The organism is Candidatus Phytoplasma melaleucae, from assembly GCF_030588185.1.
Lineage (GTDB): Bacteria > Bacillota_I > Bacilli_A > Acholeplasmatales > Acholeplasmataceae > Phytoplasma > Phytoplasma melaleucae.
In genome coordinates this window covers 1-48927 of record NZ_JAOSID010000004.1, presented here as the reverse complement: position 1 = coordinate 48927, position 48927 = coordinate 1, and the positions used below count along the sequence as shown (strand labels likewise).

Annotated in this window: 60 protein-coding genes, 2 tRNA genes and 1 other RNA gene; 61 read left to right on the top strand and 2 right to left on the bottom strand. The window is 26.2% G+C overall.

Annotated features, from left to right (window positions below):
- The first annotated feature begins 65 nt into the window (after positions 1-65).
- From OC680_RS01480 to OC680_RS01405, 16 genes are all read left to right on the top strand, one after another.
- A tRNA-Thr gene (locus OC680_RS01480) sits at positions 66-132 on the top strand.
- Between the two features lie 11 nt (positions 133-143).
- Positions 144-219, top strand: a tRNA-Asn gene (locus OC680_RS01475).
- Between the two features lie 148 nt (positions 220-367).
- Positions 368-2542, top strand: a complete 2175-nt coding sequence (locus tag OC680_RS01470) for a polyribonucleotide nucleotidyltransferase (RefSeq protein WP_304515355.1) — start codon at positions 368-370, stop codon at positions 2540-2542.
- 102 nt (positions 2543-2644) lie between these two features.
- Positions 2645-3042, top strand: an RNA gene (gene rnpB, locus OC680_RS01465) — RNase P RNA component class B.
- A gap of 232 nt (positions 3043-3274) precedes the next feature.
- Positions 3275-4768, top strand: a complete 1494-nt coding sequence (gene lysS, locus OC680_RS01460) for a lysine--tRNA ligase (RefSeq protein ID WP_304515354.1) — start codon at positions 3275-3277, stop codon at positions 4766-4768.
- A gap of 59 nt (positions 4769-4827) precedes the next feature.
- Positions 4828-5208 (top strand): hypothetical protein, encoded by a 381-nt coding sequence (locus OC680_RS01455; protein ID WP_304515353.1) that lies wholly within the window; start codon positions 4828-4830, stop codon positions 5206-5208.
- 73 nt (positions 5209-5281) lie between these two features.
- Positions 5282-7936 carry a helix-hairpin-helix domain-containing protein gene (locus OC680_RS01450; protein ID WP_304515352.1) on the top strand — a complete coding sequence of 885 codons (2655 nt, stop codon included), beginning with the start codon at positions 5282-5284 and terminating at the stop codon, positions 7934-7936.
- A gap of 62 nt (positions 7937-7998) precedes the next feature.
- The gene (locus OC680_RS01445; protein WP_304515351.1) at positions 7999-8421 is read left to right on the top strand and encodes a hypothetical protein; all 423 of its coding nucleotides are present in this window, start codon (positions 7999-8001) and stop codon (positions 8419-8421) included.
- Between the two features lie 84 nt (positions 8422-8505).
- Positions 8506-9156: a hypothetical protein gene (locus OC680_RS01440; RefSeq protein ID WP_304515350.1), complete on the top strand. Its 651-nt coding sequence runs from the start codon at positions 8506-8508 to the stop codon at positions 9154-9156.
- Positions 9157-9288: 132 nt separating this feature from the next.
- Positions 9289-10374, top strand: a complete 1086-nt coding sequence (locus OC680_RS01435; protein ID WP_304515349.1) for a nucleotidyl transferase family protein — start codon at positions 9289-9291, stop codon at positions 10372-10374.
- A gap of 50 nt (positions 10375-10424) precedes the next feature.
- Positions 10425-11360: an oxygen-dependent tRNA uridine(34) hydroxylase TrhO gene (gene trhO / locus OC680_RS01430; RefSeq protein ID WP_304515348.1), complete on the top strand. Its 936-nt coding sequence runs from the start codon at positions 10425-10427 to the stop codon at positions 11358-11360.
- Positions 11361-11648: 288 nt separating this feature from the next.
- Positions 11649-11957: a 50S ribosomal protein L21 gene (gene rplU, locus OC680_RS01425; RefSeq protein WP_304515347.1), complete on the top strand. Its 309-nt coding sequence runs from the start codon at positions 11649-11651 to the stop codon at positions 11955-11957.
- A 5-nt stretch (positions 11958-11962) separates the two neighbouring features.
- Complete coding sequence (locus tag OC680_RS01420; protein WP_304515346.1) at positions 11963-12271, top strand: ribosomal-processing cysteine protease Prp; 309 nt, start codon at positions 11963-11965, stop codon at positions 12269-12271.
- A gap of 12 nt (positions 12272-12283) precedes the next feature.
- Positions 12284-12574 carry a 50S ribosomal protein L27 gene (rpmA, locus tag OC680_RS01415; RefSeq protein WP_320411967.1) on the top strand — a complete coding sequence of 97 codons (291 nt, stop codon included), beginning with the start codon at positions 12284-12286 and terminating at the stop codon, positions 12572-12574.
- A gap of 50 nt (positions 12575-12624) precedes the next feature.
- On the top strand, positions 12625-13896 hold the full coding sequence (obgE, locus tag OC680_RS01410) for a GTPase ObgE (RefSeq protein WP_304515344.1): 1272 nt from the start codon (positions 12625-12627) through the stop codon (positions 13894-13896).
- A gap of 122 nt (positions 13897-14018) precedes the next feature.
- On the top strand, positions 14019-14654 hold the full coding sequence (locus OC680_RS01405; RefSeq protein WP_304515342.1) for a hypothetical protein: 636 nt from the start codon (positions 14019-14021) through the stop codon (positions 14652-14654).
- 71 nt (positions 14655-14725) lie between these two features.
- Here OC680_RS01405 and OC680_RS01400 read toward each other — a convergent pair whose 3' ends face one another.
- Positions 14726-15394 carry an adenylate kinase family protein gene (locus OC680_RS01400; RefSeq protein WP_304515341.1) on the bottom strand — a complete coding sequence of 223 codons (669 nt, stop codon included), beginning with the start codon at positions 15392-15394 and terminating at the stop codon, positions 14726-14728.
- A 656-nt stretch (positions 15395-16050) separates the two neighbouring features.
- On the opposite strand from OC680_RS01400, the gene rpsD reads away from it, so the two are divergent.
- The 45 genes from rpsD (at position 16051) to OC680_RS01175 (ending at position 47870) form a co-directional block, all read left to right on the top strand.
- The gene (gene rpsD, locus OC680_RS01395; protein WP_304515340.1) at positions 16051-16656 is read left to right on the top strand and encodes a 30S ribosomal protein S4; all 606 of its coding nucleotides are present in this window, start codon (positions 16051-16053) and stop codon (positions 16654-16656) included.
- A 214-nt stretch (positions 16657-16870) separates the two neighbouring features.
- A complete protein-coding gene (mgtA, locus tag OC680_RS01390; RefSeq protein WP_304515339.1) occupies positions 16871-19537 on the top strand; it encodes a magnesium-translocating P-type ATPase in 2667 nt (888 codons plus the stop codon).
- A 44-nt stretch (positions 19538-19581) separates the two neighbouring features.
- Entirely contained in the window at positions 19582-20358 is a 777-nt protein-coding gene (locus OC680_RS01385) for a diadenylate cyclase (RefSeq protein WP_304515338.1), read from the top strand.
- 73 nt (positions 20359-20431) lie between these two features.
- Complete coding sequence (locus tag OC680_RS01380) at positions 20432-21292, top strand: DegV family protein (RefSeq protein WP_304515337.1); 861 nt, start codon at positions 20432-20434, stop codon at positions 21290-21292.
- 268 nt (positions 21293-21560) lie between these two features.
- Entirely contained in the window at positions 21561-21797 is a 237-nt protein-coding gene (locus tag OC680_RS01375) for an acyl carrier protein (protein ID WP_304515336.1), read from the top strand.
- Positions 21798-21864: 67 nt separating this feature from the next.
- Entirely contained in the window at positions 21865-24318 is a 2454-nt protein-coding gene (leuS, locus tag OC680_RS01370) for a leucine--tRNA ligase (RefSeq protein ID WP_304515335.1), read from the top strand.
- Positions 24319-24393: 75 nt separating this feature from the next.
- The gene (gmk, locus tag OC680_RS01365; RefSeq protein WP_304515334.1) at positions 24394-25017 is read left to right on the top strand and encodes a guanylate kinase; all 624 of its coding nucleotides are present in this window, start codon (positions 24394-24396) and stop codon (positions 25015-25017) included.
- Positions 25018-25033: 16 nt separating this feature from the next.
- Positions 25034-25252, top strand: coding sequence for a DNA-directed RNA polymerase subunit omega (gene rpoZ / locus OC680_RS01360; RefSeq protein ID WP_304515333.1), 219 nt, complete (start codon positions 25034-25036; stop codon positions 25250-25252).
- Between the two features lie 39 nt (positions 25253-25291).
- On the top strand, positions 25292-26224 hold the full coding sequence (rsmH, locus tag OC680_RS01355) for a 16S rRNA (cytosine(1402)-N(4))-methyltransferase RsmH (RefSeq protein ID WP_304515332.1): 933 nt from the start codon (positions 25292-25294) through the stop codon (positions 26222-26224).
- A gap of 313 nt (positions 26225-26537) precedes the next feature.
- Entirely contained in the window at positions 26538-26852 is a 315-nt protein-coding gene (rpsJ, locus tag OC680_RS01350; RefSeq protein ID WP_304515331.1) for a 30S ribosomal protein S10, read from the top strand.
- Between the two features lie 89 nt (positions 26853-26941).
- Complete coding sequence (rplC, locus tag OC680_RS01345) at positions 26942-27607, top strand: 50S ribosomal protein L3 (RefSeq protein WP_304515330.1); 666 nt, start codon at positions 26942-26944, stop codon at positions 27605-27607.
- Positions 27594-28223: a 50S ribosomal protein L4 gene (gene rplD / locus OC680_RS01340; protein ID WP_304515329.1), complete on the top strand. Its 630-nt coding sequence runs from the start codon at positions 27594-27596 to the stop codon at positions 28221-28223. Before rplC ends, rplD begins: the two co-directional genes overlap by 14 nt.
- Positions 28216-28506, top strand: coding sequence for a 50S ribosomal protein L23 (gene rplW / locus OC680_RS01335; RefSeq protein ID WP_304515328.1), 291 nt, complete (start codon positions 28216-28218; stop codon positions 28504-28506). Before rplD ends, rplW begins: the two co-directional genes overlap by 8 nt.
- 65 nt (positions 28507-28571) lie before the next feature.
- A complete protein-coding gene (rplB, locus tag OC680_RS01330) occupies positions 28572-29402 on the top strand; it encodes a 50S ribosomal protein L2 (RefSeq protein WP_304515327.1) in 831 nt (276 codons plus the stop codon).
- A gap of 20 nt (positions 29403-29422) precedes the next feature.
- Positions 29423-29707: a 30S ribosomal protein S19 gene (gene rpsS, locus OC680_RS01325; RefSeq protein WP_304515326.1), complete on the top strand. Its 285-nt coding sequence runs from the start codon at positions 29423-29425 to the stop codon at positions 29705-29707.
- Positions 29708-29729: 22 nt separating this feature from the next.
- Entirely contained in the window at positions 29730-30113 is a 384-nt protein-coding gene (gene rplV, locus OC680_RS01320) for a 50S ribosomal protein L22 (protein WP_304515325.1), read from the top strand.
- A complete protein-coding gene (rpsC, locus tag OC680_RS01315; protein WP_304515324.1) occupies positions 30097-30846 on the top strand; it encodes a 30S ribosomal protein S3 in 750 nt (249 codons plus the stop codon). Before rplV ends, rpsC begins: the two co-directional genes overlap by 17 nt.
- A gap of 41 nt (positions 30847-30887) precedes the next feature.
- Complete coding sequence (gene rplP, locus OC680_RS01310; protein ID WP_304515323.1) at positions 30888-31304, top strand: 50S ribosomal protein L16; 417 nt, start codon at positions 30888-30890, stop codon at positions 31302-31304.
- Entirely contained in the window at positions 31304-31525 is a 222-nt protein-coding gene (rpmC, locus tag OC680_RS01305; RefSeq protein WP_304515322.1) for a 50S ribosomal protein L29, read from the top strand. Before rplP ends, rpmC begins: the two co-directional genes overlap by 1 nt.
- A gap of 127 nt (positions 31526-31652) precedes the next feature.
- Entirely contained in the window at positions 31653-31916 is a 264-nt protein-coding gene (gene rpsQ / locus OC680_RS01300) for a 30S ribosomal protein S17 (protein ID WP_344676875.1), read from the top strand.
- A complete protein-coding gene (gene rplN, locus OC680_RS01295) occupies positions 31913-32293 on the top strand; it encodes a 50S ribosomal protein L14 (RefSeq protein ID WP_304515321.1) in 381 nt (126 codons plus the stop codon). Before rpsQ ends, rplN begins: the two co-directional genes overlap by 4 nt.
- Positions 32294-32302: 9 nt before the next feature.
- Positions 32303-32647, top strand: a complete 345-nt coding sequence (gene rplX, locus OC680_RS01290; RefSeq protein ID WP_304515320.1) for a 50S ribosomal protein L24 — start codon at positions 32303-32305, stop codon at positions 32645-32647.
- 19 nt (positions 32648-32666) lie between these two features.
- A complete protein-coding gene (gene rplE, locus OC680_RS01285) occupies positions 32667-33212 on the top strand; it encodes a 50S ribosomal protein L5 (RefSeq protein ID WP_304515319.1) in 546 nt (181 codons plus the stop codon).
- 20 nt (positions 33213-33232) lie between these two features.
- Complete coding sequence (gene rpsN, locus OC680_RS01280) at positions 33233-33502, top strand: 30S ribosomal protein S14 (protein WP_304515318.1); 270 nt, start codon at positions 33233-33235, stop codon at positions 33500-33502.
- Between the two features lie 23 nt (positions 33503-33525).
- Entirely contained in the window at positions 33526-33906 is a 381-nt protein-coding gene (gene rpsH, locus OC680_RS01275; RefSeq protein WP_304515317.1) for a 30S ribosomal protein S8, read from the top strand.
- Positions 33907-33922: 16 nt separating this feature from the next.
- On the top strand, positions 33923-34465 hold the full coding sequence (rplF, locus tag OC680_RS01270; protein ID WP_304515316.1) for a 50S ribosomal protein L6: 543 nt from the start codon (positions 33923-33925) through the stop codon (positions 34463-34465).
- Positions 34466-34487: 22 nt separating this feature from the next.
- Positions 34488-34841 (top strand): 50S ribosomal protein L18, encoded by a 354-nt coding sequence (rplR, locus tag OC680_RS01265; RefSeq protein ID WP_304515315.1) that lies wholly within the window; start codon positions 34488-34490, stop codon positions 34839-34841.
- A gap of 5 nt (positions 34842-34846) precedes the next feature.
- Positions 34847-35377: a 30S ribosomal protein S5 gene (rpsE, locus tag OC680_RS01260; RefSeq protein WP_344676931.1), complete on the top strand. Its 531-nt coding sequence runs from the start codon at positions 34847-34849 to the stop codon at positions 35375-35377.
- Complete coding sequence (rpmD, locus tag OC680_RS01255; RefSeq protein WP_304515313.1) at positions 35374-35568, top strand: 50S ribosomal protein L30; 195 nt, start codon at positions 35374-35376, stop codon at positions 35566-35568. Before rpsE ends, rpmD begins: the two co-directional genes overlap by 4 nt.
- A 1-nt stretch (position 35569) precedes the next feature.
- Entirely contained in the window at positions 35570-36013 is a 444-nt protein-coding gene (rplO, locus tag OC680_RS01250) for a 50S ribosomal protein L15 (RefSeq protein WP_304515312.1), read from the top strand.
- 6 nt (positions 36014-36019) lie between these two features.
- Complete coding sequence (gene secY, locus OC680_RS01245) at positions 36020-37285, top strand: preprotein translocase subunit SecY (protein ID WP_304515311.1); 1266 nt, start codon at positions 36020-36022, stop codon at positions 37283-37285.
- Positions 37286-37331: 46 nt separating this feature from the next.
- Positions 37332-38075: a type I methionyl aminopeptidase gene (gene map / locus OC680_RS01240; protein WP_304515310.1), complete on the top strand. Its 744-nt coding sequence runs from the start codon at positions 37332-37334 to the stop codon at positions 38073-38075.
- Between the two features lie 29 nt (positions 38076-38104).
- Complete coding sequence (locus tag OC680_RS01235; protein ID WP_304515309.1) at positions 38105-38341, top strand: translation initiation factor IF-1; 237 nt, start codon at positions 38105-38107, stop codon at positions 38339-38341.
- Positions 38338-38454, top strand: a complete 117-nt coding sequence (gene rpmJ, locus OC680_RS01230; protein ID WP_304515308.1) for a 50S ribosomal protein L36 — start codon at positions 38338-38340, stop codon at positions 38452-38454. Before OC680_RS01235 ends, rpmJ begins: the two co-directional genes overlap by 4 nt.
- Before the next feature lie 26 nt (positions 38455-38480).
- Positions 38481-38891: a 30S ribosomal protein S13 gene (rpsM, locus tag OC680_RS01225; protein WP_304515307.1), complete on the top strand. Its 411-nt coding sequence runs from the start codon at positions 38481-38483 to the stop codon at positions 38889-38891.
- A 3-nt stretch (positions 38892-38894) separates the two neighbouring features.
- The gene (gene rpsK, locus OC680_RS01220; protein WP_304515306.1) at positions 38895-39287 is read left to right on the top strand and encodes a 30S ribosomal protein S11; all 393 of its coding nucleotides are present in this window, start codon (positions 38895-38897) and stop codon (positions 39285-39287) included.
- A 17-nt stretch (positions 39288-39304) separates the two neighbouring features.
- On the top strand, positions 39305-40264 hold the full coding sequence (locus OC680_RS01215) for a DNA-directed RNA polymerase subunit alpha (RefSeq protein ID WP_304515305.1): 960 nt from the start codon (positions 39305-39307) through the stop codon (positions 40262-40264).
- Positions 40265-40299: 35 nt separating this feature from the next.
- Positions 40300-40656 carry a 50S ribosomal protein L17 gene (gene rplQ / locus OC680_RS01210; RefSeq protein WP_304515304.1) on the top strand — a complete coding sequence of 119 codons (357 nt, stop codon included), beginning with the start codon at positions 40300-40302 and terminating at the stop codon, positions 40654-40656.
- 253 nt (positions 40657-40909) lie between these two features.
- Entirely contained in the window at positions 40910-41734 is an 825-nt protein-coding gene (locus OC680_RS01205) for an energy-coupling factor ABC transporter ATP-binding protein (protein ID WP_304515303.1), read from the top strand.
- Positions 41710-42576, top strand: coding sequence for an ATP-binding cassette domain-containing protein (locus OC680_RS01200; protein WP_304515302.1), 867 nt, complete (start codon positions 41710-41712; stop codon positions 42574-42576). Before OC680_RS01205 ends, OC680_RS01200 begins: the two co-directional genes overlap by 25 nt.
- A complete protein-coding gene (locus OC680_RS01195; protein ID WP_304515301.1) occupies positions 42569-43576 on the top strand; it encodes an energy-coupling factor transporter transmembrane component T family protein in 1008 nt (335 codons plus the stop codon). The genes OC680_RS01200 and OC680_RS01195 overlap by 8 nt, the downstream gene beginning before the upstream one ends.
- A 249-nt stretch (positions 43577-43825) precedes the next feature.
- The gene (gene tmk, locus OC680_RS01190; protein WP_304515300.1) at positions 43826-44443 is read left to right on the top strand and encodes a dTMP kinase; all 618 of its coding nucleotides are present in this window, start codon (positions 43826-43828) and stop codon (positions 44441-44443) included.
- The gene (locus OC680_RS01185) at positions 44440-45390 is read left to right on the top strand and encodes a hypothetical protein (protein ID WP_304515299.1); all 951 of its coding nucleotides are present in this window, start codon (positions 44440-44442) and stop codon (positions 45388-45390) included. The genes tmk and OC680_RS01185 overlap by 4 nt, the downstream gene beginning before the upstream one ends.
- An 18-nt stretch (positions 45391-45408) precedes the next feature.
- Positions 45409-46266 carry a 16S rRNA (cytidine(1402)-2'-O)-methyltransferase gene (gene rsmI / locus OC680_RS01180; RefSeq protein ID WP_304515298.1) on the top strand — a complete coding sequence of 286 codons (858 nt, stop codon included), beginning with the start codon at positions 45409-45411 and terminating at the stop codon, positions 46264-46266.
- 26 nt (positions 46267-46292) lie between these two features.
- Positions 46293-47870, top strand: a complete 1578-nt coding sequence (locus tag OC680_RS01175) for a class I tRNA ligase family protein (protein WP_304515297.1) — start codon at positions 46293-46295, stop codon at positions 47868-47870.
- 91 nt (positions 47871-47961) lie between these two features.
- Here the strand turns inward: OC680_RS01175 and OC680_RS01170 are convergent, their stop codons facing one another.
- Positions 47962-48621 (bottom strand): hypothetical protein, encoded by a 660-nt coding sequence (locus tag OC680_RS01170; protein ID WP_304515296.1) that lies wholly within the window; start codon positions 48619-48621, stop codon positions 47962-47964.
- Positions 48622-48927: the final 306 nt, after the last annotated feature.

Genomic DNA, 48927 nt, shown 5'->3' with positions numbered 1-48927 from the left:
AAAGTCGGGGGTTCAAGTCCCTCATCCTCTACCATCTTCCTACGAGTGAACATCATCAGGGCCAAAATAGCTCAATTGGAAGAGCAACTGACTTGTAATCAGTAGGTTGCGGGTTCGATTCCTGCTTAATGACTTTTTTTTATGCCTATGTAGCTCAGTTGGTAGAGCATCTGACTGTTAATCAGAATGTCCTAGGTTCGATCCCTAGCATAGGCGCCAAATTAATACTAATTATATTTTTAATTTATATTTATCTATTTACTGTTTATGTGCCGTTTTCATATTTTCAAATTGATTAATTTTTATTTTCAAAAGTAGTTTTTATAAAATGAATTAATTGCTATATTAACAAAAAAGAGGATTTTGAATGAGTTATAAAAAATTTCAAACTACTTTTGAAAATAATTTATTAACTGTTGAAATTAATCGACTAGCTAAACAAGCTGATAGCTCTGTATTAATACGTTATAAAGATAGTGTTTTATTAAGTGTTGTAATTATTGGTACAAAAGATAGTAATCTTAATTATTTACCTTTAACAATATTTTATCAAGAAAAATTTTACGCAGCAGGAAAGATACCTGGCAATTTTTTTAAAAGAGAAGGTAAACCTTCTGATTGTGAAATATTATATGCTCGCTTAGTGGATAGAAGTTTAAGACCGTTATTATGTAAACAATTTAAAAAAGAAATTCAGATTATTAACACTGTTTTAAGTAATGATAAAGATTGTAATAATGAAATTCTTGCTATTTTTATTAGTTCTCTAACTTTATTGGTTTCAGATGCACCTTTTTATAAAGCTGTTTCAGGAATTTGTGTGGGGAAGGTAGAAAATAAATTGATTATTAATCCAGATCCCCAACAAAGAGAAAAATCAGATTTTTTATTAACTATTGCTGGCACTAAAGATAGTTTAAATATGATAGAAACTGTTGCTAAAGAAATTCCAGAAGCACAATTAATGGAAGCCATGTTGTTTGGGCATCAATTTATTAAAAAACTTTGTCTTTTCCAAGAAAAAATCCAAAAAATAATAAATAAAAAAAAATTAATATTTGTTCCCCCAACTGTAAAAGATGAAGACAACGAGTTATATGATCAAATTAAAGATCAATATAAATCTAGACTTAGAAGTATTTTAAATAAAAGTGTTCGAAAACGAAAACTTAAGAATTCACTATCGTTAGATATCGAACATTTAAAAGAAACAATCATTCAAACATATCAAAACAAAGCTTTTTTCAAAACAATTGAACAAGTAACTGTTTTTGATTTTGAAAAACAAAAACAATATTTAGACAAAGTGGTTTTGCTTTTTGATCGTTTATTAACATCTATAGTAAGGGAAATGATTATTAAAGACAAAAAAAGAATCGATGGCAGAAATGCTGATGAGATCAGAAAAATTGCGGGAGAGATAGGTTTACTTCCTCGTGCTCATGGGTCGGCTCTTTTTACAAGAGGAGAAACACAGAGTTTAGCAGTTGTTACTATAGGAGCTTTAAGCGAAGGTAAATTAATTGATGATTTAACAAGCGAAGAAAAAGAAGCTTTTATTGTGCATTATAATTCTCCTCCTTTTTCTGTAGGTTCAATAGGAAGATACATTATGCCTTCTCGAAGAGAGATTGGGCATGGAGTGTTAGCTAAAAAAGCTTTGTGTCATGTTTTGCCTTTGGAACAAGAATTTCCATATACCATCAGAATAGTTTCGGAAATTTTAGAGTCTAATGGTTCTTCTTCGCAAGCTACTATTTGCGCTTCTTCGATGGCTTTAATGGATGCTGGCGTTCCTTTAAAAAGACCTGTAGCAGGAATTGCTATGGGATTATTTCGAGAAGAGAAAGATGAAGACAAATACGTTATTCTAAGTGACATTCAAGGACTGGAAGATCAAAAAGGAGATATGGATTTTAAAGTTGCAGGAACTGAAAAAGGAATAACTGCTTTGCAAATGGATATTAAGATAGAAACTGTCAGCTTTCATATTTTAGAAGAAGTTCTAGAAAAAGCACGAATTGGCAGAATAGAAATTCTACAAAAAATGAATATTGTCATCAATAAACCTCGATCTAAAATGTCTAATTATATTCCTAAAGTCAAAATCATTAATGTCCCTATTGATAAAATTCGTGATATTATAGGAACAGGCGGCAAGGTGATTAGTCAAATAATTGATAATTATGATAATGTAAAAATAGATATTGAACAAGACGGAAGAATTTTTATTATGCATCACAATGAGGATATTGTGTTAAAAACAGCTAATTATATTTTAAATTTAGTCCAAGAGATTCGAGTTGATAAAGTATATGAAGTAACTATTTTAAGAATTTTATATGATAAAAAAAGTGGTAACTCCTTTGCTGCTATAGTACAAATTTTTCCAGGAATTGAAGGTTTTATTCATATTAGTAAACTTTCTAGCGCTAAAGTGAATAAGGTAGAGGACATCTTAGTCATAGGACAAAAGATATTGGCAAAGTGTATTTACATTAATGATAAAGGTAAAATTGATTTATCTTTGGTTTTAGATTAAAATATGAAAAAACAAGCTAATAATAAACAAGCACAACATAATAATTATTTTTGCATAGTAGAAATATTGAAATAATTTTGTTAGAATATTTAATGACAAAATGGTGGAAGGTGATTAAGGCTTTAATATATAATATTAAGTTTAGGAAAGTCCATGTTAGCACATGTTTTAGGAAAAACATGTAATGTTTGTGCTTAAGGAAGATAATAACTTAAGGTACTTTAATTAAAGTAACGGCTTTTTAGATTCTAAGAACTTATTTTTAATAAGTTTATGAAAATAAAAATAAAGTGCCACAGAGACGATTTAATTAGAAATAATTAAGTGAAACGCGGTAAACCCCTCAAGCTAACAACCCAAAAAAAGGTAGGGGCACATAAAATTGTCATTTCCTATTTTTGATTTAGGCGATTTTTATGCTATTTTGCAATCTCAAAATAGAGATAAATGATCACAACTTATTTATTTATTGAAATAAGTACAGAACATGGCTTATGCACATTATTTTGTCATTAGAATCTTTGTGAAAAAGATTCTTTTTTTATTTATTATTAAGGTGTTTATGTTTCATATTTAATGTAATATGATTTTTTTTTATATCAGTGAAAAAAATTAATAAACTCTTTTTTATACATAAAAAATTAATGTAACGAGAAAAATTTAAATCATTAAATTTATTATATTATGCCAAATGATATATAATTTATGAGAAAGGAGAAATTTGTTTAACTTATGGGGTCAGAACAATTTACAGAGCAGTTTATTATTAGAAAAGAAAAATTAAAATATTTACAAGAATTAAATGTAGATCCTTTTCGAAATAAATTTACTGTTAAGAATAAAATTAGCGATTTATTAAAAAAACATAAATTAGTTGAAAGTTCTAAATTAGAAAATAGCCAAATTATAGTTGAAGTAGCAGGAAGAATCGTTTTAAAAAGAATCCAAGGGAAAGCGGGTTTTTTACAACTACAAGATTTTGATGACCAAATTCAAGTTTATCTAAATCAAAATTTAGTGTCTGAAAAAGCTTTTTTAATTTATAAAAATGCCGATTTAGGAGATATTGTAGGTATTATAGGTTATTTGTTTAAAACTAAAACTGATGAATTAACAATTAAAGCTACTGAGTTTATACATTTAAGTAAAAGTTTAATCCCCCTTCCTGATAAACACAAAGGGTTAAAAGATAAAGAAATTATTAGAAAAAAACGTTATTTAGATTTAATTATAAATTCTAAAACAAGAAAAACTTTTCTTTATCGATCTAAGATTATTAAAGCTATTAGAAATTTTTTTGATAACAAAAATTTTTTAGAAGTAGAAACTCCTATTTTAAATTCTGTTTTCGGTGGCGCTTCTGCTAAACCTTTTGTTACTCATCACAATGCCTTAGATTCTGATTTCTATTTACGAATAGCAACAGAAATTCCATTAAAAAAATTAATTGTAGGCGGGTTGGGAGCAGTTTATGAGTTAGGAAGAGTTTTTAGAAACGAAGGCATAGATGCCAATCATAATCCTGAGTTTACCACTATAGAGGCTTATTTAGCCTATTCTGATATGGAAGGTATGATGTCTTTAACTGAATCTTGTTTAAAAGAGGTTTGTCAACAAATTTTAGGGACTTTGGTTTTTACGTATCAAGGCCAAAAAATAAACTTTAATCAATTTTATCGCTTTGATATGATAGAAATAATTAAAGCAAAAACGGGCATTGATTTTTATCAAAATATGTCTTTATCGGATTGCAAAGAATTAGCTCATAAAAACGATATACCTTTAAAACCTTTTTATAATAGGGGACATATAATATCGGCTTTTTTTGAGAAATTTGTAGAACCTACTCTTATTCAACCTACTTTTATTTATAACTATCCATTAGAAATAAGTCCTTTAGCTCAGATTAATTTGCGAGATGAAAGATTTACAGATAGATTTGAATTATTTGTGGCAGGCAAAGAGTTAGTCAATGCTTTTAGCGAATTAAACGATCCTCTTGAACAAAAGAAACGTTTTGAGAATCAATTAATACAAAAAACTTTGGGAGATTGCGAAATTGATGAGTTAGATCATGATTTTATTGAAACTTTAGAATACGGCATGCCTCCTACTGGTGGATTAGGAATTGGTATAGATCGTTTGGTAATGCTTTTGACAGATAACTCTAATATTCGAGATGTTATTTTATTTCCTCATTTTAAACATAAAAAGTCAATGCCATAATTTCTTCAGTTTTTTGTGCATGTTATAGTCATGGAATTTATTAAAAGGATTTTATGCAAATGAATCAAATTAAGATATCTAAAAAAATAAAGGATTTATTTTTATATTTTTTGAGTTTTACAAATGATCTTTATAATCAGCATTATAGCACAATGAATATTTACATAATAAAACTGTCCAATAAAATTATGGAAAAATTTTCTATTTCAGAAATAGAAACTAATATTGATTTTTTACAAAAAAAATTATTATATTACTTACAAAATAATGATTTTTATTTTGATGATAGACACGAATACGTTGTTTATATGATAGCTTTATTCCTAGAATCTTTTTATTTTGCAGAAACCAAATTAGTTCATTTAGATTATGAATACTACCTAATCTACGTATTTGAAACTGAAGATTATAAAAGAAACTTAAAAAAAGTATTAAATTAATATTTCCAAATTAATTTATGCGAATTATGTTTTTTTCATTTTTTATGTTTTGTAAATAATTAGGGGATTTGTCATGACAGGTGTTTTTTATCTTCAAAGTTTTTATAGTATAAAACAAAGTGTTAATTCTGTTGAATCTTTGGTGAAAAAAGCTAAAGAAAATCAGTATGATTTTGTGGCTCTGAGTGATTTTGAGAATTTATATGGAATGCTTGAATTAGTTTCTGTTTGTGAAAAATATAAGATTAAACCTTTGGTAGGCATGAAAATTAGAGTTACAGTTAATATGTTTTCTCGCAATATTTTGATTGGGCTTTTGGTTTATGCTTCCAATGATATTGGAATTAATAATTTAACTAAAATTTCTAATATTATCCAAATAAATGGTAAAATTACTTTATCAGAAATAAATAATTTACAAGACGGTATTTTTGCTATATTATCTAATATAGATTTAATTTTTTGTGATATGTTAAAACAAAAGTGGTTAGATTTGCCTGAAGAAGAAGTTTTAGTAACAGAGGTTTTAAAACATTTTCAAATTTATTTAAAGTGTTTTTTTTTCGGTCTTTCTTTGCAATCTTACTTATTAGAATATTCTGCTAATTTATTTCTATTAATAGTATCCAAATTAAATATTAAAGTTGTTATCACTCATAAGACTAACTATTTAGAGTTGAAAGAAAAAAAAGTTTATGAATTGTTAAAACAATTATCTAAATCAAATAGCTTGAAAAATGAAGATTTATCCGTTCAATTTTTAGATAAAGAACAAATTTTTTTAAAATATAAACCTTTTTTGGATATTTATCAAAAGAATTTTCTTGACTTAAAAACTTTTCTAGATTCTGTTACATATAATCATGTTTTTTCTAAACAATTACATTTGCCTTCTTTTAATAGTTTTGAACGGCAAAAGTCCTTTCAATATTTAAAGAGAATTGTTTTTTTATTTTTATCTTTTTATAAAAAAACCCACAAAATATCTTTTGATCTTTATAACCGGCAATTGGAAAAAGAACTTCATCTTATTGAACAAATGAATTGCGTAGATTATTTTTTAATTGTTGCAGATTTAGTTAATTACTCTAAGAAAAAAGGAATTTTATTAGGCCCAGGCAGAGGTTCTTCAGTTAGTTCTTTGGTTTGTTTCTGTTTGCAAATTACAGAAGTTGACCCTTTGAAATATAATCTTCTTTTTGAAAGATTTCTAAATGATCAAAAAAAAACTATTCCGGATATCGATTTAGATTTTCCAGATGATAAAATAGATATAATAATAAAATACATCATTAACAAATACGGCGTAGATTATGTGGCTAATCTTATTACTTTTAATACTTATTCTATTAAGACATTAATGTCAGATTTAAATCATGATTTTAATGAATCGTTGTATAACGACATTTCAAATATAGTAAAAGGTATTCCTAGATTTGTAGGTACTCATCCGTCAGGAATTGTGATTACAAATAAACATCTACTTCACAATTACCCTATTCAATTAAATCATTCTCATTCTTCTATATTGTATCAAGTTCGATTTGATCATTCACAATTATCACGAATAGGATTAATGAAAATGGATTTGTTGAATTTAAAAAGTTTATCTGTAATAGAAAAAATTTTGAAAAATATTGATCAAACTCAACAAATATCTTGGCATCAAATTTCTTTAAATGATGCAAAAACTTATCATACGTTACAAACAGGGGATACTGATTATATTTTTCAATTGGAATCCGATACTGCGAAAAATATTTTAAAAAAAATTAGACCTCAAACTATTGAAGATTTAGCAGATGTTTTATCTTTTAATAGACCAGGACCAAAAAAATTTATAGACTTATATTGTACTAACAAACAAAAATTAAAAAAAAATTTTATTCATTTTGATTTTGACTTTATATTGCAAAAAACATACGGAATTTTATTATATCAAGAACAAATCATGGAGATGATTTATCATTTTGCAGGTTATAATTTAGCCGAATCTGAATTTTTTATGAAACGAATGATTAAAAATCAGAAAACATATTTGAATGAAAATGAACTTAAAAAGGAATTTATTTATAACAGTGTGAAAATACAAAAACATTCTCCGGAATTATCATCACAAGTTTACGATTATATTTCGAAATTTTCTAATTACACTTTTAACAAAAGTCACGCAATAGCTTATGCTATAATAAGCTACAAAATGGCTTATCTAAAAACTCATTATTTTCTTTTTTTTGGTCTAGTTTTTTTAGATGAATACAAAAAAGATTCTCAGAAAACCAGCGAATTACTAATTAAAATAAAAAAAGAAGTTTGTCTTTTAAAACCTAATATTTTACAAAGCGAAGCTAATTACAAGCTATGGGAAGGTAAACTTTTATTGCCTTTAACATTAATTTCTGGTATTAGCGAAGATATTTGCTTAACAATTATAAAAGAAAGAGAAAAACAAAAATTTTATGATTTTTACGATTTCAAACAAAGAGTAAAACATATTCTTAATAATAATTTATTGGAAAATTTAATTTTTGCAGGAGCTTTAGATATTTTTGGGTTAAGCAGAGAAACTTTGATTTGTCATTCTAAATTTGAGTATTTAATACATGAAAATTTATTATCTCTATTTCCTAAAAAAAATAGAAATATAGATTTGCAAAATTTGCAAAAATTTTTAAAGACAAAACACTTAATTGTATTTGGGTTTGATTTAGATGCCATTGTTGCCTAGATGGGGAAGGTTTGTGTTTAGTAGAAATTATTTATGAAAAAGGAGAATATATTTGAATAATTATGATGAATAAACTAGAATTTATATGGAAGAAGTTTTGTTGCCATAATTTTTGGCATAGCAAATTTTTTGCTTTTATCATTTGTATAATAAATATTTTTTTTATTTTTTTTATTATATCTTGTAAAATTAACAGAGATATTTATAAAAATAATAAAGTTCATTTTTCTAATGTTTTTAATAATAAAGAAATTATTGAACTTCAAACAAATGATATTACAGAGTCTGAAGAAACAGTTATTGGATTAAAGTCTATGTATATAGGGATTATTATTTGTATAACTTTTCTAGGATTAAAAAAGGGAGTGTTCGGAATTACCTTAGGTACTTTTATTGGGGCTTGTCTTGGTATTTGGTTAGCTATCTTATTTCCTTCAATTATTTATTTTATGGAACTAATATGGAGGAACACTTTTAATACTTAGTTAATAGTTAATTTTGTTTGTGCTTATTCTTAGGAATGAAATTAAAATGATATAAATATTAAAGTTAGTAGGTTTGTATAATTCATGCAAAAAAAAAATCTTTTAAATAAAATTTTTATGATTTCTGTTTTTGTTTCAATGACTATTTTTATGGATTTTTTTTCAAATATATTAATGCCCTTTCTTAAAATGCCTTTAGGAGGTCAATTTTTCAAAATATCTTTTATTATTTTATTCTTGTCAGGTTTTTTAGAAGGATTTTTAGTTGGTTTTATTGTTTGTTTATGTTATGCTTTTTATCATTTATGTAAAGGCTATTTGTCATTATTGGGAATGCACGAAACATTACAATTAAACATAAGTTCTTTAATGATATCTTGTATATTTGATTATGTTTTGCCTGATTTATTCATCAGCGTTTCAGGTTTTTTTCATAATAAGAAAATGACTCATATTACCAATAAAAAAAACATCCTAGCAAGTACAATAATAATTAGTTTTTTCAGAATGATCTTTTTTCTCATCTCTAGTTATTATGTTTATTCTAAACACATTATTAGTGCATTTCCAGTTTTATTTGCTCGGTTACCTTTTGAATGGTGTTTAAATAGTAAATTGTTTTTTCTGTGTTTTTGTTATTGTTTTTTACCTTGTTTTGTTAATTGTGTTATAGGAATTATTTTTTTAATTTTTATTTTACCAAAAATTTCTTATATTATGGATAAATACTTATAAAATATTGTTTTTAATGTTAAAATATTGAGGATAATTTATTTTATGATTATTTATGTTTGAAATATTTTTCTAAATATATATAAACGGAGTATCTTTTTTTGAGTCTTTATTATTAAAAATATAAAATCAGAGGTGGTACATATTTTTCTAGATGTGATTCCAGAACCGAAAATTGTTTTACCTGAAGACCAAAAAACAATATCTAAAATCCAAGAATTTTTATTATATTTAGGTTTAAAAGATGACCTTGTTAATGAATATGCAATTATTTATGCTGCTGACAACACCCCACAACAAATAATTGGAGTAATCGGCCGTTTTTATAATAATATTCGATGTCTTGCGATCGATATTAATTATCAAGGTAATAATGTGGCTAATACTTTAGTTGATTTCATGGTTAAAAGGATTTATCAAAATAATTTTCAGGAAGTTTTTGTTTTTACTAAACCTGTTTACTTTAGTATTTTCAGACATTTAGGATTTGAAATTATTTATTATAACGACAAATTCGGTTTTTTAACTAATAGATATGATTTGTTTGAACGATATTTAACTTATTTAACCCATAAAAAAAACAATGTTTTATCTAAATATAGTAATATTTCTGCTATTGTGATGAACGCAAATCCTTTTACTAAAGGACATGAGTATCTTGTTCAACAAGCATCTATAAGAAGTGATTTTGTTTATGTAATTCTGGTCAAAGAGGAGAGTTCTTTTTTTACCTATTATCAACGTTTTAAAATGACTTGTTTAGGAACTAAAAAGTATATTAATGTTTGTATATTAGAAGGAAGCAACTATTTAGTTTCTAAAAACATTTTCCCTTCTTATTTTTTGCCTTCTAAAGAGGAAGCGATTCACCAACAAGTTATTTTGGATGCTAATATTTTTAGTATTTATATTGCTGACAGATTAGGAATTCATAAACGTTTTGTAGGCGAAGAACCTTTTTCTTACACTACTAATTTGTATAATAATATTATGAAAGAGGTTTTTAAAGTCAAAAACTTAGAATTAATAATTTGTCCACGAATAACTTATCAGGAAAAACCTATTTCTGCTACTCAAGTAAGGAAATTATTTATTCAGGGGGATTTTGAGGCAATGTCTTTTTTAGTTCCTTTTTCTACTCTAGAATATTTAAAATCATTAGATTATTTGAAATATAAACAAAATGCTTGTTTAATGAAGTTAGTAGATAAAAATTTTTAATTTAAATTTTAAAAGAGACATCTTTAATAAGATAGGAATGATTTTAATTTATGATATTTGAAAAAAAAGCTGATTATCTAATTATTTTATTTTATAATTATACTTATATCGAAGATGCCCCAACTTTTTGCCAATTACATTCGGAATATTGTAAAAAATTATGTCTGTTAGGCAGAGTTATTATTTCGCATGAAGGTATTAATGGTACTTTATCCGGATTAGCGAATAATATTCATACTTACATAAAAAATTTGCAACAAGATTCGCGTTTTTATGAAACTGATTTCAAAATAGAAAAGTCATATAAACATCTTTTTCCAAAACTTTCTGTTAAGTATAAAAAAGAAATAGTATCTCTAAAATTAGAACAAGATGTGTTTCCTAACAGCAGAAGAATGAATTATTTAACTCCTAAGGAATTTTATGTTTTATCACAACATAAAGAAGTTTTAATATTAGATGTTCGTAATAATTATGAATACCAATTAGGTCATTTTCAAAATGCTATTAACCCTAATATACGTAATTTTCGTGATCTTCCAAAATGGACTGATGAAAATATATCTTTGTTACGAGAGAGAAAAGTTTTAATTTATTGTACCGGAGGAGTTCGTTGCGAAAAATTTTCTGTTTTTCTACAAAATAAAGGCATTCATGAAGTTTACCAGTTAAAAGGTGGCATAATTAATTATGGACAAGATCCAGAAATTCAAGGGAAATTGTTTGAGGGACAAATGTATGTCTTTGATGAAAGAATATCTGTTAAAGTAAATAGATACGAACACAATATTGTAGGGAAAGATTTTTTCGATCAAAGTCCTTGCGAAAGATATGTTAATTGCGCTAATCCTGATTGCAATGAACAAATTTTATGCAGTGAAAGAAATGAGTATAAGTACTTGGGTAGTTGCTGTAAAGAGTGCAGAGAACATCCACAAAATCGTTTTGTCAGCAAACAAAATATGTATATCGAAACTAAATTTTAAAAAATATTAAGTAATTTTTTAGAGGTTTAATGAAAAAAACGAAATTCTAATGATATTGAGAGTATTACTGATTTACTAGGTATATTATTTTAATCAACAAAAGATTAAAATTTATCTTTTGTGTTACAAAAAAGCACATAAATATGATATTTAAAGAAAAAGTAAATAAATAATATTTTGTCTATTTAATTTTCTAAAGTTGTTTTGTATTTTATAATTTTTCATTTAGTTTTAATTTAAAAATAATTCAATATAAATAGATAATAAATAAGAAAGAGAAGTAAGTTTATGTTTGCTATTATCAAAACAGGAAGTAAGCAATTGAAAGTGTCTTTAGGGCAAGAAATTTTTGTAGAAAAATTACCTGTTAACGAAAAAGATTGCTATGTTTTTCATCAAGTATTAGCTATTAAAGATAAATCAAATATTTTGGGTTCTCCTTTTGTTTCAGGAGCTAAAGTGGAAGCACAGGTTGTGAAACAAGGGAAATTCAAAAAAATTATTGTAGCCACATATAAAAGAAGAAAAAAAAACCGTTCTAAAAATGGTCATAGACAATTTTATACTAAACTTGTCATTACTAAAATTATTGTTTGAGTTTAATGATTAGATATTCTTTTCAACAAACAAATGGTACTATAAAACAAGTTATTATTATAGGTCATGCCTCTTATTCTCAAAAGAATAATATAGTTTGTTCTTCTGTTTCTACTGCTATTATAGTTAGTTTAAATGCTATTGAGATTTTTGGTTTAAAGAATAAGGTTTTTTTCCGCTTAAGAAAAGGTTATTTTAAACTTGATGTGTTAGAGACAGATGTAATAATTAATAATTTATTAAAAAATTTACAATATACACTTAAAGATTTAAGCAAAAGTTTTTGTCTTTATTTAAAAGAAAAAGATAGTTAGGATGGTATTTCTATTGTGTTAAAGTTAAATATTTATTTATTTGCTACTAAAAAAGGTGTTAGTTCCACTCGTAATGGACGTGATTCGCATTCTAAGTCTTTAGGAGCTAAATTATCAGATGGGCAGTATGCTCGCGCAGGTTCTATTATTTATCGCCAAAGAGGTACTAGAATTATCCCTGGTCATAATGTAGGTATTGGTAAGGATGATACTTTATTTACGCTTATTAATGGTATTGTGAGATATGAAACAAAAAGAAAAAATAAAAAAACTAAAAAACAAGTATCTGTCTATTCTTCTTAATCAAGAATTAATTATTTTAAATTATAAATTGATCACGGGTTGAATATAAAATGAATTTTATAGACGAAACAATTAATTTGGTTCAAGCTGGTAATGGCGGAAATGGGAAAGTTGCTTTTAGAAGAGAAAAATATGTTCCTTATGGGGGACCTTCAGGCGGTAATGGAGGCGACGGTGGATCTGTTATTTTCGTTGGTACTTCAAATGAAAATACTTTACTAACCTTGAAATATCAAAAAACCATAAAAGCTTTTCACGGATCTAATGGACAAGATAAAAATAAAAACGGAGCTAAAGCTCCCAATTTATTTATTAAAGTACCTTTAGGAGTTATAGTTTATGATCATCCAAAAAATAAATTTATCGGAGAAATTTTAAAGCCTGGTGATCAATTAGTTATTGCTAAAGGCGGCAGAGGCGGCAGAGGTAATTATTCTTTGGCTAATTATAAAAATAAAGCTCCTTCTTTTGCTGAGAAAGGAGACTTAGGCGAAAATATAATAATTAAAACGGAATTAAAAATTTTAGCTGATGTAGGTTTAATTGGGTTGCCTAATGTAGGAAAATCTTCTTTAATTTCAGTTTTGTCTAATGCCAAGCCAAAAATAGATTCTTATCCTTTTACTACTTTGACACCTTCTTTGGGTATGGTATTTGACAAAGATTTTAGTTTTGTTATGGCTGATATTCCGGGATTAATTAAAGATGCCTCTTTAGGACGTGGTATGGGGATTAGTTTTTTAAAACATATTGAGAGATGCAAGTTATTAGTACATATATGTAGTGCTGAAAATAATGATATTTATCAAGATTATTTGAATTTGAATCAAGAATTACAAGTTTATAATCCGAAAATATTAGATAAGCCTCAAATAATTGTGCTTAATAAAATGGATTTGACCACCGCTAAAGCAAATTTATCAAACTTCAAAAAACATTTAAAGGGTTCAGATGTTATTCCTATTTCTGTTATAAATAAAGTCAATTTAAAGTATTTAAAATTTAAAATAATTGAATTTTTAAGGAATGATAAATATTTACAAATTGAAAATACTATAAATCACAATTTTTTTTCTTTAGAAGAAGACCAAAAATTCTATATTTATAAAGATGATCAAGGTTATTTCGTAGTTACAGGCAAATTGATTACAAAATTATTTAATAGAACAGACTTGAATAATTACGAATCTATTAAAAAATTTTCTTATACTTTAAAAAAAATAGGCGTGGAAGAAGAACTAAAGAAAAAAGGTATGAAATATAATGATCAAGTGAAGATTTGTGACTATTTATTTGAGTTTATAGATGATCAGACTTTTTAAAAATGTTTGATTTATTTCTATATAAACGTAAAAAAACTTTATGACAAAAAATAAAGTTATATGTAACAAAATAAGTAAAATTGTTTATTTCAAATTCAGAAGGATTGTTAAAAAGTTGTTAAATGAAAAAAAATCAAGAATTAGATATTTTGCAAAAAAAATTAAATTTTTCTTTATTAGAACAAATTGTTTTATTATCTTGTTTGTCTTCTTTATCTATAGTGCTAAGTTCTTCCTTAGTATTATCTTTTTATAAAACTTCTTTTGTTTATAAGCTATTAGCGAGATTAGGTCTATTTGATTTTATTAAAGTTATTCCTTTCCTTGTTATTCCTTTGTTTAGTAATGATTATTTTTTAGTTTTTACAGTAGTAGGGTTATCAGAATGTTTTAGTTTCTTTTTAAGAAAATCGCAATATTCTTATAATCCTTTATTAAGTTTAAATTATGGTTTTTGTTGGGGTGTATTACCTATATTATTGTCTTTTACTCATGAAACTTCTTTTGTGAGAGTTTATATTAAATTAACTTTTATATGTGTAGTTCATTTTATTATTTATACTTTGTTCAATTTTTTTGTTTTCGATTGTTTTATGAAATATAATGGTAGTTTTTTATCTTTATTTCGAAATCGTTTTGTAACTAGATTTCTACATCCTTTTCTTTATTTTAGGTTTTTGACTTTATTTTTAGTTTCTGCGGCTCTTACCCATTTGTATTTTTTCGTTAGAAAACAAATTCTTATTATTTTTTCTTAATAATTTAAGAATTTTCAAATTGGAAATTTTATTTTATTTGAAAACTAATATTACAAAATATATGTAGTTTATTATAGCTTATAATTGTGTTTTGATAGTTTTTTTAAGAGTATTTCAGTTACATTTTTAATGGACATTTCAGGATCATTTATTATGATTTCTATAAGCTTATTTTTTGTTTTGTAATATTCTACTAACGGAAATGTTTCTTTTTGGTAAATGAGCAGGCGTTTATTAAAAGTGTTTAAATTATCGTCTTTCCTTTGAATTAAAACTGATTGATCTTTATCGCAAATACCTAATATTTTAGGTATTTTTGTTTTAATATGATATATTTCTCCACACTTAGGACATATTCTTCTACCTATTATTCTATTTTGTAAAAAATTAATATCAGAATTAAAATAGATAACTTGGGTTAGAGAAATTTTTTTTTCTTCAAAAAGTTTAACTAGAAAGTTGGCTTGAAATAAATTTCTAGGGAACCCATCTAAAATAAAACCATTTTTTTTAATTTCAGGCGATAAATATTCTTTTATCATTTCATTTGTAATTTCATCTGGCACTAATAAACCTTTTTCTATGTAAGAATTAGCCAATTTCCCTAAATTAGTTTCTAATTGTAAATGTTCTCGAAATATATCTCCTGTCGAAATATGAGGAATATTAAAATATTTAGACAAAGCAAAAGCCTGTGTGCCTTTCCCAGTAGCTGGTGGTCCAATTAATATTATATTCATCTTTTTAGCCTCTCTTTATTCCTCCCATTAATTTAGTTAATTCATTTTAAATTTAATTAATAATAGTTAGAATAAAATAGCTTCCATAAGGAATGCTTATGGAAATAAAATTTTTTTATTTATCTGAAATCATTTTCATTAGAAATATTCTTCTCGACTTATAATAATGCATTAACACTATTTTTGTAATTTGTATAAACACTTATTGATTTGCATTTGCATTATAAAATCTTTTTTTACATACTGATAATGTAAAATAAATAAACACTAGGTATTTATATCATATAAATAATCTAATTTCAATAATGTTATGGAATTAAATTCTATACAGAGATAACCTATTTGAGTTAATAATATAAATATCTAATCCATGTACTTGACTATTTTTAGTTTTTATCTTAGAATAAATTAGTGATGCGGATCTTATAAAACTTAAAAGTTAAATGGGATGTTACTTGCTATCGGATGTTTTTCAATATTAGTAACACAAATAGACAGATCTGGTTCGAAGAATATTAGCTTAAGTATTATATATTAACTTTAAACTCTGTAATTCTTTATATGTTTAGAATATATTGAAATTTCATATTTTTTAGTTATATAGTGGATTTTAGTATGTGTGTAGTTAATAAAATTATAAGGAGAGATTAGACATTATGTCACGTTATATAGGCCCTACTTGGAAGATTTCACGTCGTCTTAATTATTCTTTGTCTCAAACGGGAAAGGAATTATTAAATAAAGAAAGTAAACATGTTCATAAACATAAAAAACGAAAAAATAAGTTAAGTGATTACGGGCTTCAATTACAAGAAAAACAGAAAGTACGTTTTACTTATTGTGTTTCTGAAAAACAATTTAAAAAGATTTTTTATAACGCTGCTAAATTAAAAGGGACACACGGAGAAATTTTTCTCATGTTACTGGAATCTCGTTTAGATAGAATTGTGAACCTTTTAGATTTCGCTAGAACTATATCACAGGCGAGACAATTAATTTCTCATGGGCACATTTTAGTAGATGGTAACAAAGTAGATGTTGCTTCCTATCAAGTAGTTCCAGGACAAAAAATTACTTTAAAAAATAAGTCTAAAGAATTAATTATTGTTAAGGAATCTTTAAATAGTCGCAAAAATGACAAAGTACAATATGTTTCCTTGGATAAAAACTCTCTAGTAGGCACTTATGTTAGACATCCATATAGACATGAATTCTTAACTGATATCAATGAGAATTTAATTGTAGAATTTTACAATAGATAAGATAAGCATATTAGTCAATTTTTACAGTTTATTTATTATGATTCATTATTGCTTAAATGATATTATTTTTTTAAATATTTTTTAATTTATACTTTTTTCTTGTTTGTCGAATGTGATTTTATAATTTTAAGTTAAATTATTTTTTGTATTATGACTTTATTGGATTAGTTTTATAATGTAGTATTTTGAAAAGAGGCATAAAGGTATAATAAATTTGTTTGATAAGAATTTTTTTAACAACTTTTTTTATTTAGGGAAGATTAGCATTCAAAGTCCAGAGGAAAATCTTCTTACTTTTCAAACTAGTTTAGAAGGTTTGTCTTTCGAAGAAGTATCACAAAGAAGAAAAACTTATGGGTTAAACGTTTTTTCTAAAAAAAAAAATTCTTATTTTAAAAAGATAATTAAAATTTTATTTAATCCTTTTAATATTATTTTACTATTCTTAATTAGCTTTTCTTTTTGTAAGGATATTTATTTTGCAAAAACAGACGGTCCAGATTATTCCACTTTCGTTGTTGTATTATGTATTCTAGCTATTTCAAACGTTATGCATTTTATTCAGGACGCAAAATTTTCTAATGTATTTGAAAAACTTAAAAAAATTGTACAAACAACAGCTACTGTTAAAAGATTAGGCCAAATTTGTAGAATTCCTTTAGAAGAAATTGTTATTGGGGACATTGTCCACTTATCTGCAGGAGATGTTATTCCAGCAGATATCAAATTATTCGAAACTAAAGATTTTTTTGTTAAAGAAACTACTTTTACTGGCGAATCTGATGCAGTTGAAAAAGATTCTTTTTGTTCGAAAAAATATTCTAATGTTTTAGAAGATAGAAGACTTGTTTTTATGGGTACTACGGTTATTTCTGGGTATGCTAAAGGTATTGTTGTATTAGTGGGGAATAGTACTTATTTAGGCAAAATTAATCAAAAAATTTGTTGTGATAAATCTATTTCTATACCACAACAAGGAATTAACTCTATTGCCAGAATATTAAGCACTTGTATGTTTATTGTATTTCCTTTAATTTTTTTCTTAAATTTACTTAAATCTGGTCATGAATTTGATTTTTGGAATGTTTTATCTTTTTCTTTAAGTGTTGTTTTAGGTATTACACCAGAAATGTTACCTTTGATAGTTACTACGTCTTTTTTAAGAGGCGTTTCTGTTTTATCTAAACAAAAAGTAATTGTTAAAAATTTATATTCTATTCAAGATTTTGGTGCCATGAATATTTTATTTACTGATAAAACAGGGACTTTGACAGAAGATAAAATTTTTGTTGAAAATTTTTTAGACGTACAAAATGTAAAGAGTGACAAAGTTTTAAAATATGCTTATCTCAATAGTTTTTTTCAAAATGGGTTAAAAAGTTTTATTGATATTGCCATAATAGAGAAAATAAATCAAATAAAACAAGATAATCTTTTTTTTTCTAATATAGAAAAATTATTTACTAAAATTGATGAAATTCCTTTTGATTTTAAAAGAAGAGTTATGACTGTAATTATTACTGATAATGTTCCTAAATGTAAAATCATCATTAGTAAAGGTGCTATTGAAGAAATATTAAATATTTGTTCTTATATGGAAATTACTGATGTTAAGGATGATACATCTCAAATACTTCAAATTAATAAACAAAAAATTTTAGATAAAACTTCATATTATAACCGAAAAGGTTTTCGTGTGATTGGTGTTGCCTATAAAAAAATTATTTACAATGGTGTTTATGATAAAAATATAGAGTCTAATATGATTATGCTTGGTTTTTTAACTTTATTGGATCCTCCGAAAAAAAGCGCTTTAGAAGCAATTATTTCTTTAAAGAAATATAATGTAAATGTGAAAATTCTAACAGGCGATAACAAAATTGTATCAAAAATTATTGCTCATAAAGTTAATTTTATAAATCAAGAATGTTTACTAGGATCAGATATAAATAAAATGGATGATAATACTTTATATCAAAAAGCATTGAATATCGATATTTTCGCTAAATTACACCCCGAACAAAAAGCTAGAATTATTAAAGTATTTCGAGACAAAGGGAATATAGTAGGTTTTATGGGCGATGGTATTAATGATGCTCCCGCTATGAAAATGTCTAATCTAGCCATATCTGTTGATTCAGCAGCAGATGTTGCAAAAGAATCATCTGATATTATTCTTTTGGAAAAAGATTTAAAAGTTTTAAAAGATGGAGTAATAGAAGGCAGAAAAACTTATATTAATATGTTAAAATATATCAAGTTTACATTATCCGCCAATTTTGGTAATATTTTAAGTATTTTATTAGCTTCTTTGTGTCTCCCTTTTGTTCCTTTAAGGCCTATACAAATTTTATTTCTAAATCTTATTTATGATTTGTCTTGTTTAGTATTGCCTTATGATTATGTGGATGTAGATTATTTAAGTAAACCTCGTTCTTGGAATTTTAGAAATATTATATTTTTTATGATTTTATTTGGTATAGTAACTTTTATCTTTGATATTTTATTTTGTTTAGCTTTGTTTATTCAAAACGGCAGTCTTGCTTTTGATAATTATCTCCCCGCACAAGTGAATTTATTTCAAACTAGTTGGTTTATTTTTTCTATTTGGACACAAATTTTAACTATTTATTATTTAAAAACTAATAATTTTCTTAAAAATTTTGAACATTCTGTAATTATGTTTTTTTTGCCTTTAATAGGTGGATTTTTTGCAACTTTAACACCTTTTATTGATGTTTTATCTAAAGTATTATATTTTCAAAATCCCTTTGCGAATGTTCAATATACTGTTTTATTATTTCTATTTTTAATCATTTATTTAGGTTGTTTGTCAATAATTAAAAACCTTTTTATTTACAAAAAAAAAGATTTATTATAAAATAAGGCGTGTTTCAGTTCTGCTATAAGAAGGTGCATTCATTTATGTTTATTTCTTATTTAGGAAAAGTATTCTTATATTTGCTTTTATTTGGAATTATTTTTTATATTTCTTTATGTATTTTTTTCAGTAAATATGAATTAATTAAAATTATTTATTGTTTTCTTTTTGGTATTATTCTAATATTTTATTTGAGAAAATTCATAACAGAATGTTTGCATTCAGTGATTATCCATCAATTTTTACAAGATGTTAATATTTATGCTGTTTTATTAAATTTTATTTTGATTGCTCCTATTATTATTAAAGCTCCTTATCTAAGATTTCATTTACAAGGTTTTTGTAAATTTTGGCATAAGAAAAATATGATAATTATGGGCAGTAAGAATACTCAAAGTCATATTTTAGAAGCTATTATGACAATGTCGCAAAAAAAAATTGGTTCTTTAATTACTATTGAAAAATATAATACTTTAGAACAATTTGCCCAAAAATCTATTTCTATTGACGCTAATGTTTCCAAAGAACTATTAATAAATATCTTTATGCCTAATACTCCTTTACATGACGGAGCTGTTATTATTAGAGGAAATAAAATTTTGTCAGCTGGAGCTTATTTTATGTTATCTAATAATCATCGTTTTGAAAAAACTGCAGGGTCCAGACATCGCGCTGCTTTAGGAATTAGCGAAAATACTGATAGCATGACTATTGTTGTGTCAGAAGAGACAGGTGATATTTCAATTGCTATAGAGAGCATTATGTTGAAAGTTAACGATAAAAATAAAATTCAAGAATATTTAGCTATGTTTATGGGATAATAGAATTTTATATTTTCGTTTACACTTATATTTATCTGTTTTTTTGTTATAAAAGGAAGGAGGATTTTTTTATATGAAAAAAAGAAAATTAGGTATTGTAGTTGATTCAACTATAGGTAAAACATTTGATCAAAATCTTTTTCCTGATATGTCTATTGTCCCCTTAACAATCATTTTAAATGATAAAGTTTATGATGACGGAAATATAAATAATCAGGAATTATTAACATGCTTAAAAAAAGGTCATAAGATTACTACTAGTCATCCTAATCCTTATTTGTTTATAGAGGCTTTTAAGAAACAATTTGAGCTAGGCTATGAACATGTAGTTTGTTTGACTTTAACTCAGAAATTCAGTGCTACTTTTAATAGTGCTCAAAAAGCCCAACAAATGTTGAATAACGCAAATATAACAGTTATCGACACCGAAAACATTGGCCCTGGTATGTTTTTTACTTTATCTCGGATTCATTATTATATTTATCATAGCGATTTAAATTATCCAGAAATTTTCGCCAAAGTAAAACAAGAGCAAAAAAATGGAAGCATTTTTTTTTCTTTAAATGATTTGAATTTTTTAGCGTCTGCTAAAAGAATTAGTAGATTTAAATATTTTCTTGGTAGTGTGTTATTAAAAATCAAGACTATTTTAAAATTGAACCAAGGAACTATTTTTGTGAAAAAAAATGTTCGAAGTTGGAAGAATTGTTTTCAATTTTTATTACATGTTATAACACAATTAAAACAAACAAAAAACCAAATAGAAGTAAAAATTGTTTATGTAAATGATGATACAATGGCCAAGGAACTTCAAAGGGAAATTAATGCGTTAAATGATTCTGACATCAAAGTTTCTATCTTTGGAGAAATTTCTTCTATTTTTGTTATTCATATAGGATCCGAAGGTTTTGGTTTTTACTTAAATAAAATATAAATTTTATACTTGGTTTGTGTTATAAAATAAAAGTATCTATCTGATTTCTAATTATATCTACAAGATTATTGTGACAATATTTATGGTTAGTCAGAAGAACAATATTTTGGTATAATGTATAATATATTTTAGCTTAAACCAACCAACATGAATCTAAAATAACATAAAAAAACTTTATTTTTATATTAGATATTCTTTTAATAAACTAAATAAATATTTAATTTATTAAAGTTTAAAAATAATATTAAGTTGAAGCTTTGAGGTTATAATGATTTTAACAAAAATTAGAAAAATAATTGCACGCAAGTTATCTATTTCTGAAGATCAAATTGCATTACAAACTAAATTAAAAGATGATTTATGTATTGATTCTATCGATGCTGTTGATTTAGTTATTGAATTAGAACAAGTGTTTAAAATTAAAATTAGTGATGAGGCTTTACAACAATTTAAAACTGTTCAAGATATGGTAGATCATATCAAATGTAGTCTTCATAATTCATAATTTATTATAATATGTTAATATTTTGATTATAAATATTTGAATTCAATAATGAAAGCTGGGGCTAATTATGTTAGTTTATGATTTTGATAAGATTGAATTGAAATGGCAATTACATTGGGAAAAACAACAAACTTTTAAAACTGATGATGATTTTTCTAAAAAGAAATTTTACTGTTTAGATATGTTTCCTTATCCTTCTGCTCAGGGGTTGCATGTCGGTCATATTGAAGGATATACTGCTAGTGATGTAATTAATAGATTTAAAAGAATGAGGGGGTATAATGTATTGCATCCTTTTGGTTGGGATTCTTTTGGATTACCTGCTGAAAGATATGCTTTACAAACAGGAAATCATCCTCAATATTTTACTTACGAAAATATTGATAAATTTAGAAAACAAATAAAAAAATTAGGCAAGGGGGTTGATTGGAGTAGAGAATTAGCTACTTCAGAACCTTATTTTTATAAATGGACTCAATGGTTTTTTAAACAATTTTACATACATGGATTAGCTGTTTTAAAAGATGTAGAAGTTAATTTTTGTGAACAATTAGGAACTGTTTTGTCTAACGAAGAAGTTATTACTACGGAAAATGGTACTATTTCCGAAAGAGGTTCTTATCCTGTTGTTAAAAAAACTATGACACAATGGGTTATAAAAATTAATAATTATGCTGATATACTTTTAGAAGATATAGAATTACTGGATTGGCCTTCTAAAATTAAAGAAATGCAAAAAAATTGGATTGGTAAAAAAAAAGGTTTTATTTTTAATTTCCCCATTGTATCTTCAAAAGAAGAATATTTATCTGTTTTTACTACTCTTCCATATACTATTTTTGGTGTCAGTGCTTTAGTTTTAGCGCCAGAACATACTTTGGTATCAAGTTTAACTACTTTAGAATTTGCTGACCAAGTAGATGTTTATCTACAACAAACTAAAAGAAAAACTTCTTTAGAAAGAGAAATTAATAAAGAAGTCACCGGAGTATTTACAGGAAGCTATGCTATTAATCCTTGTAATCACAAAAAAGTTCCCATTTGGGTATCAGATTATGTTTTAGTTCATTATGGCACAGGAGCAGTTATGTCAGTTCCTTGTCATGATGCCAAGGACTTTGTTTTTGCAACTAAATATTCTTTAGAAATGAATGTAATTAAATATTGTAGCGAATTTTGTGCATTAAAGATGTATCAAAGTAACATACAAGAGCCTTGTTTAAAAACTAGTGGAGTGTTAATAAATAGTGATTTTTTGAACGGCTTTGATGTTGAAACAGCTCAAAAAAAAATAATTGAATTAGCTGAATCCAATAATTGGGGATATATTCATTCTACTTACAAAATGCATGACTGGTTTTACTCTCGTCAACTTTACTGGGGCGAACCTTTCCCTGTTTACTACGATAATGATAATAATATCTATTTAATGCCTGATAAAGATTTGCCTTTAGAACTACCCCAAATAAATAAGATTGAAATCGCTGGAGATGGTACTTCTCCTCTATCCAAAATTAATTCATGGTTGTATTTCGAAAAAGAAGGTAAAATCTATAAAAGAGATTCTAATACTATGCCTCAATTTGCCGCTAGTTCTTGGTATTATATTGGTTATGTTTTGAAGAATTATTTAGGAATGATTCCTTTAAATACTGTTAAAGCTAAAAAATTACTAGATTACTTTTTACCAGTAGATGTTTATGTGGGAGGATCAGAACATGCTGTGGGTCATCTAATATATTCTCGTTTTTGGCATAAATTTCTATATGATTTAGGGTTAGTTTCAACGAAAGAACCTTTTACTAAATTGGTTAATCAAGGTATGATTTTAGGACATGATAATTTAAAAATGAGCAAATCTAAAGGCAATATCGTTAGTGCTTCTCAAGTTTTACAAAAATATGGAGCTGATGTTTTGCGGCTTTATATCATGTTTTTAGGTCCTTTAGAAGATAATAAAGTGTGGACTTATAAAGGTTTAAAAGGAATTCAACGTTTTCTTAATAGAGTTTATCATGTTTTTATATTGTTTAATATAGTAGATGATAATTATTCACATTTAAATCGAATAATGCACCAAACAATTAAAAATGTTACTGAATATTATGAGAAGTTCAAGTTCAATAAAGTGGTTAGCCAATTAATGATTTTTATCAACGAAATATACCGATATAAGAAAATAGGAAAAGAACAAATAAGAATTTTTCTGCAGTTATTAAATCCTTTAGCACCACACTTAACTGAAGAATTAAATCAAACTAAATTAAAATTAGGTGAAGAATTGGTATATTTATCTTGGCCTTGTTATAACAAATCTTTTTTATCCATTAATGAAAATCAAATTGTAATACAAATCAACGGAAAATTAAGATCTAAAATTTTTGTGGAAATAAATGCAAAAAAGAATACAGTTTTACAAAAGGCACTAAAAGATAAAAAAATCGCTTTTTTGTTAAAAAATAAAGAGATTACTCAAAGTATTTATGTTATTAATAAATTACTTAATTTAGTAGTAGTTTGATTTTTAATTAATAGTTTTTTTATCATATTTCATAATTTTAGCAAATAAAAATTTGAGAAAGGATGGCTCATTTTTATGGGATTATGTCAAAAAAGAATACTTATAATCCTTTCAGGACCATCAGGAGTCGGAAAAGGAACAGTTAAAAAGGCTTTATTAGACCGTCCAGGTAATAATTTTGTTTGTTCTATTTCTATGACAACAAGATTACCAAGAACATACGAAAAACCAGATGTTGACTATATTTTTGTTAGCAGAAATTTTTTTGAAAATAAAATTAAAGAAAATTTTTTTTTAGAATATAATGAGTTTGTAGGTAATTATTATGGCACTCCTCGTCAAAAAATATTAGAACATTTAAGTAAGAAAAAAGACATCATTTTAGAAATGGATGTTCAAGGTTTTCTTCAAATCAAAAAAAATCCTATTGGTAAATTAGGTATTTTTATTTTTTTAATTCCTCCTTCAAAACATGTTTTATACCAACGCATCAAAGAAAGAAACACAGAATCCGAAGAAATTATCCAAAAAAGGGTTCAAGAGGCTGATCAAGAATGTTTGTTAGCTAAACAATATGATTATATCTTAGTCAACAATGATTTAAAGAGTACCGTTGATAAAATTATTTCTATTGTGAATGAAGCACATTTAAAATGTCAAAATAAAATTAATTGTTGTTTATCAGAAATATTGAATTAAAGGAAGGTTATATAATATGTCACAAAATAAGAATATAGGGTTTGGTTCTTATTCGGTTGATGAATTATTACAAAGAATCGATTCTAAATACAAATTAGTTTATACAGCAAGTAAAATTGCCCATGTTATTGAAACTAAAGATGAATTATATAAATCAGGCATTTTCGGAAAAAAAATTGTTAGTAAAGCTTTATCCGAAATTATAAATAATAATTTCAAAATAATATTTGAATAATGAAAAGTTCCCCCTGATTATTGTGAAAAAGGTAATAGAGTGAAAGCAAATTTTCATATTCCTGTTCTGACTCGAGAAGTAGTTCAATATTTAAATATAAATCCAAAAGGTGTTTATGTTGATGCTACTTTAGGGGGTGGCGGACATAGTATGGTTATTTTATCAAAACTTACACAGGGTTTTTTATATTCTTTTGATCAAGATATTTGTTCTATTTTAGAATGTCAAAAAATATTTGCAAATCATAAAAATATTAAGTTAATACATAAAAATTTTGCTTACTTACAGATGGAATTATCCAAATTTAATGTTCGCCAAATTGATGGCATTGTTTTCGATTTAGGTTTATCTTCTTTTCAAATTGATAGTTCCAAAAGAGGTTTCAGTTATTTGGTTGATGAATTTTTAGATATGAGAATGAGTCAACATAATATGCAAACAGCTTATTATATCATTAACAATTATAGTTTGGAAAAATTAAAAAATATTTTTTTTCTTTATGGCCAAGAACCAAAATCTTCTTTGATTGCTAAAGAGATTATTAAAAAAAGACCTTTGAAAACTACTTCAGAATTAGTAAAAATTACTGATAAATTTTATTCTCGTTATGGTAAAAAAATAAATAACAGAGGGCATAGTGCTAAAAGAATTTTTCAAGCTTTACGTATAGAAGTTAATCAAGAATTAAGATGTTTGGAAACAAGTTTACACCAGAGTCTTAATTTATTGAAAAAAAATGGAGTAATTGTAGTAATTAGTTTTAATTCTTTGGAAGATAGTTTAGTTAAACATTTTTTTAAAAAAAATAGTCAATATCATTTATTGCCTAAAATCCCTTTTAAAAAAAAAGATTTGCCCCCTCCTAATTTACAAATTATTAGTAAAAAAATTATTTATCCAGGTTCGGAGGAATTATTATTTAATTCCCGTAGTCACTCTGCTAAATTAAGAGTAGCTGTGAAAAGTTTATAAATAAAAACTCTATCAGCAACTAAATGGTAGTTATATATAAAAAATTCTTTATTTTTATAAAAATAAAGAATTTTATTATATAATGGGAATGCTTATTTTTTTTATGATACAATAACGTATATAAACATATTATCTTATGATTTTATTACATTATTTTTAAAAATAGCTTTAAGTAAATCAAATATAAAAATTTGTTTTATTTCATGTAGAAATAAATTAATTATTTTTAATTTTTTTTGTTAGCAGAATTGTTAAATATATTGTGTATTATTTTTAACAATTTAATATTTCTTAATGAAAGAGGATTGAAGAAATGGCTCAAAAACAAGAGGTTGTTAAGATTCTATTGAAAACTTATGATCATCATTTAATTAACCAAATAACGCAAAATATTATTGATAGTATTTCTGACACGGGTGTTCAAATAAGAGGTCCCATCCCGCTTCCGACTAAAAAAGAAATTTTTACTGTTTTGCGTTCTCCTTTCGTTAATAAAGATAGTAGAGAACAATTTGGCCGTTTAACGCATAAACGTTTGATTCAAATTATTAATCCGAACGCCAAAGCAATTAATGTATTAATGAACATGAATATTCCATATTCTGTTAATATTTGCATAAAAAAATAAATTTTTTTCATATTATTGATTATTCATTAAAACATCTAAACATAATTTTTATGTTTTGTTATCATAATTTCTTAAATAAGGAGAACATAATGTCTAAAGGGATTTTAGGAAAAAAAATAGGAATGACTCAATATTTTGATGAACAAGGTTTTTGTATTCCTGTTACTGTTGTTTATGTAGCTGATAATGTTGTTATTCAGCAAAAAACAACTGAAAAAGACGGCTATCAAGCTACTCAATTGGGATTTGCTACTAAAAAAGAAAAATTAACAAAAAAACCGCTTAAAGGTCATTTTCAAAAAGCAAAATCTATTCCTAAATCTTTTCTTAAAGAAATTTCTTTTGCCGAAAATATTAAAAACGAATTAACAGATTTGAATATAGGTCAAATATTAGACAGCAAAATTTTCTTTTCTGGAGAGTTTGTAGATGTAACATCAGTCAGTAAAGGTAAAGGATTCGCTGGAACGATTAAAAAATACAATCAAAGTGTAGGTCCTAATTCTCATGGTTCTCGATTCCATAGAAGGCCTGGTTCTAATGGTCCTATTAAAGGTAATCAAAAAGGTAAACATTTACCTGGGCAAATGGGGTTTCGCAAAACCACAATACAAAATTTAAAAATCGTTTCGATTGTGCCTGATAAAAATTTATTTTTAATTAAGGGAAGTGTACCTGGCCCAAAAAGTAGTTTTTTAACAATTAGATCTTCTGTTAAAAAGATAACAAGAGAGGGTTCAAATGTTAAAGTATAAAATGTTAAATATGAGTGGCCAATTATGTCAAGAAATATTTTTGCCAAAAGAAGTTTTTGGTATTAAACCTAATCAACAAGTTTTGTATGATGTAATTAATAAACAAAAGGCGGCTCAGCGCCATGGTAATCATAAAACTAAAAGCAGGTCTGAAGTTTCTGGAGGTGGTCGTAAACCTTGGCCACAAAAAGGAACAGGAAAATCACGCCAAGGTACTATTCGTTCTCCTATATGGACAGGGGGGGGGCATACTTTTGCTCTGAAAAAAAGAGATTATGATTTTAAAGTAAATTATAAAGTTAGAAAATTAGCTTTAAATTCAGCTTTTTCTTTTCATACTAAACGAAAAAGTTTAATCATTTTAGATTTATTATATTTACAAACATCTAAAACTAAAGAAATTAAAAATATTTTAAAACAATTACACGTTGCTGATAAAATTTTAATCATAGTTCGCGAATTAAATGATAATTTAGTGCGTGCTACTAATAATTTGCCTCAAGTTATTCTAGAAAGTTGTTCGCATGTTAGTGTTTATGAAATTTTAAATGCTAAATATCTGCTTATGACTCAAGATGCTATTAATTATTTCGAAAAGGTGCAGCAAAATGATTAAATATTACGATTGTCTTAAATCTCCAATAATTACTGAATCAACTAATAAAAAAATGGAATTACATAATAAATATACTTTTAAAGTGGATAGAAAAGCTAATAAAATAGAAATTAAAAAAGCTGTAGAATATATTTTTAATGTTAAGGTTCTTTCGATAAATACCAGTCATGTATTACCTAAGTTTAAGAAGAAAGGTAAATATGCAGGGTATACATCGGCTTATAAAAAAGCAATTGTTCAAATAGTTCCAGGTCAAAGAATAGTTGATTTCGGCGATTTATAAGCATACAATGTGAAGATAAACAAACCAAAATAAAGTTTTCATTTTTAAAAGAAAGGTAATTTTTTATGTCTATTAAAAAATATAAACCCACCTCTAATGGACATCGTAATATGCGTTTACAAAGTTTTGCACAAATTACTAGCTCCAAACCAGAAAAGAAATTATTATTATTTAAAAAAAATACAGGCGGCCGTAATAACCAAGGTTTAATAACAATAAGAGGCCGTGGTGGTGGAGCAAAACAAAAAATTCGTCTTATTGATTTCAAACGTAACAAAGATAATATACCGGGAAAAGTAGCTACTATAGAATATGATCCAAAACGTAATGCTAATATTTCTCTAATTCATTATCAAGATGGAGAAAAGAGATATATTCTATCTCTTAAAAATTTAAATGTAGGTAATGAAATTGTTTCAGGCATTGGTGCGGAAATTAGAGTTGGAAATGCCTTGCCTTTAATAAATATTCCTGTTGGTTCTGTAGTTAGTAATATCGAGTTGAAACCTGGTAAAGGCGGTCAAATAGCTCGTGGCGCTGGTTCTTATGCACGAATTATTAAAAGAGAAGATAAATACGTTGTTTTAAGTTTACCGTCTGGTGAAATAAGGAAAGTTTTGTCTTCTTGTCGAGCTACTATAGGCGAAATAGGAAATGAAACTTATAAGTTAATTAGAAATGGCAAAGCAGGAAGATCACGTTATTTAAACAAGAAATCTAAAGTACGTGGCACAGCGATGAATCCTAATGATCATCCACATGGCGGAGGAGAAGGACGAGCTCCTATCGGTCACTCTGAATCTAGAACTCCTTGGGGCAAGAAAGATCGTGGAATTAAAACACGCAAAAAAAATAAATTTTCTACTAAATTAATTCTTAAACATCGTAAAAAATAAAATAGGGAGTAAATTTGAATATGGCTCGTTCAATTAAAAAAGGGTCCTTTGCAGATGAATATTTATTATTAAAAATACGTCAACAAAACGAAAATAAAACTAAAAAACTTATTCAAACTCGTTCGCGCAGAACTAATATTACACCTGAGTTTGTTGGTCATAGAATTGCAGTTCATAATGGTAGAGAATATATCCCTATTTTTATTACGGAAGATATGGTAGGTTTTAAATTAGGTTCTTTAACATTAACTCGCAAAGTGGCTGTTCATGCTAAAAAAGATAAAAAAATAACTAAACATAAATAGAAGGGTGGATAGGAATGGTTTTATGTATGATGTGAAAGCTATTGTAAATCAAGCAGCTATCGCTCCTAGAAAAGCACGTTTAGTAGTGGATTTAATTCGTAATAAACATGTAAAAGAAGCACAAGCGATTTTAACTTTTACTTCTAAAGCAGCGTCACCAATTATTTTAAAATTGTTAAATAGCGCTATTGCTAACGCTGTTAATAATTTTAATTTGGATGCGGCAAATTTATATGTGAAAAAAATTTTTGTTAATGAGGGATTACGTATGAAACGTTTGTTGCCAAGAGCTAAGGGAAGAACTAATAAAATTCAAAAAAGAACTAGTCATATAACAATTGTTATCTCTTCTCAACAACAAACAGAAAACAAGAGAAAGGAAATTCAAAATGGGTCAGAAAAGTAGCCCTATTGGGTTAAGATTATCACTACTAAAAAATTGGTCATCTAAATGGTATGCCGAGGATAAACAAGTACCTGTTTTAATTCATGAAGATTATCGAATTAGAACTTTTATCAGTAATTATTATACAAAAGGCACAATTTCCCTTGTTGAAATTCAACGTCTCAAAAAAACAAATAAAGAAGAAGTGCAAATTTATCTTCATACTGCTAAATTAGGTATTGTTATAGGCACTGACAATAAACAAAAAAATAAATTAATCCAAAGTATTCAAAAATTAATTCAAAAAGATGTTACAGTTCATGTTATTGAAGTTAAAAATCCTGATGGAGTAGCTTCTTTAGTAGCTCAAAATATTGCTGTACAATTAGAACAGAGGGCTTTTTTTAGATCTGTTCAAAAGATAGCTGTTCAAAAAGCTTTAAAAACAGGAGTCAAAGGAATTAAAATTATTATTTCAGGGCGTTTAGGTGGAGCTGAAATTGCAAGACAAGAATCTATAATTAGAGGGATTTTACCTTTAGGTACTTTTAGATCTCTTATTAGTTATGCTTATGCTTCAGCTTATACTGTCTATGGTGTTATAGGGGTTAAAGTGTTTATTTGTCATGGTGATTTTATTCCTAAACCTATTCAAAAAGTTATTAAGTCTTCTACTCCTACTTTTACTGAAGATAAAGCAGCCAAGATATTATCTACTTCGGGATTTCATAATGATAAAGATTCTAAAATTTAAGTTATATCTTAAACAGTTGTAAAAAAAAGAGGAATAATATTATGTTAATGCCGAAAAAAACTAAATATCGTCGTTTACATCGTTTGAGTTATGAAGGCAAGTCTAAAGGACAAACAAAAATTATTAATGGTAATTATGGTCTTGTTGCTCAAACAGGAGCTTGGATTGATGCTCGTCAAATAGAATCTGCTCGTATTGCTATGACTCGTCAATTAAAAAGAGAGGGTACTGTAATTATTAATATTTTCCCTCATTTACCTTTAACTGAAAAAAAGCTAGTCAGAATGGGTTCGGGCAAAGGAAATACAGCTCGTTGGGTAGCAGTTGTTAAAAAAGGTAGAGTTATTTTTGAAGTTAGTGATTTGAATAATGTAGCAGCAATAGAAAAAGAAGCTTTAAGGTTAGCATCCCATAAATTACCTGTTAAAACTAAAATTGTTAAAAGAGGGCAGGAATAATGAAAGCTAAGGAAATACGGCAAATGTCTAATGATGATATTCATAAACAAATCATTTATTTGAAAAAAGAGTTATTCGATAATAAATTAAAATTAGATTTATCTAAATTAAAAAATACATCTAATGTTCGGAAAATAAAAAAAACTATTGCTAGATTAAAAACTATTATGAAAGAAAACGAAATATTTGACAAAAATAATTCCAAATTCAATAAAATATAATATAAATAATTATTTCTGAATCTTTATTCAGACAAATTTGATTTAGTTTATAGCATTAAGTTTAAACTGAAAAAAACAGTTTTATTTTTGCCAAATATAATAAATAAATGAAAGAGAGTTGATATGCATGCGTAATTGTAGAAAGCTTTTTACAGGCAAAGTTGTATCTGATAAAATGCAGAAAACTATAGTTGTTGCTGTTCGTTATTATCAAAAAGACCCTTTGTATAAAAAACGAGTTACAAAAGTGAGTAAATTTTATGTTCACGATGAGTATGAAAATGCTAAAATAGGGGACTTAGTTTATTTTTCAGAAACAAGACCTTTGTCTAAAAATAAAAGATTTCGTTTATTGAAAATACTTTTATCTGATGAAGGTGTTAAGTCATGATTCAAATTAATAGTCGTTTAACAGTTGCCGATAATAGCGGCGCTAAAGAGGTTTTAGTTATTGGTATTCCTGGAGCTACTAGAAAACGTTATGCCCATATTGGAGATGTAGTTATTGTTTCTATCAAGAAAGCAATCCCTTCTAGTTCAATAAAAAAAGGGGTTGTGACTAAAGCTTTGATTTTACGCACTAAATACGGCACAAAAGGCAAAGATGGTAGTTATATTAAATTCGATGATAATGCCGTAGTCATTATAAAAGATGATATGACTCCTAGAGGAACCAGAATTTTAGGTCCTGCAGTGAAGAATCAAAAATTTAAAGATAGTAATTTTTCTAAGTTTCTTTCCTTGGCTGAAGAATTATTGATAATATGAGGTTTTGTGATGTATATTAAAATAGGTGATATAGTAGCTGTTATTGCAGGAAAAGATCGTTATATAGTTCATCCTGATAATAAAAAGAAAATAATTAAAACCGGAAAAGTAGTAAAAGTTTTTTTTAAAGAAAAAAAAGTTTTAATAGAAGGTGTTAATATAGCAACTAAACATAAAACTGTTTCTGAAAATAATAAAAAAGGGAATATTATTAGAGAAGAAATGCCGATTCATATTTCTAATGTTGCTTTGATTGATCCTGTAGAAAAGATTCCTATTCGTGTAGGAATTCGTTTTGAATCCGGTAGAAAAATACGTTATTCTAAAAAAACAGGTTTAGCAATTTCTAATTAAAGGAAAAGGTTAAAAAGAAATGAATAAAAATAATAATGATATTGAAAATAATTCTTTTTCGTCTTTAAAAGAAATTTTTAATGTTAAAACCATAATGCAAGTCCCTAAAATAGAAAAAATAGTTATTAATATGGGAGTAGGTAGAGCTGCTTCTGATACTAAAATTTTAGAAGAATGCCAAGAACAATTAACTCTAATAAGTGGGCAATTGCCTATTGTTATTAAAGCTAAAAAATCTATTTCTAACTTTAAATTAAGAGAAGGCATGTCTATTGGTTTAAAAGTTACTTTAAGAAGAACTAAAAAAGAATTTTTTTTAAATAAATTGATTCATATAGTTTTATCAAGATTAAAAGATTTCTCTGGTCTTTCTCTTAAATCTTTTGACGGAAGAGGTAATTATAATATCGGTATAAAGGAACAAATTATTTTTCCTGAAATTAGTTTTGATAAAATTAAGAGAATTTTTGGTATGGATATTTGTATTGTTACTACTGCTAAGAGCAATGAAGAAGCTAAAAAATTATTAGAATTTTATGGCATGCCTTTCAAAAGAAATATATAAAAAAGGAGTATTTAATTTTTATGGCTAAAAAATCTAAAATTATTAAAAATTTCAAACAACAACAATTGTTTTGGAAATATAGGGAAAAACGTTTAGAATTAAAACGTAACAAAGATTATCAGGGGGTATCTCGTTTGCCTGTTAATTCTTCTCCTGTTCGCTGTAAAAATATAGATAAAATTGATGGCAGAGCAAGAGGATATATGAGAAAGTTTGGAATTTCTAGAATTAATTTTCGTTTATTGGCTAATAAAGGCGAAATACCTGGCATCATAAAAATGAGTTGGTAAAAAGAAAGGAAAATATAATATTTATGGTAATGACTGACCCTATTGCTGATTTGTTAACAAGAATTCGTAATGCTAATGCTATGCGTTATGAAAAAGTTTTAGTCCCTATTTCAAACTTAAAAATTCAAATATTAGAGATTATGAAAAAAGAAGGTTTTATTAGAAATTTTCTTTTAGATTCGAATAAAAAAAATATTATTATTCAACTTAAATATGATTTAATCACCAAAGAATGTGCTATTAAAGGATTAAGAAGGGTTTCCCAGTATGTTACTGTTAGAAACATTCCCCAGGTTTTCAACGGGTTCGGCGTAGCTTTAATTTCCACATCTAAAGGAATTTTAACAAATTACGAAGCTTTGTCATCTCGTATAGGTGGTCAAGTTTTAGCTTTAATTTGGTAATAATGAAGGAGAATACATGTCCCGAGTAGGTAAAAAAGTTATTTTAGTTCCTGAAAATATTCAAGTTGAAATTAAAGATAAAAATTTGGTTTCTGTGAAATCTCCGAAAGGAGAATTAATATATCAATTTAATCCTCTTTTAAACATTCTTTTGAAAAATAATTCAATCACTATTACACGACCTAATGATAAGGTTTTTATGAAAAAAATACATGGTACTACAAGATCTTTGTTAAATAATATGATTACAGGATTAAAGGAATGTTTTGTTAAAAAATTAGAAATTGTAGGATTAGGTTATAATTGTCGTATTGATGGATCTCAATTAATTTTTAAATTAGGTTTTTCTCATGAAATTGTTGTTGATATTTTACCTGAATTAGAAGTAGAAGTTTCTAATAAAACATTTATCACTATTAAAGGTACTGAAAAACAATTAGTGGGAGAATTTGCCCAAAAATTAGTGTCTCTTTATAAACCAGAACCTTATAAAGGTAGAGGTATACGTTGTGTTGGAGAATATATTTATCGTAAAGCTGGTAAAAGTTCTAAAAAATAAAATAAAAGGATTTATTGGAAATATGATTAAAAAAATATCTTCTCAAATGTTACGAAAAAAACGTCACTTACGTTTAAGAAAAAGTATTATAGGTAATGCCCAAAAACCACGTTTAAATGTTTTTTATTCTAATAAATATTTTTATGTCCAAATAATAGATGACCAACAAGGTATAACTCTATGTAGCGTCCATAGTAAGGAAATTAATGCTAATAAGATTAATGCTACAGTAGCTTCAGATGTCGGCAAAAGAATTGCTAAAAAAGCTTTAGACAAAGGTATTTGTCATGTCGTCTTTGATCGTGGTGGGCGTTTATATCATGGACGTGTCAAAATTTTAGCTGATTCCGCTCGTAAAGAAGGTTTAGTATTTTGAAAGGAATGACAATTATGAAGAAAGAAATTACTAACAAAAAAAAATCTCTCTTTGAAGAAAAAGTAGTCAGTATAAATAGAATTGTTAAAGTAGTTAAAGGCGGTCGTCGTTTTCGTTTTTCTGCATTAGTTGTGGTTGGTGATAAAAAAGGGCAAATAGGTTTTGCGTCTGGAAAAGCCCGAGAAATTCTAGATGCTATAAAAAAAGCTTTAGAAAAAGCAAAAAAAAATTTAGTTTCTATACCACTAAAAGGGACAACAATTCCTCATGAAATTGTAGGTCATTTTGGAGCTACTAAATTTCTTTTAAAACCTGCTTCAAAAGGAACAGGTATTGTTGCTGGAGGAAAAGCAGCAAGATCAGTTTTAGAATTAGCTGGAATCACTGATATTTTAACAAAATCTTTAGGTGCTAGAACACATGTTAATGTTTTGAGAGCTGTAATGGATGGCTTTTCCCAATTAAGAAATATAAAAGATGTAGAAAGAATTAGAGGCATTTCTTTAGAATCACGTATCAGAGGTGTATCCAAATGACCAAAATAGAAATTCAACTACGTAAAAGTTTAATCGGTAGAACTCCTAATCAAGTTAAAAACGCCCATCATTTAGGATTAAAAAAAATTCGCCAAAAAGTTATTAAAGAAAATATTGCGACTATTAGAGGAATTGTTAAAAAAATTAGTCATTTGGTCATAGTGAAAGAAATTTCTGAAAGGAAAATTTAGTATGTTACATTTGTTAAAACCAGTTAAAGGTGCTAGAAAAACTATTAAACGTTTAGGAAGAGGGCCTGGAAGCGGGAATGGTAAAACTTGTGGGCGAGGACATAAAGGACAATTAGCACGTTCTGGTGGTAAAACTAGGATTGGATTTGAAGGCGGTCAAACATCATTTTTTCAAAGAATTCCTAAGCGAGGTTTTTATAATGTTAACAAAAAACAATATAATCTTATTAATATAGAAAAATTAGAATTTTTTGATAATGATACTTTAGTGACAAGAGATTTATTATTAGAGAAAAAAATTATTAAAAAAAACAATTATTCGATTAAAATTTTAGGTAAAGGTCATTTAAATAAGAGACTAGTTGTTCAAGCTTCTAAATTTTCTCGCAAAGCTCAAGATATAATTCAAAAATCTGGAGGAAATATAGAAATAATAAAAAGGTAGTTTGTAATGAAATTATTAGTAGATTATTTCAAAGATAAAAAAAATGTAATTAAAAAAATTCTTTTTACCTTAATTATTGTTTTGATTTATGTAATTGGAATTAATATATATATTCCTTGTATTCCGCCAATGATATTAGAATTAGCTAAATTAAAGAGATTTGTTGTGCAAGATTTTTCTATATTTAATAACCCTATGCCTATATATCTTTTATCTTTAGGAGTTGTTCCTTATATTACGGCTTCTATTGTAATGCAGTTAGCTCATAAAGTATTTCCTTGGATGAAAGAATGGAACGAACACGGCGAAATAGGGAAATATAAAATCAACTTAGTTACTAAATGCTTAACTTTATTAATTGCTATAGGGCAAAGTTTATCTTTAATTTTACGTGCAGGCATTTTTGATATTTATTTTCAAAAAACTCTTGTTATCCAAGTAATCTTTTTTTTAGTTGTTGGTACTTTTATTTGTATTTGGTTGTCTGATTTAATTAGTTCTAAAGGAATAGGTAATGGTATTTCTCTTTTAATAGTTATAAGTGTAAGTGAAAATTTATCCAGAACTTTGAAATATTTATTTTCTAATAATAATTTGTTAAGTTTAACACAAAGATTATTGATTATATTTTCGTTTTTGATTTTGTTAATTTTAACAATTATTTTATGTTCGTCTTATTTAAAAATACCTATTAACTATGCTACACAACAAGATCATAAAAAAATCAAAAATTATATTCCTTTGAAAATTAATACTTCTGGTATTTTACCGGTTATTCTAGCTAACACTTTGTTAAGTGTAATCCCTACTATAGGTGCTTTTTTTAAACCAGATAGTGCCTTAAGACAATTGATTACTAAATTTCAAAACTCCCAATATAATTACTTGGGGTTAGGTTTTTTTGTTTATCTCTTGTTAATTTTATTATTTTCAGTGTTTTCAGTTTTTATAATGATTAATCCAAATGATATTGCAGACCATTTATCTAAACAAGACGCTTATTTAGAAGGTGTTAAACCAGGCGAGCAAACTGTTTATAAACTTACACAAGAATTATTCAAAGTTACTATTATGGGGGCATTATCTTTGACTTTGTTAGCTGCTTTTCCAGATTTAATTAATTTTATGGTTTTAAAACAATTACGTATTAGTCAATCCTTCAATTTAGGCGGTACTAGTCTTTTAATTATTGTTGGAGTAGCTATTGATATTGTTCAATTCATTTCTTCTGGCAAAACTAATGTTAAGAGGTTATATAACAAACTCTTTTAATATTTATATTGGATAAATATGTTTAAGAGTTAATTAGAGGCTTTATATGTTATCAATTAAATCATGGGATGAAATCGCTGTAATGAAAACAGCAGGACAAATTTTATCTAAAATAAAAAAACAATTATTTGTTTTTTTAAAAGAAGGGGTTTCTACTTGGCAGTTAGATCAAATTGCTGGCGAATTAATGGCTAAACACGGAGTTATTTCTGCTTTTAAAGGTTATAAAGGTTATAAGGGCAATGTTTGTATATCTGTGAATGAAGCTATAGTTCATGGATTGCCATCGCGCCAAAAAATTTTAAAATGGGGGGATATTGTTACTCTAGATTTAGGTATAAGATATAAAGGATATTGTGTAGACACAGCTTGGACTTATGCTATAGGACAAATTCCTAAAAAAGTAGAAAATCTTCTCCAACATACTCAAGAAGCTTTATATGCGGGAATAAGTAAAGTTAAACCGGGTAATTATATATCAGATATTACTTATGCTATTTCAGCAATTGGTAAAAAATATAACTATGGTATAGTTGAAGTATTTTCTGGACATGGCATAGGATTACATCTACATGAGGCTCCTCGTATTTTTAATTTTGATTTTGTCGAGCAAAACTATTTATTAATTTCAGGAATGACTTTTTGTATTGAACCTATGTTTACTTTAGGTAGTAAAGACGTTATAATCATGGCTGATGGTTGGACAGCTATTTCAAGAGATAATAGTTTAAGTGCTCATTTTGAACATACTATTTTAGTAACTGATCATGGATATGAAATTTTAACATAAAAAAATATGGAGGTGATAAAAATAGAATTATGGCCCATGAAGCTGAATTATTAACTTTTGATGCTAGAGTCATTGAGATATTGCCTGGTGAAAAATTTAAATTAAAACTTTTAGATGACAAGAATAACCACGAAGATATTATTGCTCGTATCTCAGGCAAAATACGTATTAATAATATTCGTATTATCTTAGGAGACAAAGTGCGAGTTGATTGCAATAAACGTATTATTTATCGTTATAATACTAGAAAAGGGGAAACAACATGAAAGTCAGAGCTTCTGTAAAAAAACGTAGTATTGACGACATTATTGTTAAACGTAAAAAAAAAATTTATGTCATAAATAAAAAAAATCGTCGTAATAACCAAAGACAAGGATAGGGGTTAGAAAGGAGTCTTACTGGATTATGTTGAGAATTGCAGGAACAGATATTCCTAGTAATAAGAGTGTATTTATTGCCCTTACTTATATTTACGGTATTGGTCGTAAAACTTCTCTTAAAATTTTAAGAACATTAAATATCAACGAAAATATAAAAGTTCAAGATTTAAGCGAAGAACAATTATCTGTTATTAGAAATGAAATTAATATATTAAATGAGAAAGGGTTTTTAAGACGAGAAGCCCCCTTAATGAACATTAAACTTTTAATGTCAATAAATTCTTACAGAGGAAAACGACATATTTTAGGTTTACCAGCTAGAGGCCAAAACACAAGAAATAATGCCAAAACAACTCGTCGCAATCGACAAAAAAATGTTTTGAATTTCGCGAAACAAAATAAAAGCGGCAAAAATATAAAAAGAAAAGGATTATAATTGATGAAGTCTTTGACTAAACAAGTTAAACGTAAAAAAATCAAAAAAAATTTTCCTGCTGGAATTGTGCATATTCATAGTACTTTTAATAATACAATTATTAATGTTACTGATTTGTATGGCAATTCCATTGTTAGTTGCAGCGCTGGTAAATTAGGCTTTGATGGTAGCCGCAAATCAACTTTTTATTCCGCTCAGCAAGTCGCTAAAAAAGTAGCCTTGTTAGCTAAAGACTATGGAATGCAGAAAGTGGAAATTTGGGTTAAAGGCCCTGGTGTTGGTCGTGAAACTGCTATTCGTACTTTTAACGATGAAGGTTTTAAAATTTCTGTTATCAAAGATGTGACTCCCATCCCTCATAATGGTTGTAGACCACCTAAACGTCCTCGTGGTTGATAAAAAAGGATATAGTTATGAAAAAATTACAATTTTTAAAACCTATTATGATAATTCAAGAGGAAAACACTAATTCTCATTATGGTAAATTTGTTATTCAATGTTTACAATCTTCTCATGCTAATACTTTAGGCAATTCCATTAGAAGAATTTTATTATCTTCTTTGCCTGGAGCTGCTATTGTTAATATCCGTATTGAAGGATTTGATCATGAATTTAATGTTATTCAGGGTGTCTATGAAGATATAATGTCCATTGTTTTAAATTTAAAAAAAGTAGTTATATCTGTTAATAATTCAATAGATGATTTTGAAGAAAAACTAGAAATTAATGTAGTAGGCCCAAAAGTTATAACAGCAGCTGATTTTCAAAGTGTTCCTGGAGTAACTATTATTAATAAGGAACATGTAATTGCTCATTTATCAAAAAATACTCACTTTAAGATGATAGCTACAGTCAGAAAAGGGATCGGTTATTGTTCTGCTGAAGAAAATAAAATCTATAATCAAGGTCGATTTGGATTGATTGCAATAGATTCTTTGTATACCCCTGTTGTAAAAACTTCTTATCATGTAGAACAAAAATTAGGTAAAAAAGAAGAACTAGTTATAGAAATTGAAACTAATGGTGCTATTACCGCAAAAAAGGCTTTATCTCTTGCTGCTAAAATTTTAGTTGATCATTTAAATGTTTTAGTGAATTTATGCGAAGAAACTAAAAAGATAGACTTTATTTATGAACCTAAAATAGAAAGTCATAATCACGCTTTAGATTTTAAAATTGAACAATTGGAATTATCTGTTAGATTGTTGAATAGTTTAAAGAAATCAGGCATTCATACTGTTAAAGAATTAGTTATCCAACAAGAAAAAGATATTATGAAATTAAATAGTTTAGGTAAAAAATCTTTTGAAGAATTAAAAGAAAAAATGAACGCATTAGATCTTCATTTTAATATGAAAATTGACGAAAAATAAAATAATATTTTTAAAAAAGAGGTTTAAATTATAAAATGAGTTATAGTAAACTGAGACGTAATACCCCTCAAAGAAAATCTTTATTAAGAAGTTTAGTTTCTGATTTAATTATTCATGAACAAATTATAACTACTTTATCCAAAGCTAAAGAACTTAGAAAAATAGTTGAAAAAGCAATTACTCTGGGTAAAAAAAACACTTTGTTCGCTAAAAGAAGAGCTTTGCTATTGTTCTTCAATGAAAAAGTGACTCCAAATCAAACTGTTTTACAAAAATTATTTAATGAAATATCCACTAAGTATCATGCAAGAATCGGTGGTTATACTAGAATTATTAAAACTGAGTTTCGCCGAGGCGATTCAGCTCCTATGGCAATTATTTCTCTGGTTTAGTAATTTGAACAGTATATAAGTGGTTTTAAAGTTAAAAGAAATTAATAATTCATATTTTGCATTTGTTGAAAAAGCTAACAATTTTAGTAATTTTTCAATTATTGCCGTAAAAATAAATATTTTGTTTGGTTTTTGTAATGTAATAATTAGCCATTCCTAAATTTATAAATTTTGGATGAGATTATAAAAATGAAATTATAGTTTGTTTAGTTTTGTTTCTGTATAAAATAAAATTTGAAAAATTAGGTATAAAATGATTATTGTTAAAAATTTAAGTTTTGGGTATAAAAAAGATTTATCAATATTAAATAATATAAATTTTAAAATTTTGCCAGGTCAATGGGTCTCTATAATAGGTGATAACGGTTCGGGTAAATCAACTTTGGCTAAAATTTTAGCTGGTTTATTGCAAATACAAAAAGGTAAAATTTTTATTAATAATTTCGAGTTAAAAGAAGAAAATTTATCTCTATTACGAGCTTGTATGGGAATTATTTTTCAAAATCCTGATTATCAATTTGTAGGTTTCGATGTACGAAGTGATATTGCTTTTGGCTTAGAAAACCAAAGATTATCTAGGCAACGAATGCAGCAAATAATTACTAAAATTTCGCAAGAATTAAATATTTATGATTTACTAGATAAAAAACCTCAAGATTTATCAGGAGGCCAAAAACAAAAAGTAGCTATTGCTTCAGTTTTAGCTATGAATCCGGAAATTATTATTTTGGATGAACCAACCTCTTTTTTAGATCCACAAGGAGTAAAAGAAATAAACGATATTGTAAAAAAAATTCATAAAGAAAAAAAGAAAATTTTAATTACTATTACACATGATTTAGAATTTGCTTTACAGAGCGATGAGATTATTTTTTTAAATCGAGGTTGTTTACTAAAACAAGATATGCCAAAAAATTTTATAAAAGATTATTTATTTTTGCAAAAATATTTTGTTAAATTACCGTTATCTTTGAAAATATATTATGCAATGGAACAGGAAAAAAATTTAAACATAATAAAACTAGAAATTTTGCAACAAATACAGGATATTTTATGGCAATACAGTTTAAAAATGTAACGTTTTACTACAAAAAAAAAGAAAAATATGCTATTCAAAATATTAATTTAACAATTAACCAACAAAATGAATTTATTGCTATAATTGGTCCTATAGGATCTGGTAAATCGACTTTAGTCCAGATGATGAATGGTTTATTGTTACCTTCAGAAGGGCATTTAGAAGTATTTCACCAAAAAATAAGTGCTAAAAATTCATCTAAAAAATTAACCACTTTAAGAAAAAAAATAGGTTTAATTTTTCAATTTCCGGAATACCAATTATTTGAAACAACTGTTTTAAAAGATGTAATGTTTACTCTTAATAATTTTAAGCAAACAAATGAAGTTATCAAAAAAATATCTATCGATGCTTTAAACAAAGTTGGAATTACATCAGATCTATTTTATAAATCACCTTTTCAATTATCTAGTGGACAACAAAGAAAAGTGGCTATTGCCGGCATTTTAGTCATGAATCCTTTTATTTTAATTTTAGATGAACCTACTCGTGGGTTAGATAACAGAAGTCAATTAGAAATTATGCATGTTTTAAAACAGATGTATCAAAACGAAAAAAAAACTATTATTTTTATTACTCATGATATGGATTTAGTAGCTGAATATGCTAATAGAGTTATTTTTTTAGAAAAAGGGGAAATTATTTTTGATGGTATGAAAGACGATTTTTTTAGTCATAAAAAATTTTCCGAATTAGAATTATATGAACCTCAAACTTTTAAAATTTCTAGATTATTAGAAAAGAAATTGAATATTTCATTTTATCCAACATATTCTTATAAAAATTTATTAGAATATTTACGAAAATTTTATCAAAAGGACAACATAGATAATGATGATTGATAATGTATATAATGATTTATATGTTCAAAAACAAAAATCTTTTTTATACTTTATTCACCCATCTGTCAAAATTATTTCAATTATTTGTTTATTTAAAGTGGTTTTAGGGTTAGATATTACTTTTTTAAGCGAACTAAATCATAAAAGATTTTTAATGATATTTTTATATTCATTATTTGTTTTTATCTTTTTTTTGTTTTTGTTTTTTTCGTCAATAGAAATTGATATTTCTTTTATAAGTTTATTAAAAAAAATTTCTAATTTTAATTTTCTTATTATTTTCAGTTTAATGGTTCATTTATCTTTAACAAGATCTTCACAACATGATATTGAAATTTGTATTTGGCCAATTCCTTATACTCTATTATTAATTTTAATTTTTGCTTACATTTTGAAAAAAAAAATAAACAAATATGTTTACTATATTTTGTTTTTCTTTTTTATTTTCATATTACCTTTTTTAATTTATAAATTGAATTTTTTAGCACCTAATATACTACAGATATTTTTTTTAAAACCTCAACATTTATTAAAAATTTTATCACTTTTGATTCGTATTTTATTAATATTAATATTATTTATGTTGTTTGGAGAAACTACTTCTTTTATGGAAATGAATTATGGGTTAGAAAATGTTTTGCGCCCTTTAAAAAAAATTAAATTTCCTTTAGAATTTTTCTCTATTGTTATGTCTTTGATTTTTATGTTTATCCCTTTTTTGTTGGAAGAAACCAAAAAAATTATTAAAGCTCAAATGTCTCGGGGCATCAACTTTTACACTAAAAATATTTTAAAAAAGATTTATTATTTATTATCTTTATTAATTCCTGTTTTTATTATTTCTTTTCGCAAATCTTCGGTTTTGGCTAATGCAATGGAAACTAGAGGTTATATTGTAGGAGCTTCTCGTACTAAATTAATTCATTATAAAATGACTGTTCAAGATTACTTTGTGTTATGTTTCTGCTTGTTGCTTTGTGTATGGAGTTTTTTATGTTAGAATATTTTTTGTATAACAGAAAATCTTTTTAAAATATTTAAAAAAAGTTTATATAATTATGTAATAATTCTAGCGATTAATAGATTTAAGTCTTACTATAAAATTAAGTTAAAAATGTTTTGACATAAAAATAATTATTTGTTTATTTTTTTATCACTTAATAATAAGTTTTTTCATATAATATTATTATTTGCTGTAATAGAAAAATAGTTACAGTTAAATTAGATTTGAAAATAAGGTATTTATATTATGTTTATTTCTTTTGAAGGTGGAGAAGGAGTTGGTAAAACTACTCTAGCTATTTATTTATTTAAAAAAATAGTCAACAAATATCCAGTTATATTAACTAAGGAACCTGGAGGATGTAAATTTAATATTCCGATTAAAAAAATACTGATGCAATTTTATAATAAAGTGGATTTTATAACAGAAGCTTTATTATACGCTGCTGATAGAACTGAACATTTAACCAAAGTTATTATCCCTGTTTTGCAACAAAATAAAATTGTCATTTGTGACCGTTTTTTAGATTCTTCTTTTGTATATCAAGGATATGTGAGAAAATTAGGAATAAATTTTATTCAAAAGATTAATCCACTAGCTTGCGAATGGTTACCTGATGTAACTTTTTATTTAGATGTAGATCCTAGCATTGCTCTTCAAAGATTAAAATCACAAAGAAAACAAAAAATTGAATATTTTGACTTACAAAAAAAGCATTTTCATGATCAAGTAAGACAAGGTTATTTACAACTTTGCTTACAATATCCTCAAAGAATTTGTAAAATTAACGCGAATCGTTCTTTAAAAGAAATTCAATTATCTATCGCTATTAAAATAAAAGAATTATTTCAAATTGACTTATGAATACATCTGATTTTTTACTAAAACAATTTAAAACAATTATTAAAAATGATAAATTATCTCATCTATATTTAATAGAAGGCGGAAGTCTTCAAGAACAAAAAAAATTGGCATTTGATTTAGCTTATGAATTTCTTAAAAAGAACTCTTTGCATATTCCTTTAATGACGTTAATTCAACAAAATAATTATCCTAATTTTTATTATTTGTGTCAACAAAATAGTTTGCCTATCAAAAGAGAACAAATCTTAGAAATGTATAATTACTTTGGACAAACTTCTCTTATTCAACAAAAAAAAGTTTATGTCATTGAGGAAATAGAACATATTCATAAGCAATCTATTAGTAGTTTACTTTATTTTTTAGAAAATCCTATCAACGAAAATATTCTAGGGATTTTATTAACTAGCAATATTAATTTAGTTTTACCTACTATTCTTTCAAGGGCTCAAGTTTTTTCTTTAAGTAATCATTCTAATTATGTATTAGACAACGATTCGATAATAAAAAAAAGAGGTGCTTTGGATTTTATTTTGATTTCTTTATTAGTTGATTTGCATAAAAAAGATATACATTTATCTAAAGATAATTATTATTTAGATTTTAAAAAGTTTTTTTTATTTTGTATAAATGTTTTCGATCATGTTCATTTTTTGCAAAATTTATTTGTTCAAGCTCAGTTTTTAACTCTAAAAGATCATTTTATGCATGATTTTATTTTTATTATGACAAAATTTTTTTTAGATTTACATTATAAAAAAAGCAATTTAGCGTTTTCATTTCCAGAAAATTTATTAAATAAAAAATTTTTTCTCGATTTAACTTTACCCCAAATTAATATTTTTTTAGAAGTTTTTGCTAGAATGGAAAAAAAAGTTCTTTTTTTAAATAACACATTTTGTCTAATGGCTTTGTTATTAGAAATTGAACAAAAAAAGAAAGAGTTATGATTTAAAAATTTTTTAGTTATGGTAATAATAACACAAAACACTTTTACGGACCCTAAAGCTATTTTATATTTAGTTTCAACCCCTATCGGTAATATGTTAGATCTAACTTTTAGAGCTTTAGAAATTTTAAAAAAAGTTGATTATATTTTTGCTGAAGATACTAGACGTGCTCGTAAAATTTTGCATTTTTATAAATTTACAAATGAATTAATTTCTTTGCACAAATATAACGAAAAAAAACGTATAGCACAAATTTTATCTTTATTAAAAGCTAATAAACAATTAGCATTAATTAGTAACGCAGGTACTCCTTTAATTAGTGATCCAGGGATTTTACTAGTGAGAACAATCAAAAAAGCTGGTTTTCATGTGAGTTCAGTGCCAGGTGCTTCGTCTTTACTATCTGCTTTTAGTATATCTACTTTTGATATACCTTTCATATTTTTAGGCTTTTTGCCTAAAAGTAAAAATAAAAAAACAAATATACTAGTACAATATCGTTTCTTTGAGGGAACTTTAATTATATATGAATCTCCGCTGAGAATAAAAGAAACATTATTATTAGTACAAAAACAATATCAAATACGTAATGTCGCATTGTTACGAGAACTAACTAAAAAATTTGAAACTATCATTCACGGTGATATTAATGAAGTAATACAAGAAAAATTATCTTTCAAAGGAGAATATGTTTTAGTGATTGAAGGTAATAAATCGCTCGTTTGGTATCAGAATATTTCTTTAGAAGAACATATTATGTTTTTCTTAAAACAAGGTTATTCTCGAAAAGAAGCTTTGAATAAGGTAGCTAAAGAACGTAAAATTCCTAAAAAAACAATTTATCATAAATACTGTATTACAAATAATTTTGAATAAGCTTTAATTTTAATAAAGGATATTATATGAATATGATAAAAAAAAAGTTTTTTATTGCAACTTCTATTGTCTACGCTTCTTCTCTCCCTCATATAGGCAATGTATATGAAATGATTTTAGCTGATTCTATAGCTCGTTTTAAGAAATTAGATGGGTATGATGTTTATTTTCAAACTGGAACAGATGAACATGGCCAAAAAATAGAAAAAAAAGCTGCTCGAAAGAATATTAATGCTCAAGCATATGTAAATCATATATCTACAGAAATAAAACGCATCTATGATTCATTAAATATTCAATATGACTATTTCATCCGAACTACTAGTCTTTCACATAAACAAAATGTGCAAATTATTTTAGAAAAACTTTTTGCACAAGGCGATATTTATAAAGGGTTATATGAAGGTTGGTATTCTGTTTCGGAGGAAAGTTATGTTTCAGAAAAAGATTTAATTGATCATAAAATGCCTAATGGCGAAAGTCCTATTTGGACTAAAGAAGAAGTTTATTTTTTTAAAATATCTAAATATCAAGATAAATTACTAAAGTATTTAGAAGAAAATCCTTATTTAATTTTACCGATAGAAAGAAGAAAAGAAATATTTAATTTACTTAAAACCCCTCTTACAGATTTAGCTATTTCTAGAACTTCTTTTCGTTGGGGCATTCCTTTAAGCTTTGATCCTAAACATATTACTTATGTGTGGATAGATGCTTTAAGCAATTATATTACTGGTTTAAACGATGAATTGAATTTTAATGTGTTTAACATAAATGATAAATTTAGAAAATATTGGCCTTGCGATTTACATGTTATAGGTAAAGACATTAGCAAATTCCATCTTATTTATTATCCGATTCTATTAATGTCTTTAAACTTGCCTTTACCTAAACAGTTTTTAATTCATCCTTGGATTTTATTTAATGAAAAAAAAATGTCGAAATCTACTAACAATGTAGTTTACACAGATGATCTATTACAGATTTTTCCTTCAGATGCTATTAGATATTTTGTTTTGAGTAAAATTCCTTCTCTTTCCGATGGTATTTTAACTTATGATCTTTTTTATGATCAATATAACGCTGATTTAGCAAATACTATTGGTAATTTATTAAGTCGTTCCTTAGGCATGATTAAATCGTATCGTAACAATCAACTAACGAAAATTCTTATAAAAGAAGATTTAGGTATTAACCTATCTCAAAAAGCTGTAAATACTTTATCTTTAATAAGAAATTGTATGTTATTTTACCAAGTGAATGATGCTTTAGCACAAATAATAAAATTAGCTCGTTCATGTAATAAATACATTGATATGGTGAAACCATGGAATTTAGCGAAAGTCCCATGTTCAGAAAATAATAATAAATTAGATTTTTGCTTGTATAATTTAGTAGAAACTTTGCGTTTTATTGGGGTTTTGTTAAAACCTTTTTTACCTGTAACTGCAAAATTAATTCTAAAATATATTCAATCAGAAGAAAATACTTTTTCTAGTTTAAAAAAGTTCGGTATTACTAGAAGTAAAACAATGTTGCAAGCAGATAAAAAACTTTTTGAACGCTTACGGAATCCTAATTTAATTAAAACAAAAAATATATGAAAAAATGATTTTTCTAGTATGATTATTTGTTGTAAAAAAAGTTCATCAACTTTATAACTCTTTTTTTAATGAATAATACTCAAATCCGACTTTATAACATAAAAGAAGCATAATCAGCTAAAGCAGTTGTAGAAGTTTGAATACAACTATCTAAAGAATGGGAAGAAGAAATAATGCTAGAAGGCGAAATAGAAGAGTCCTCAAATTTTAAACATTTAATTAAAGAAGAGGATGAAGACGAGGAAGCAGAAGGAGTCAGCTGTAAATTAGAAATAGAGTTATTGGTGTCATGAAAATTCTTGTTGGTATTAATATTATTATCCAAATTGTTTTTTTGCATACAAAAATCAGAAACAAATGTCTCAAAATCGTTAATAGAGACAGTGTTCGTTAATACTTGTTGTTTTATTTGTTGTAAAGACTGAATAAGTTTTCTTTTCTTATCTAATGATTGAGTATCAGTGGTAGAAGGATTAGTAAAGGCTAATTCCGATGAAAAAGCAATGATAGTGTTTAATTGGTTGTCGCGAATACTATCATTCATTGTAATAGTTGGTATTTTAACAGATATCAAAGCAGAATTGGCATGTGTGGGAGAAACAACATTTGCAGATGAATCTGCAGTGGAAGATGGATTAGAATTAGGAATAGCAGATAATTTTGTAGCAGGAGTATAAGCACCGGATTTATTTTGATTTATTTTGAAATATTTTTTAAAATCGGAGTTAATCGATAATAAAATAAATACCATAAAGATTAATAAGAAAAGAAATAATAAAATAGCTAAATTGAGTTTAGTTATTTTGTAACGAGAACCAGAAGAAGATGCATAAGAATTTGTGTTATTTGTATTAACAACATTAGAAGAACTTTTAGCAAAAAGATTACGTATTTTTCTGAATTTAGGAAGTAAACTTAATAATTCAAGCGGAATAGGTGATAAGAAGGTTAATAATGGCTGAAAGTTAAAAGTGCTCTGACAAATGACATTGGTGATAACCTACTTTTTTCCTATATTTATACTTTTGTTGTAACACAAAAAATGATAATTGCAACC

Bases quoted from the DNA above. Each gene is read 5' to 3' on its own strand.
- OC680_RS01470 (WP_304515355.1), top strand. From the start codon at position 368: ATGAGTTATAAAAAATTTCAAACTACTTTTGAAAATAATTTATTAACT.
- lysS (WP_304515354.1), top strand. From the start codon at position 3,275: ATGGGGTCAGAACAATTTACAGAGCAGTTTATTATTAGAAAAGAAAAA.
- OC680_RS01455 (WP_304515353.1), top strand. From the start codon at position 4,828: ATGAATCAAATTAAGATATCTAAAAAAATAAAGGATTTATTTTTATAT.
- OC680_RS01450 (WP_304515352.1), top strand. From the start codon at position 5,282: ATGACAGGTGTTTTTTATCTTCAAAGTTTTTATAGTATAAAACAAAGT.
- OC680_RS01445 (WP_304515351.1), top strand. From the start codon at position 7,999: ATGATGAATAAACTAGAATTTATATGGAAGAAGTTTTGTTGCCATAAT.
- OC680_RS01440 (WP_304515350.1), top strand. From the start codon at position 8,506: ATGCAAAAAAAAAATCTTTTAAATAAAATTTTTATGATTTCTGTTTTT.
- trhO (WP_304515348.1), top strand. From the start codon at position 10,425: ATGATATTTGAAAAAAAAGCTGATTATCTAATTATTTTATTTTATAAT.
- rplU (WP_304515347.1), top strand. From the start codon at position 11,649: ATGTTTGCTATTATCAAAACAGGAAGTAAGCAATTGAAAGTGTCTTTA.
- OC680_RS01420 (WP_304515346.1), top strand. From the start codon at position 11,963: ATGATTAGATATTCTTTTCAACAAACAAATGGTACTATAAAACAAGTT.
- obgE (WP_304515344.1), top strand. From the start codon at position 12,625: ATGAATTTTATAGACGAAACAATTAATTTGGTTCAAGCTGGTAATGGC.
- OC680_RS01405 (WP_304515342.1), top strand. From the start codon at position 14,019: ATGAAAAAAAATCAAGAATTAGATATTTTGCAAAAAAAATTAAATTTT.
- OC680_RS01400 (WP_304515341.1), bottom strand. From the start codon at position 15,394: ATGAATATAATATTAATTGGACCACCAGCTACTGGGAAAGGCACACAG.
- rpsD (WP_304515340.1), top strand. From the start codon at position 16,051: ATGTCACGTTATATAGGCCCTACTTGGAAGATTTCACGTCGTCTTAAT.
- OC680_RS01385 (WP_304515338.1), top strand. From the start codon at position 19,582: ATGTTTATTTCTTATTTAGGAAAAGTATTCTTATATTTGCTTTTATTT.
- OC680_RS01380 (WP_304515337.1), top strand. From the start codon at position 20,432: ATGAAAAAAAGAAAATTAGGTATTGTAGTTGATTCAACTATAGGTAAA.
- OC680_RS01375 (WP_304515336.1), top strand. From the start codon at position 21,561: ATGATTTTAACAAAAATTAGAAAAATAATTGCACGCAAGTTATCTATT.
- leuS (WP_304515335.1), top strand. From the start codon at position 21,865: ATGTTAGTTTATGATTTTGATAAGATTGAATTGAAATGGCAATTACAT.
- gmk (WP_304515334.1), top strand. From the start codon at position 24,394: ATGGGATTATGTCAAAAAAGAATACTTATAATCCTTTCAGGACCATCA.
- rpoZ (WP_304515333.1), top strand. From the start codon at position 25,034: ATGTCACAAAATAAGAATATAGGGTTTGGTTCTTATTCGGTTGATGAA.
- rpsJ (WP_304515331.1), top strand. From the start codon at position 26,538: ATGGCTCAAAAACAAGAGGTTGTTAAGATTCTATTGAAAACTTATGAT.
- rplC (WP_304515330.1), top strand. From the start codon at position 26,942: ATGTCTAAAGGGATTTTAGGAAAAAAAATAGGAATGACTCAATATTTT.
- rplD (WP_304515329.1), top strand. From the start codon at position 27,594: ATGTTAAAGTATAAAATGTTAAATATGAGTGGCCAATTATGTCAAGAA.
- rplW (WP_304515328.1), top strand. From the start codon at position 28,216: ATGATTAAATATTACGATTGTCTTAAATCTCCAATAATTACTGAATCA.
- rplB (WP_304515327.1), top strand. From the start codon at position 28,572: ATGTCTATTAAAAAATATAAACCCACCTCTAATGGACATCGTAATATG.
- rpsS (WP_304515326.1), top strand. From the start codon at position 29,423: ATGGCTCGTTCAATTAAAAAAGGGTCCTTTGCAGATGAATATTTATTA.
- rplV (WP_304515325.1), top strand. From the start codon at position 29,730: ATGTATGATGTGAAAGCTATTGTAAATCAAGCAGCTATCGCTCCTAGA.
- rpsC (WP_304515324.1), top strand. From the start codon at position 30,097: ATGGGTCAGAAAAGTAGCCCTATTGGGTTAAGATTATCACTACTAAAA.
- rplP (WP_304515323.1), top strand. From the start codon at position 30,888: ATGTTAATGCCGAAAAAAACTAAATATCGTCGTTTACATCGTTTGAGT.
- rpmC (WP_304515322.1), top strand. From the start codon at position 31,304: ATGAAAGCTAAGGAAATACGGCAAATGTCTAATGATGATATTCATAAA.
- rpsQ (WP_344676875.1), top strand. From the start codon at position 31,653: ATGCGTAATTGTAGAAAGCTTTTTACAGGCAAAGTTGTATCTGATAAA.
- rplN (WP_304515321.1), top strand. From the start codon at position 31,913: ATGATTCAAATTAATAGTCGTTTAACAGTTGCCGATAATAGCGGCGCT.
- rplX (WP_304515320.1), top strand. From the start codon at position 32,303: ATGTATATTAAAATAGGTGATATAGTAGCTGTTATTGCAGGAAAAGAT.
- rplE (WP_304515319.1), top strand. From the start codon at position 32,667: ATGAATAAAAATAATAATGATATTGAAAATAATTCTTTTTCGTCTTTA.
- rpsN (WP_304515318.1), top strand. From the start codon at position 33,233: ATGGCTAAAAAATCTAAAATTATTAAAAATTTCAAACAACAACAATTG.
- rpsH (WP_304515317.1), top strand. From the start codon at position 33,526: ATGGTAATGACTGACCCTATTGCTGATTTGTTAACAAGAATTCGTAAT.
- rplF (WP_304515316.1), top strand. From the start codon at position 33,923: ATGTCCCGAGTAGGTAAAAAAGTTATTTTAGTTCCTGAAAATATTCAA.
- rplR (WP_304515315.1), top strand. From the start codon at position 34,488: ATGATTAAAAAAATATCTTCTCAAATGTTACGAAAAAAACGTCACTTA.
- rpsE (WP_344676931.1), top strand. From the start codon at position 34,847: ATGACAATTATGAAGAAAGAAATTACTAACAAAAAAAAATCTCTCTTT.
- rpmD (WP_304515313.1), top strand. From the start codon at position 35,374: ATGACCAAAATAGAAATTCAACTACGTAAAAGTTTAATCGGTAGAACT.
- rplO (WP_304515312.1), top strand. From the start codon at position 35,570: ATGTTACATTTGTTAAAACCAGTTAAAGGTGCTAGAAAAACTATTAAA.
- secY (WP_304515311.1), top strand. From the start codon at position 36,020: ATGAAATTATTAGTAGATTATTTCAAAGATAAAAAAAATGTAATTAAA.
- map (WP_304515310.1), top strand. From the start codon at position 37,332: ATGTTATCAATTAAATCATGGGATGAAATCGCTGTAATGAAAACAGCA.
- OC680_RS01235 (WP_304515309.1), top strand. From the start codon at position 38,105: ATGGCCCATGAAGCTGAATTATTAACTTTTGATGCTAGAGTCATTGAG.
- rpmJ (WP_304515308.1), top strand. From the start codon at position 38,338: ATGAAAGTCAGAGCTTCTGTAAAAAAACGTAGTATTGACGACATTATT.
- rpsM (WP_304515307.1), top strand. From the start codon at position 38,481: ATGTTGAGAATTGCAGGAACAGATATTCCTAGTAATAAGAGTGTATTT.
- rpsK (WP_304515306.1), top strand. From the start codon at position 38,895: ATGAAGTCTTTGACTAAACAAGTTAAACGTAAAAAAATCAAAAAAAAT.
- OC680_RS01215 (WP_304515305.1), top strand. From the start codon at position 39,305: ATGAAAAAATTACAATTTTTAAAACCTATTATGATAATTCAAGAGGAA.
- rplQ (WP_304515304.1), top strand. From the start codon at position 40,300: ATGAGTTATAGTAAACTGAGACGTAATACCCCTCAAAGAAAATCTTTA.
- OC680_RS01205 (WP_304515303.1), top strand. From the start codon at position 40,910: ATGATTATTGTTAAAAATTTAAGTTTTGGGTATAAAAAAGATTTATCA.
- OC680_RS01200 (WP_304515302.1), top strand. From the start codon at position 41,710: ATGGCAATACAGTTTAAAAATGTAACGTTTTACTACAAAAAAAAAGAA.
- OC680_RS01195 (WP_304515301.1), top strand. From the start codon at position 42,569: ATGATTGATAATGTATATAATGATTTATATGTTCAAAAACAAAAATCT.
- tmk (WP_304515300.1), top strand. From the start codon at position 43,826: ATGTTTATTTCTTTTGAAGGTGGAGAAGGAGTTGGTAAAACTACTCTA.
- OC680_RS01185 (WP_304515299.1), top strand. From the start codon at position 44,440: ATGAATACATCTGATTTTTTACTAAAACAATTTAAAACAATTATTAAA.
- rsmI (WP_304515298.1), top strand. From the start codon at position 45,409: ATGGTAATAATAACACAAAACACTTTTACGGACCCTAAAGCTATTTTA.
- OC680_RS01175 (WP_304515297.1), top strand. From the start codon at position 46,293: ATGAATATGATAAAAAAAAAGTTTTTTATTGCAACTTCTATTGTCTAC.
- OC680_RS01170 (WP_304515296.1), bottom strand. From the start codon at position 48,621: ATGGTATTTATTTTATTATCGATTAACTCCGATTTTAAAAAATATTTC.